The organism is Limnobacter sp. CACIAM 66H1, from assembly GCF_001601825.1.
Classification (GTDB): domain Bacteria; phylum Pseudomonadota; class Gammaproteobacteria; order Burkholderiales; family Burkholderiaceae_B; genus Limnobacter.
This window is the reverse complement of sequence record NZ_LUJK01000019.1, coordinates 1-52,086: the sequence shown is the minus strand read 5'-3', so window position 1 is coordinate 52,086 and position 52,086 is coordinate 1. Positions and strand designations below refer to the sequence as shown.

The window sequence follows — 52,086 nt, the reverse complement described above, 5'->3', positions numbered from 1 at the left end:
GATTCGACTGACCACAGCGCAGCGTAACTGGGGCTTCGGTTTGTGCTTTCTGTACCTGCGCAATATCAAAGGCTTCAGCGATATAAATCGATTCCAAATCGCGTTCAAATACTAGTGCTGTGGTCAATTCTATAAAGAAAGGTCGCTCCTGTCTGAACAAGGCCGAATTGATCATATACAAAGATCCATTCAGTTGATAGACCGGGGGTAAATCTTGGGATCTTCTCGATTGAGTTTCAAACCTGCCAAGTATCGGTTCAAGTTGTGCCTCCGCACCAAGGTGGAACATTAGTTCCTCGAGGACAGGACAGATGTCGCAATAAAAAAGTCCCATTGTGTGTCTATATCAATGGACTCAGTCCGATTATCTATAAATATCGGCTTAACATCTGCACCAAAGAAACTCAGGTGAGTCTTCAAATAATCTGGACTGCTCAAGTAAAGTGACCCATTAATTACGTAAGCCTCTGGCAAATCTTGAGAGCGAGTTTCTAGAGAAAACGCGTCGCTTAAAAACGGTATCATCTTCCCTTCTGTGGGCCGAAAACACCAATACGGATGCGACTCAGCCGCTGAAAATGATACTACTGCGCTATTTGGATACTTCGAAAATATCTTCATTGCCTTTTTGATGGTCTCTCGAGTCCGAAAAGGCGAGGTAGGTTGCAATAACAACAAACCATCAACTTTTTCTCGATTCTCTAAATACCAGTCCAATCCATGCATGCATACATCTATCGATGACGCCGTATCCGTAGCCAAGTGTGATGGACGCAGCCATGGCACACAAGCACCAGCTGTTTTAGCTACTGAAGCAATCTTTTCACAATCAGTTGAAACTAAGATATCCACTATTTCGGGAATATCCTTGGCGGTTTCTATACTCCATGTGATAAGAGGCTTTCCTCCCAGTGGAAGCAGATTCTTATTCGGTAGTCTCTTAGAACCACCGCGCGCAGGAATTAAGGCTAATATTTTCATAGTTTACTCTGCGCTTCTCTGTGCCGACTCATAATCTGCTGGACGACCCACATCAAGCCAGGGCTCATGCATTGGATAGGCTACCGTACGAAGTCCTTTTAACTGAAGTCTCTCGAATAAAGTTGGCATGTCACAATGGCAAGCATTGTCTAATGAGTCCAGGGATATTGGATCAAGAACATAAACACCCGCATTGATATGAGTACGCGAGATGGGCTTTTCTTCGAACCCTGTGATGTCAACACCTTTAGTTTGGACGACACCAAACGGGTGCTGCCACTCATGAGTTCGCACAGCCATAGTAGCTGAAGCCTGGTGCATCAAATGAAAATCTAGCAACTCGGCATAATTAAGGTCAGTCAACACATCACCGTTAGTAACGACGATTGGTTCAGTCGGCTTTTGTTCTAACAGGCTTAGCGCACCAGCGGTACCAAGAGGTGCTTGTTCTCTCAAATACTCAATTGATACGTTGAACTTCTTACCATCACCAAAGTACTCTTCAACCATATGGCCAAGGTAATGAACTGCCAAGATAAAATGATTAAAGCCGTTATGAACGGCTCTCTCAATGATATGTTCAAGCATTGGGCGGCCTGCCACGGGAAGCATAGGTTTCGGACAGTTCTCCGTATATGGACGTAAACGAGTTCCCTTGCCCCCAGCCATAATTATCATGGTGTTTGATCGGGCTTTTGGAAGACATACGTCGTCCCAAAGGTGAAGTCCTAAAACATGCCCCTCGTGATCGACAACAGGAATTTGCTGAATTTTATTTGCCTTCATCAATTGAAGGACTGTTTCTCTGTTTATCTCAGGATTGACAACAAAGGGGTTGCCATGCAACACCAAACCGATCGGGCTGTCCATGTTGAGACCACGAAGCAAACCTCTACGAATGTCTCCATCGGAAATCGTACCAGTAAGCTTTAGCTCTGAATTAACAACCAAAGCGATCTTCATCGCAGCCTGATCTAGGCATTTGATAGCATCTTTGATAGTCGCTGACTCATTTAGTAATGCCTTTTTCCAAGTCATACTAATTGAGCTCATTTCGCGTGACTCTCTCAATTTTTATCGTCATAAATTCATGTACTCGAAGTATTCTTGAAAATAGTTTTCTAGGGTTAAGCAAACATTTCATTTGGTAGAACTCTTTAGCTTATCCACGAGATGCTCCCCGGGTTTCAAGTTTCTTATTACCGTTGTGCCGGCGCCAACTAAAGCCTTGGTGCCAATGTCTAATTGTTGGATCACAGTTGAACCTGCTCCTATAAATGCGCTGTCACCCACGCAAACAGATCCGCAGATTGTAGCCCCGGGAGCTACATGCACGTGTTTACCCAAAGTGCAATCGTGATCGACGCTAGCATGAGTGTTTATCGTGCTGTTCTCACCAATTAGAGTACCTGGTTGGATAATGGCTCCTGCCATTATCTGAACTCCTCGATGAAGCATTACATCAGGAGCAACCCAAGAGGCGGGATGCACAAGTGCCGGAAAGTTGTAGCCACGGCCAGACCAAAGGTCAAAGAGCCTTTCCCTCAGATTATTTCTAGGCAGCGGCCCCACTCCTAACATCAATGAAACTTCTTCGGGCTCAAACTCGGTCAAGACATTGTCGCCACCCAGCACTTTAAGACCTTCCCAGTCAGATACCTTTTGCTCTTCCAATACTGGGTCGCAAACACCCAATACTTCGTAGTTGGCAGCGCGCGCCAACGCCAGGATTACACGAGAATGCCCTCCTGCACCAAGCAATACAAAGGGAGGAACTATTTTGGCCATCTAGATATCGGCTCACCCACACCGCAATCCTTCATCGCGGTAGCTCCGACAAGCTCCCAGAGGGAATTTGGAGGAATTCCCTGCCCGCCACTTCGCGCCGTCTTAAGATCATCACGAGAGAACAGGTGACCTGCTTTTATGGGCCGGGCCGCCACCACGGATTGTCGAGCAGCTAATCGAGTGTTCCACTCGCTTTGCTGTGGGCATTTCATTGAATCACCCATGGCTCTTTCAACATCACGAATCTGCTTGACCATATTGACTAATTCACCAGGCTCAAGAGAGGCTTTGTGATCGGGCCCCGGCATAGTACGGTCAAGAGTGAAGTGTTTTTCTATAAATGTTGCGCCTCGGGCCACAGCGGCCACTGGAACAAGAGTGCCCTCAGTATGATCTGAATAACCGACAGGTAACCCGAAAACACCCAAAGCGTCCATTGCCCGCAGGTTGCACTCAGCTATTGGCGTTGGATACTGAGAGGTGCAGTGAAGCAGAGTAACCCTACCTAGAAGCTTGGTTCTCCAAGTTGAATTACTCCAGCCTCTCCACACCTCCTGAATATTTTGTGGCTCCTCATCCGCGTTTAAAGCGTGGTTGATAATGGCGAGAGCTTCCTCAACCTCTGACAAAGTCGCCATGCCAGTAGAAACTACCAAAGGGCGACGCGTTCGAGCGAACTTCCAAAGTAATGGCCCATTAGTCAGCTCGCCAGATGGAACTTTGTAAAAAGGCATATTCAGCTTTTCTAAAAAGCTCAAGCTATCTGAATCAAAGGCCGTAGAAAGAAACTCAATTCCGCGAGAACGAGCGAGATCTGCAAGCTCCCAATGCCATTCGTGCGGGAGTTCTAACATTTGCAGCATCTCTAGTTGAGACTCTTCAGCATCAGTTGTATTCACTTGATAAGCAGCTTTGGGAGCTGCGGAGGTAGCTAACTTTTTTGCATCAAAAGTTTGAAACTTAACCGCATCTGCACCAGAGTCTGCGGCAACATTCACCAAGTCTCGAGCGAGTGCCAATTGACCATTATGATTTACGCCTGCTTCAGCGACTATATAGACTTTATTCATTGATTAATCCAATAAGAGATATCGCAGTCTAGTTTTTGGGCATTATGGGGCGGTCAACAAATCGCTTGAAGGTATTTTTCAGATCGACTGACGTAAGAGTATCGACAATCTTGCGCGACACACCTGCTTGACCGTAAGGAGATTGGCACATTGACGCCACCGCTCTGTGTTCTTTAGACAAAGCTTTCTCAATCGCCGCAACGATCTCAGAATATTCGCCCTCGCAATGAATGACAGAGGGCGCTCTTAGCCGCCCCCTCTGTCGTGCACCAATATCAACGGTGGGAACACCTATTGCGGGCGCCTCAAGTAACCCACTGGAGGAATTACCTAAAACAACATCGACATATCGCATTAAGCTTAGATACCGGCGAGAGCCAAGGGACTCAACCAACTTTACTGTATTCGAATTGTGTGCCGCAAAGTTATTTAGAGTATTTCGAATGTCACCAGCCCCCGGATCCGCATTAACACCGGTTATTATCACAGTGCCCTTTGTCGAATCAAGCGCAGCTATCAAGGCATTCATAGCAGCCACACCGCCTTTCCGATCCACAGTAACGGGGTGATAAGTGACAAGAAAGCTTGGCGACTTCAACGATACACCCAAATAATCTTCAATCTCTGATTTTGGCACTGCATCTAGCGAAAAAATATTGTCCATTGCCGGAGCACCAACATTCCATACTCGCTCGGGGGACTCTCCCATTTGCTGAATTCTTTCGGCATAAGACTCAGCAGCTGCGAAATGCCAGTGTGCCAATTTTGTTATTGAATGACGGATAGCGTCGTCAATAGCACCTTCAGTAATTTCTCCGCCATGAATATGCGCAATTGGCACGCCGCAAAGGAGAGCAGCCTGCGCTGCAGCCAGAAGTTCATAGCGATCACCCAGCAGCAGCAACACATCGGGCTTTAGTTTAACCAGAGCATCAGCAACTCCAGACAAAACTTTTGCACCCGACCTAGACACGCTCAAAGCGTCATCTAGAATAGGAGACATATCAACGTAGGCATCGACAGAAAAGCCATCTTCAAGAATTTCACTCAATGTGTCACCGTGGGCTTTTGAAAGATGTGTGCCAGATACAATAAGCTGAACGTCTACGCATATACGGGCGCTAGCCTCTTTCATGATGGGCTTTAATAAACCATACTCAGCCCGTGTGCTGGTAAAGAAAGCTACTCGCAAGCTCTTATTCTCCTGACGGCAAAACACTACTGGGCAGATTTACAACTCGATCTTCAAGCCATTTAGAGTTATCGAGTGAACCCTTCAACGCCTCTTTGTAGGGTTGCAAGCTAGACATTAAGGCCCACAACGGTCTAGTCATAACTCCTGCATCGTTAGTTGCTTTTAACAACTCATCTCTGGAGGAGCGATCTGGGCATATCACGGCATTCAGCCAGTAGTTTGATTGACAGTGCTCGGGTTCGACTACGGGTCTGAAATCACTATCTGCAAAAAATTCAATGTATCTATTAGCAAGTAGACGTTTCGACTTGAGAAAAATTGGTAATTGAGCTAACTGGGCACATCCGAGAGCAGCGTTAAGATTTGGCATACGATAGTTGTAACCAACCTCATCATGAACAAACTCGTACGGGTGTGGAAGCTTGGCAGTTGTTGTGAGGTGCTTGGCCCGCTGCCCCAATTCATCGTTGGTTAACAACATGCCACCACCACCGGTTGTGATAATTTTATTACCGTTAAGACTCAGCACTCCAATCTTGCCGAAGGTTCCAGTATGGATTCCTTTGTAATAGCTTCCCAAAGACTCGGCTGCATCTTCAATTAGAGCCAGGTTCCAGCGATTACATACACTGATTAACTGGTCTAGCTCAACAGGGTGTCCAAAAGTATGCATTGGGAGGCATGCTGAAACTCTGCGATGCTCAGATTTAGTTCTACATTCACCGTTGTCATCAAGTAATGCATGCTCTGAGAGCCAAGCCTCTAGACTTTTGGGGGAGAGCCCAAGGGTATGACGATCAACGTCGATAAATAGTGGTTCCGCATTGCAATAATTAATGGCGTTACAGGTGGCCACAAATGTCAATGCTTGAGTCACGACCAAATCACCGGCCGCGACACCTGCTAGTTTCAAGGCGACATGAATACCTGCTGTACCGTTCACCACGGCAACTGCTCGTTCGCAACCTGTAAGTTCTGCAATTTCCCGTTCAAAACGGTCAACGTAAGAACCAACGCTTGATACGAAAGTCGACTCTATAGTGTCCAAAACCATTTCACGCTCGCGCCCGAAAAATTGGGGGGCATGCAATGGGATAAACTCGTTCGTTCGATACTGCTCACGCACAAAGCGAATCAGAGAATCCATAAAATCAACTCACACGTTATAGATGTCTGACTTGTATTTTTGCAAATTCTCTGGAATAGAGAACCAATCTATCGTCGCCTGTAGACCCTGACGAATATTAAAGCTTGGCTTAAAGCCTGTCATTTCTCTGATTTTAGTGTTATCACACCATAGTCTGAATACTTCAGATTTTTCTGGGCGTATTCTTTGCTCGTCCGTGATGAACTTTACGTCGCTATCCATCAACTCTCGGATCAGTTCGAGAGTATCACCTACAGAAATTTCATAGTTGGACCCCACATTCACTGTTTCGCCAACCGCCTGATCACAACGCGCCAGTTCAATAAATCCCTTACACGTATCAAGAACGTAATTAAAGTCCCTGGTTGGAGAAACATCGCCTAACTGAATTTCCTTTTTGCCGTTCGCAATTTGAGTGATGATTGTCGGAATGACTGCTCTTGCAGACTGCCTTGGTCCATAGGTGTTAAATGGCCTTGCAATAGTGACAGGCAAATTGAAGGCATTAAAAAAGCTCATCGCCATGGCATCGGCACCAATCTTTGACGCACTGTATGGAGACTGGGGCTGTAGAGGATGTTTCTCGTCTATAGGTACATACTGAGCAGTGCCATAAACTTCGCTGGTCGAGGTGTGTATAACCCGTTGCACACCATTCTCCAGTGAGGCCTGACAAATATTCAGGGTGCCTTTAACATTTGTATCGACATAACTATCTGGCGCCACATAAGAGTATGGAATCGCGATTAAAGCTGCCAAATGAAAGACCGTATCGACATCTTTAGTAATATGTTTGCAGTAATGAGGGTCCCTTACGTCTCCATTCAACACCTCAACATCATTGAGGCATTCGATATCTTCAAGCCAACCCCAATAGTTAAAAGAGTTATATTGAGAAAGCGCCTTTACCCTGTACCCTTGCTTGACCAACGACTCAACGAGGTGAGAGCCTATAAACCCATCTGCACCAGTAACTAAAATATTCTTCATAAATTTTGACTTTGATTTAATTTGTTGCGGTTAGCTCGTTGTAAGAGAGGAGTTTGGAAACTGCGCCATCAACCATTTGTACGATGAAGTCGCATTGCCTTAGTGTGGTCAGCCGATGCGCCACCATTACGATCGTTAAATGAGGATAGGTAGAGTGGATATTATCAATCACCTTTTTTTCGGTTGCATCATCCAAGGCACTGGTAGCCTCGTCCAATACCAAAACCTCAGCGTGTCGGTATAGGGCCCTGGCGATACCAATTCTCTGGCGTTGCCCTCCAGATAGGCGCACACCGCGCTCACCCACTTCAGTTTTATAGCCACCACTCAAAGAATTAATATATCCATCAATTTCTGCTGCTTTGGCAGCTTTTCTTAACTTTGACTCATCGATTTCTGACTCGCAAACGCCCAATGCAATATTTTGTGCAATAGAGCAGTCCGCCAGAAATATTGATTGAGGAACATGTGCCACCAAAGAACTCCATCCTCGTAATTTCGATTCGGAATCCAGCCTATTCTCATCAACTAAAAAATCACCTTCAGAAGCAGGGATTAGACCCATAAGCAAATCAACTAAGGTACTTTTTCCACTACCCGTTTTCCCAACAATTCCTACAACCTGTCCCTTTTTAATGTTCAAATCAATCTGCTCAAGCGCTGGCCTGTCTGGGGTGGTTGGATAATGGTAAGTAATATTAAGTAAGGTCAGGGATTGCTTAAAGGTGACTGGACTCGGTTCGATTGAATAATCAGGCTGCCCTAGCAAATCTAAAACATCAAACAATGAGCGGCGATTTACTGTGGCCGAATTCCACCCCATATAAACTTGCTGAATTAAGGGCATTAGCTTTTGCGCGCCTAGCCCAAGGGCGCCGAGCACTGGTAGTAGCTCGTTTAGATCGCCGGCCTTAGTCGCAATCAAGGCAAACCCAGCGATGATCATTAAGCCCAACCCTTCGATAGCCAAACGAGGGCTGTTGGCCAAAAATGTGTTGCTTGCCTGCGCTTGCCTCATTGTTTCATCGACAGAAGCAAATCTGTTGATGTAAATTTGCTGAGAGGAGTCGAGGATTACGTCACGAATACCGCCGATCCCCTCTTGCATCTCCTGAATTCTTTTGTTGTTAGACTCAGCGATTTTTTCTCCATTTATCGCTATTTTTTTACGGATAGAAAGCGCCATAGCGAAATACAACAATCCAAAGGCTCCAGCACCCGTTACAGCCACGAACGGATCAACATAAACGAGCATAGCTATCATTCCAGTTGCCAAAACCACTGCAACAATCGCGTTTAACAATGGGAGCAAATAACCCTGGACCACAATCTGCGCTTTGGTCAACCCGCCCAGCACTTCACTGCTGTTTCGGCTTACGTGCCAAGAATAGGGGCGATGTAAGGTTTTTGAGAAAACCCCTACCCCAATGTCATAACCAATGCCAAAAACAACCTTATTGGTAGCCCATAGCAACACAAGACGTACGACAGTTGCTAGCCCCACAATCATGGCCAAGGCTATGCTGACTACGATTCCTAGTTGCGCCTGGCCTGAGTTGGTTAGATCCAGAAGTAATCGAATACCCTCGATTTCCAGAGCTTTCTCGGGGTTACTTAATACAGCGATGAAAGGAACGATTGCTCCTAGCGAAATCAACTCGGCACAGGCTCCGATAAGCATCAAAAACAGGAGCCCGACCAGATGCTTACGCCTTTGCGGACTTACATGCGGCCAGAGTAATTTTAAATCTTGATAAATTTTCAAAGCGAATTCAACAAAGTGTAATTGGCAGATGCGCTAAACGACTTGACTCCAGAGTCAAAATCATGCGGGATTTCTCGATGTGGGGTTACTTATCAACAATACTGCCGTGGTACCACGGCATCGCTTCAGTTACACCATCGACAATTGTACTTTGGTTCATAACCCAATAGCTTTTTCGCTTTAGAAATATCGGCCTGCGAATGCCTACTGTAACTATATAAACTTGCGCAGAATGCAATTCATTCACATCTGCCGTGTAAGTAAATGCACAGCCTTCGCCAAATCGGCGGGATCACACTCCAGAGTGTGATCTTGGCCGCAACGCAGCTCATCGATGCGGGATTGATTAATATCAAAGTCAATAACAGGTCGTTGACTGCCAAACGCTACAGCCAAGGGTAGACCGACATATTCAAACCCAACGATGGCGAGTTTCTTATCATCTAAATTCATAGTTTGCATTTAATAGTCAAGTAGAAGTCTATCGACGAGAGAATTTCAATTTCCACTGGGGCATTCCCACACCCATTATCAATTTTTTTAAGTTTCATTTCTCAGTTACTTTACTTTGGGCTCTTTAAGACTCCGAGTCTCCTGCTCAAGTTCTTCAAGCTCAGCTTTCAGCAACGAAAATTCATTTCGTTTGCGCTCTAAAAAATGTTTCGTGATTGCCAGTTTGTCCGCCACACCTTTTGGCGTGAGTAAATACACATAGGCCAACTTGTTGTCGCTTCTTAAGAAGTTGCCTACCTTGATTAACCCCCGCTCTTTTAGCGCTTTCAATTGGTAATTGATTTGCCCAAGACTTACGCCCAGTTCATCGGCCAACTCGCGTTGCGAAATTTCAGGGTTACTTTCGATTAAGCGGAGTACGCGAAAGCGTACTTCTTCACGTTGTTGTTCTAGTCGATCAGACACTGTATTTGATTAAGCTTTCTGGCACGCTACCGCCATGTTGTGCGCCGATCAACAAGCGGGTATGTGCATTTGAATGGAAAAGGGAAAGACTGTGTTCAATATTGAACATTCTGAATAATAAAGCGCACAGCGTTACGTGTCTATGACATTGCTGCACTGCACATACCAAAGAGAAGGGACAAAAGGGCATACCCCCGCATTTGCGGGGATCAGTAAATTACTGATTATTGGTTAGTTGCCACTTGCTTTCTTTCCCATGCCCAAGCGTGTTGAACAAGAGTAGAAAGATCCGCCAACATGGGCTTCCAACCCAAAGTGGCCTGCGCAGCAGATGAGTCTGCTACCAAACGCGCGGGGTCGCCCGCCCTGCGATTAGCGTATACCACTTCGATATTTTTCCCGGTTATTGCTTTTGCGGTATCAATAACCTGTTTAACAGAGAACCCCTGCCCATTCCCCAAGTTGAAGTTTTGGCTGACACCACCTTGTTGAAGGTATTGCAGTACCAACCAGTGGGCCTCGCAAAGGTCTTGCACATGAATGTAATCGCGAATGCAAGTGCCATCGGGAGTATCGTAATCAGTACCAAACACGGAAATATTTTTGCGGCGCCCAGAAGCAGCTTGTAGAACCAAAGGAATCAAATGCGTTTCTGGTTCATGGCGTTCACCCAGTTCGCCATCGGGGTCAGCCCCTGCAGCATTGAAGTAGCGCAAACACACCGACTTCATACCGTAAGCCTGATCAAAGTCGGGCAATGCCTGCTCAATTAACCACTTGCTGCGGCCATAAGGGTTAATGGGCTGCTGCGGGTGTTGTTCGTCGATCGGGGTGTACTGTGGCTCGCCAAAAGTAGCGGCTGTAGACGAAAAAATAAAATGCTTCACCTTGAACTCAGCCATAACCTGCAATAGGTTAAGGGTGTTGGCCACATTGTTTTGGTAATAGATGGCTGGTTTTAGAACCGACTCGCCCACCTGTATATACGAGGCGAAATGCATAACCGCATCAAATTAGTGCTGCTGGAATAGATCACGAAGTGCCTGGGTATTTGAAAGGCAACCCTGTACCAAAGTGCCGCTCAGCACTGCATCTGCATGGCCACTTGAAAGGTTATCGAAGGTGATTACATTACAACCTTTGTTGCCAAGCATTTTGACCATGTGCGAGCCAATGTAACCCGCACCACCACAAACCAGAATGTTCATATAAAAACTTTAGAATGAAATAACACTACTTGCCGCAGTGCAAAATAATTAAACTGATGATTGCCTATAGTGTAAACAATACACACCTATCTATTTATGAAAATTTCCATTATCACCGCTGTATACAACCGCGCCAGCACACTGAACAGCTCAATCGATTCTGTGCAAACACAGTGCTATGCCAACACGGAACATGTGTTGGTGGATGGCGCTTCAAGCGATGGGTCTGTTGAACTGATTCAGCAACGCGTGCGCGCGCACGATGTATTTGTGAGTGAGCGCGATGGTGGCATTTACGACGCGCTAAACAAGGGCTTGAAACTGGCCACTGGCGATGTAATTGGGCTGGTACATTCAGACGACTTTTTGGCCGACCCGCATGTGCTGCGCGATGTGGCACAGGCATTGAGCCAGCCCGGTGTGCACGGGGTGTATGGCGATTTACAGTATGTATCGAAAGACGACACCAACAAAGTAATTCGCCATTGGGAGTCGGGCCAATACCACCCCAGTAAACTAAAGCGCGGGTGGATGCCACCGCACCCTACCCTGTTTTTAAAGCGCGAGGTAATTGAGCAATGGGGCGGCTATGACACCAGCCTGCGCATTGCGGCCGATTACGACGCCATGCTGCGCTACCTGCACAAGGGGCAAATTCAACTGGCATATATTCCGCGTGTGTTGGTGAAAATGCGGGTGGGCGGCGAGAGCAACAAGTCGCTGAAAAAAATTATGCAGAAAAGCCGTGAAGACATGACCGCCCTGCGCAACAACGGCGTGGGCGGGTTTGGTACTTTGGTATTAAAAAACCTGAGCAAGGTGAAACAGTTTTTTTAAACTGGGCTTTCACCCCACACGCCTGTGAAAGAAAATACCCAGAACCAGCATGCGGCGGTACAGCCGCACATAGGCCACGATACTGAAAGCCAACCACACCAGTACCATGCCCAAGCTTTCAGGCCAGAACACAGCGCCCAGCATGGGCACCGCGGCGTAAATCCACATAAGAGGTGAAGTGGCAGCATTGCGCTGCCAAGCGGGCGCATATGGCAACAACTTGCGGCTAACCACACGGCGGTACACAAGGCTGTGCAGGTGGCTGGCGTCGGGTGTGCCGGGGTTGTGCCTGCGTTTGCGGGTGGTGCGGCGGTAAATGCTAAACAGCGTTTCAATCACCGGGTAACCGCACACCAACAGCATGGCCCAAGGGCTTACGTCGATAGGGTTGCGCATGGCCAGCATTACAGCCAGCATGGCCACGTAATAGCCAAGGAAGTAAGCGCCAGCATCGCCGAGGAACAAATGGCCCTTGGGGTAGTTGATGAACAAAAAACCCAAAGTTACGGATACACCCAGTAGCGCGAGTTGAATGATGACAAAGTCGTCGACACGCCAGGCAATGGTGGCCAGCGTAAGCAGCATGAGCACCACCACGCCACCGGCCAAGCCGTTAAACCCGTCCACAATGTTCACGCTGTTAGCAATACCCGCCACGGCAAAGGCGGTGAACAACAGGCCAATTGGGGCAAGTGCCAGCAACATGTCTACGCCTGGTACATTCACAAAACTAACCCAGTAGCCGGTAAGCAAGGCAGCGATTAAACCGCTGGCAATCGTGGCCAGCAGGCGGGCTTTCACGCTAACGCGCTTGGTAACATCTTCGGCCAGGCCAAAGGCGAACGCTGGCAAGGCGCCCAGCAGCAACAAACCGAGCAGGTATTGGCGCGTGCCGCCAGTGGGCAGGAAGGACCAGGCCGCGATTAGGCCCACGGCCAGCGCGATACCGCCAATGCGGGGCGTTGGAATGGTGTGAAACTTCTGAATGCCTTGGGGGGCATCGAGTGTAAGGCGGCCATGCCATTTTTTAGTTAAAACAATAAACAAGGCCACTAGAAAGCTACATAACAGCCCTACCATGGCCGAAGGCCAGTTCAAGCTTAGCGCCGCTGCTGTTTGCATGATGCTCCACACACATGAAACAGTGCTTGCGGGCGGGCAAGCACAATTTGATTGGATAAGTAAAAGCGCCCTAGAGGCGAATTGCTACAGGTAATATTTCGTAATTATTGCACCTGCTTCATGGCAGGTGTGTGACGACGCACCCTAAATGCAAGTATACGCCCACCTTTATTACACGTGTTACAGCCTTTTGGATTCAGCTAGAGGCCATTAAACGCTAACGGGCGAGTGGAAAATTGGTTGGCAGGAATTAATTGAATACCGCCACCGCATTGGCTTTCTAATAACCCTGAAACAAAAAGTCGAGGGCTGAAATGATCTTGACCTGTTCATCTACCAACGACACAACAGGTGTTTTCAGTACGCGTTTGGGTACTGCGCCCATTTTGGGCACTTCAAGCAAATACTCTTTCCCCATGATGGTGAGCACAGGGGTAAGCCTTGTGGGCAACTTGACGTTGGGGAAGTTATCCATGCTGCGCAAAGGAATAACCATGCGACTGTCCAGGCTATCGAATAAATCTGCCTGAACGTCCAATAAATACGGAGTGGTCAGCTTGTGGTTACCGGGGTTGGAGTACACATCAAAACGCGCCACTAGAAACTTCTCCATTGGTCCAATGGCAAACCCTCTTCCTCAACGATTGAGTTGTATGCAGCAATAAATTCAGAATGATCTTGCTTCCAACGGCGCTCTTGTTCTTTGCGAACCACTTCTCGAAGGTAGTTGTCGCAAACCTGAGAAATATTGATCCCCAAGGATTTGGCAGACTCCAAAACATCCGCGCTTAAGGTTAAGTTTGCCGCCCGCTTGCCCGATGTCCCGGGCCGGGAGGGAAGCTTGCGTTTGATCACGGCCATCGAAACCTCATGCGCATTATTGTATGCGTATATTTTAACCCTCATTTCCTCAAATGAAAACAAGCAGCAATAAGCTTGCGAAACTTACCGCCCCACTAGCTGAATGGCCTGTTTGGCCATGGTGGTGACCGACAGGTGCAGCAGGTTGAACACCCAGCGAATGGTGGCCACTGAGGCATCGGCCACAGTGTGAGTTGCGCGCCCCAGGTAAGCCATGATGGCGTTGAGCATGCCCGCGACCTCTTTGGCCTGTTTGTGGCCGGCTTGGGCGTAGCGGGCGAGTATTTCGGCCATTTGATCGAGCACCGTGAATGCGCCCGTGCGATATTGGGCCACACTGAGCAGGCTTTGTGCGCCCAGGCGGGCAAGCATGTCGTGAATGGCTTTGTTGATCAGTTTAAGCAAGCGCCCACTGAACATGGCACCGGGCATTTTGGCGAGTTGTTCAAACTGCCCTGCTTCTTTGTTGTTGGCGGGGTACAGCGAGTTTTCTAACTGCTGTTGTTTGCCTTGAGTAAGGCTTTGCATTTGCTTCCAGCTGGCATTGATCATGCTTCCGTAACCGTTGGCCAGCATGTGTTGCATGGGGTTGATTTTTAGCATGCCACCCTCGAGCAGGTATGTACCGTGCACATAGGGAGAATGCACAAAGGGGTAGCAAGGCACCATGGTGACAATGTCTGCTTCATTGGCCACGCGGTACACATGGGCGGCTTTCATTTTCTTACTCAGGTGCTCAGCATACGGCACCATGCCCACGCGGGGAGCGGCCACCGTATACAGGTAGGAATTCAGGCCCAATTCGGCGCAGGCCGCCGCATTGAGGTTGGCCAGCGCGCCGCCCAGGCTGTGGCCCATGCAGTGCACTGCGGTGGGTTTGAAACCCAGGTTTTGTTGCTGGATGAATTCATTGAGCTGGTGCACATAGCTTTTGAAGGTGGTGCCAAAGCCTTTGTGAATGGCGTGGCCTGTGGGACCGAGAGTGGGGATTGCGTTGATGTCGGTGCCTGCATCAGCCCAAGTGGCTGTGCCACGAGTGGCAATGATAATTTCACGGGAGCGACCACCGTTGAGCTGGGCCATGAAGCCAAAGCCGCTGGAGACGGGGGTGATGAGGCCAGAGGTGGCGGTGATAAGTTTTAGAGAATTGAGATCAATGAACGGCATCGAAATCCCCAACTGATCTTTAAGCGCAATTGAGTCCCTAGAGGTGCCAATGGCTTCACCTGTTTCTACAACTCGGGTTTTCAACAATGGCAACAGCCAAGCGGTGAGCATTCCCGCCGAGTTTCGCTTGAATACTGAGCAGGTTCAAATTAGCCGCAATGAACACGGCGACCTTGTTATTCACCCCATACCTGCCGAGCGCGGGCAGGCTTTGTTGCAGGCACTGCAAGCTTTGGGTGAAGTTGACGAGCAATTTATCGCTGTACTGGAAGCCGAGCAGGAGAACAGCCAACCCATGCAAGATCGCGAGATGCTGTGACTTACCTGCTTGACACCAACATTCTGATTTACCTGATCAAAAATCAACCACCAACCATTGCGCAGAAAGTACATTCGCTACCCACAGATGCAAAACTCGCCATGAGTTTTATTACTTGGGCAGAACAATTTATGCAATTGAAAGATGCGGGAACTCCCATAGGAGCAAATGACTTGTGGATTGCGTGCCATGCACTGGGCGAGAATGCAACGCTGGTAACCCACAACACCAAAGAATTTTTAAGAGTGAAAGGGCTGGCGGTTGAGGATTGGGTGGCTGAATAGATTTGATATAGAAGTGGACTTGGCCGCGTTGCGAGAAGACACAACGCTGGCTGAGCTTTGCCAGCAGTTTGAACTACACCCAACCAAATCATTGAGTGGAAACAGCAACTGCTGGTCAATGCGAGCGGTGCATTGGGTCACATTCCAAAGTTACGGAAGCGGTTGATCTGAAGCCAATGCAGTTGATTTTGCCAATCTCAGGCTGCAGAGCACTATTAATTTCAAAATACTTCACATAGATTAAAACTTCCGGCAGCCGCATCTTTTACAGAAAGTTTCGGCACATCTTCTAAAGGCCACTGAATTCCAATATCGGGATCATTCCAGCAAATGCTCCGCTCGTGCTCCGGATACCAGTAGTCGGTCGTCTTATATAAAAAATCGGCAAAGTCGCTTAAAACCAAAAAACCATGGGCAAACCCCTCAGGTACCCAGAGCATTCGTTTATTCTCGGCTGTCAATTCAACACCAGCCCATTTACCGAAATTCGCCGACGTTTTACGCATGTCGACAGCAACGTCAAATACTGCTCCGCTAACAACCCGCACCAACTTTCCCTGAGGGTGCTTGATTTGATAATGAAGCCCCCGAAGAACGCCTCTTTCGGAGCGACTGTGGTTATCTTGAACGAAATCAACATCAAAGCCTGTCGCGTCGATGAAATCACGTTGATTGAAGCTTTCAAAAAAGAAACCGCGTTCATCACCGAACACTTTCGGCTCCAACATCAACACTTCGGGCAAGCTGGTTTTAGAAACAAGATATGGCATAGTTCATCTTAATAAATTCAATAAATACTGGCCGTAAACGCCTTTGGCAAGTGGGAGCGCAAGTTTGTTTAAGGCTTCAGCGTCAATCCACCCTTGCTGAAAGGCAATTTCCTCAGGACAGGCGACTTGCAAACCCTGCCGCTTTTGAAGTGTCGCGATGAAGCTGGCAGCTTCAAGAAGACTATCGTGTGTCCCAGTGTCCAGCCAGGCAAACCCTCGTCCCATAATTTCAACGTCAAGTTCTCCTGATTCAAGGTATCGCTGATTGATATCCGTAATCTCCAGCTCACCACGAGCTGAGGGCTTGATTTCCGCAGCAATATCGCATACCTGCTGATCATAAAAATAAAGCCCGGTTACCGCAAAATTGCTTTTGGGTTTGGCTGGTTTTTCTTCGATACTGACCGCTCTCTTTTGTAGGTCAAACTCTACTACGCCATAACGCTGGGGATCATTTACGTGATAAGCAAATACACTTGCGCCATTGACTTTTGAGTTTGCACTGCGAAGTCGTTTAACAAGGTCGTGACCATAAAAAATGTTGTCGCCTAAAACTAGCGCACTTGGATTGTTGTCGATGAAAGATTTTCCAATAATAAAAGCCTGTGCGAGGCCATCTGGTGAGGGTTGAACCGCGTATTGGATATTCATACCCCACTGTTCCCCATCCCCCAATAATTCGGCAAACCGGGGGGTATCATGTGGAGTACTAATAACCAATACATCACGGATTCCTGCAAGCATCAGGGTGCTCAGCGGGTAATAAATCATGGGTTTGTCGTACACTGGCATCAGTTGTTTGCTGATGGCCTGAGTAATGGGATACAAGCGAGTACCCGACCCACCGGCAAGAACTAATCCTTTCCGATCAATGCTCATCACGGTTACGCCTTTCTAAATTAAGCAACTATTTTCACTACAGTTTCGAGAGTAGACGATATTTGATCCTCAACCACAACCTAATCGGCTGGTTTAATTGCACGAACCGTCACAAATTCTCTCAACCCTGCATTTCGTTTGGCACGTCGCTCTGCTATTGCAATCTTTCGCGCCAAATTGCTCGGCGTAGCGCAGCTAGATTGATCATTTAGTTCCCCCGCGATCTTATTACTTTCTTTAAAAAGGTAATCACACAATGGGCGATAAGGAAGATCTTCAAGCTCAGCAAATCCAATCTTCCTGAGCAAATCGAACAAAGATGGTCGATTGAAAAGAACCAAATGCCGGGGTGGCTCCAAGCCCCGCCACGAAGGCCCAAAACTTTCATGCCCCTGAGCATCAACATTGGGGGTTTCAATCCAAATCCAACCGTTTGGTTTTAACAAAGCATAACAATGACGCAGAGCGGCAGCCGGATCGTGCATATGTTCAATTACATGGCTCAATGTTATACCGTCAAAACTCTCAATCGCTGGATCTAACGATTCGATCGAATCTTGCCTCACATCAATTCCATGATTGCGCGCAGCCTGTGCTGCCTTTGGGTCTGGCTCAAGACCAACCACCTCCCACCCGGCCTGAGAGGCAAGCAACAAAAAGTCGCCATTACCGCAACCGACATCGAGTAATCTGTGCCCTCGTCCTCCGAACGGGATGCAACGCCGCTCAGCATCCAAAAGATTTCGAAATCCAGGTGAGAAATAAGCAAACACCACACCAAGTTTGGTCGAAGGATGCAGATTGGTTCCGAATCTTTTATTGCGATAGCCATTGGCCAGTGCTCGTTTCAAACGCCGCAAAAAGCCTAAATCTCGATAGTCATTCTGCACGGACTGGGAGTGCGTAAAATAAGTGGTGTAAGCCATTCCTATGGTGGAGACCGTTGGCCTGGGATCAAGATATGCACTGCGACAGGCCTGACATTGAAACATGTCCCACGAGCCCGGGGCGCACTTAAAAATTTTGTCAGACAAATCCTTGTGCAGCAAATGACGGCGCTCACTGGAGCAAACTGGGCAAATTTTAACCCTCTCCAAACCATCTTGAGGCCAAGTGCTAGAGCCTTGCACCGAATGCGATTCAGGGAATGTTTGCATTTTCTTAAAACCTTAATCCTTCGTGCTTGAAGTTAAATACTATTAGCATGAGACTTTCTGATAAAAGTGCGAGCAAAAGGTACAGCAAAAGCTAGCGAACTACAAATTACGGCAACCAATACCAACGCCCTGAAATAATGGCTTTCAACCCAGACAAGAGCGGCCATGAATACTATGGTACAAATCGTGACAAATATCGTCCGCATAGCATGCGCCTTTGCCACCGGGAGAACCCTCATTACCAAGCAATTAAGCGCCAAGGTGTCCATAACGACTCTAATAACCCATGCCATAGCTGCACCGACTATGCCAAAATTTTTAAGCAACAACACCAAGCCAATTGAATAGAAAACGAACTCGACCATGTGCGCCTTTGCGGTTAAGTCAGGCCTACCCGCAGCCTGCAGTATCACAGAAGCCGGCTGCGCGATGATATTCACCATCCATCCGATGGACAACCAGTAGAGGATGGGGACAGAAATTTCATGAAATTCACCGCCAAGCCAAAATTCCAAAGCCTCAGGACCAAACAATACTACGCCCGATAATAGAGGCAACATCAACCAATAAAGGACTTTACTACCTTGAACGTAAAGCGCATTAAACCGCTCCATGTTGGAAACGTATGCTGAGGATACCGCAGGAAAAATAACACCAACAATTGCCTGTGAAACCATTTGCAGGCGCACTAAGATTTCGTAGGGAGTCACGTAATACGTCACAGCCGACAAGCCAGTAATCGCACCAATGAAAAACCGATCCATGTAGGTCATCAGTGGTCCAATGATATTAGTGACTGTAATCCATCCACCAAAACTTGTAAGTGGCTTAATAAAAAGCCTTTGGGGTCGAATGAATTTTGCAAGTGAATGTTCGGCCTTACAAGCAGCGCGATAGTAAAAAATGGCGGCCACCATACGACCGAACAGCAGAATGCCAGTGGCCCATGCAACGTCCGGCGTGAGCTGCAGGGTGAGCAGTGGCCCTAGATAGGTAAAAATCCCCAATGGCATGCGAATCTTGGCGATGACTTTGAACTGTTGATGCGCTTCCAGAACACCAATAAAACCAGTGGTTAAAACCACCACGGGTATTCCAACGGCCAACAAATAAAATGCAATCCTGGCTTCATCATTGAGCGTATGATTCACATCCAACAACCTCTCGACCAGGATTGCATTGCAAGTTGCAATCAAGAACGATCCGACTAAGCTGACCGCAAATAAAACCACCAAAGCGGTCCAGATTAGCGAGCCAAGGTCGGAAATTTGGCCACTTCCAAGTCTCTCGGAGACCAGTTTTGTTAGGGCTCGGCCAAGACCAAAATCGAACAGGCTAAAATAGCCAACTCCTACCCAAATAACAGCCAACAAACCAAATCGCTCACTACCCATTCCTTCGATTAGAATCGGAATCGCGTACAACGCAACGATTAGTGGCGCAATTAGTCCAGTGAAGTTCCAGACTGCGTTTTTTGCCAATAATCGCGAGGAGGCAGGCTTATATGAGTGCCGGCTCATTCATGTACCGCGTGAAGCAGTGGGCATCCAGACGGATGTAATCTAAGGAGATTTACAGGTACAGTGCTAGTTCTCATAAATCATTTGGGCCAGGAAAATAATATTGTATGCGAAGCGGCGACTACACCTTGATTTTGGCTAGTTACTACCCGAAAAATACTGAACGCACCAAAGCCTTCTGCCAACGATTTGTCAATAGCAAGAAGATTGTTGTTTGCAACTCCCCTGATGTACGGCTCTCTGACTTTGATAATTCTTGGACAGCCCTGCACGGCTCAAACCACGCAGGCGAATTTTCAGCATGGCAAGAAGGCCTTAACTGGAGCCTAGAACATTCGCCAAAACCGAGGTACGGATACATTTTTGTCAACGATACCGTGAATTCGCACAGGAAGTTCAGTCACATTCGATTTCATTTTTTTAAAAGTTGTATCAAGCAAAATATCAAGCATGCAGTTGGTTTTACTGACAAATTACACAAAGGAGAGACTTTTTCGATTTACGGACTGTCAGGGGATCGGTGGATGAGTACGTACTGTTTTTACTTGGGCAATGAAGCCATCGAGAAGATTGATTTCACAGTTAACAGTGAGCTGGTTCACCAACAACAGGGGGAGACAGTTGATGACTCGATTTTCCCATCGTCAATGTCCAACAATTTAAAGAAGCGTCTAGAGGAATGGCTTTTCGGCGGGGGATGGTATAAAAGTAAGCAATGTGTCGAAAACTACAGCGATGTGGCGAAATTTAAAGCCCGCGCCATTGTTAATGAAAAAATGTTGTCACTACGTTTGTTAAACAAAGGAATTGAGATACACAGTGCCATGAATCAAGCACCGCGACTTTTTGTCAGGTTAGACAATTTTTTAGAAAAACTCCACACAAAGAAAAATGGCTAAAAGTCTTTTTTACATTTCCCCTAGTCTTGAAGACAAGAACTACGGCGGCTCCGTGGTGGCCAAATCAAACCTTGAGGCATTGTCTAGGGTGTTGCAAAGCTATTCGACCACAGCTTTATCTGTAAATAGAAACGCATCTTCAGACTGCGTGAAAGTGCCAACTACCCACAATAAAGTTGGTACGGCATTGGCAAACCTATGCCTACTTTGCGCGACATTAAGCCCTAAGGGGGCCTATTTTTTGATTAGCCGGATCAGAAAAGAACAGCCAGAACTAATCTGGCTCGATTCGTCTTTGTTCGGCATCCTGATCCCGCTAATAAGATTTCTAAGCCGGCGAAGCAAAATTATTTGCTATTTCCACAATATTGAGACACCAATCATAAAACATTACGCAAAGAGACAACCCTCTTACTGGATTTCATATTTGGCAACTGCAGCCAATGAATACCTCTCAATCAAAGGGTCCGATTTACTAATTGCGATACAGCAAACAGATGAAGCAATATTGAAGAGAAGAAACTCGTCCGCCTTAACCTGTTGCATCCCCGTCTCAATCAAGGACGGCTTTAGAAACATTCAAGTGCAACTAGCTCCTAGACATGTAGATATTCCTTATGCACTCTTTGTTGGATCTGACTTTCCACCAAATGTTGAAGCACTTGCATACTTGAATTTCAAAATTGCCCCTAGGCTTAACAATAAGAAAATTATTGCGATCGGCAACGGGATTGATAAGTATGCACATCAATTCAAGAATCTTGATGTTCGAGGAAGGGTGGACGATATCGCTGACTTCTACACACAAGCCCAAATCGTTGTAGCCCCGATATTTTCGGGAGGAGGGATGAAAGTAAAAATTGCTGAGGCCCTAATGTTCAACAAAATGGTGCTTGCATCAAATTTCGCAGCAGTTGGCTATGAAGATGTACCCAATAGTGTCTTAATAAGGACTGACGATGACGAGACCTTTTTAAACACCATACAGAACTGCGACTCAAACACCGATTCAAAAGCAAGAGAATACTACCTGAGGTTATTTTCACCCTATGCAATTCAGCAAAGAGTTGAACAAGCAATCAGTCGCATAGAATAAAAAAATAATTTGATTTCTTCAGAAGACCCAGTCCACCACTCCGCCTGCTGAATAACCCTCAACACACCGACATAGAGTTTCGGATGCCTCTCGAAGTTTTCCCTGATTCAAGAAACGAGACAATTCAAGAAGTTCGAGTTCAAATTCCCGTATAGGTAGATATGATTCTGTTCCCATCAGGATCCTCGAATGAACTGTTTGTTTTGGTTCATTCCCAATCAACAACTCTTCATACAACTTCTCACCTGGCCGTAGCCCTGTAATCTGAATTTCAATATCGCCCTCGGGATTGGATTCATCCTTCAAGGTGAGGCCGGATAGCTCAATCATTCGAACAGCGAGATCGTAAATTTTGATTGGCTCCCCCATATCGAGCAAAAACACATCCCCGCCCTTTGCCAAAGCGCTGGCTTGAATCACCAGCTGCGCTGCTTCGGGTATCGTCATGAAGTAACGGGTAATGTCTTGGTGAGTGAGGGTGATTGGCCCACCATCGCGAATTTGCTGGCGAAACAATGGAACAACTGAACCCGATGAGCCAAGTACGTTTCCAAAACGCACCATAGAAAAAACGGTTGTGCTTGATGTTTCAGCTAGGGCCTGTAACGACATTTCTGCAAGGCGCTTGGTGGCACCCATGACATTAGTCGGGCGAACCGCTTTGTCGGTACTAATCAACACGAAATTTTCCGTACTATGCTTCAAGGCCAGCTTGGCCATTGTGAAAGTACCGAATACGTTGTTATGAATGCCTTCACTCAAGTTGTGTTCAACCAACGGCACATGCTTATAGGCAGCGGCATGAAATATTGTGTGCGGTTTAAATTTGGCAAGAATACTGTCCATACGGACTTCATCCCGAACTGAGGCCAGAAAGGGAATTAAGACAACCTGCCCGTGATTATTCGCTACTGGCTTCTGCTCAAGTTCTTGGTGAATTTGATACAAGGCGAATTCACTTTGCTCAACGAGTAAAAGCTGCGCTGGACCTACTTTCAAAATTTGACGACACAGCTCACTGCCGATAGAGCCACCTGCGCCAGTCACCAAAACTACTTTGCCAAGAATATTTTTTGAAAGTAATTCGGGGTCAGGGCTAACCGGGTCACGCCCCAGAAGATCATCGATATCAAGTTCGCGCAGATCAGAAACACTGATTTTTCCTGCTGCTATTTCAGTAACCCGCGGCAAAGTTCGAACCGCTACTTTGCTTTTTGAAATACTGTCGAGAATTTCATTTCTACGTTTGCGACTTGCAGCATTGAATGCGAGCAACACAGTATTCACGCCTAGTGTTTCAACAAGACCCTGCAGATCTTGCGGATTAAAAATTTTCAGATCATTGATGGTTTGTTTGTGCAAAGCTTTGTTGTCGTCAATAAAGCCTACAACGCGCATTTCATGGCTGTTGGCCAAGGCACCTGCCAGTTGCCTGCCTGTGGCGCCGGCACCATAGATAAGCACACGTGGCAAATTGGCCAACTGCAATTGATTACGGTACAAGCCACCCAACCAAAACCGGGCAAACAGGCGAGTAAGGCCCACAAACACCATAAGCAATATTGGCTGAATAATACCCACTGTACGCGGCACACCCGATACACCCATGGCAGTGAAAATAGCCGCATAAATAACGCCATAAACCGCAATCACTTTGGAGACAGTAAATATGGCAGACAAACCTGAATACCTGAATATTGCCCGATAGAAACCATTGACGATGAACAGTGGAATCGCGATTAGAAGGCTCATCCCCACAGCTGCCATTGGATTCCAGCCAAAATCAGGATTGGTCAATGAGATCCAGTAATCAAGACGCAAATAATAGGCAAGCCAAACCGTGAGAACACAGAGGCTTGCATCCACTGCCAACACGATTAGTCGCTTGGCGACGCGGGGCAAATTAAGAACAGGACTGGCGAATTTTGAAAGAAACATGTTGAACGTGTGCCTTAGTGCGAAACACCGTCGCGTTTAATCACTTTCAGGAATGTAAGCCAAAGTATTTGAATGTCGAACAACAAACTTTGCTTTTGCAAGTATTCATAATCCAACTGTACTTTGCGGGGAATAGGTATGTCGTCACGACCATTCACTTGAGCCCAACCCGTCAAACCAGGAAGAATATGGTGTACACCTTTTTCTGTGCGCAATTCAATTAAGTCGTGCTGATTAAACAACGCTGGGCGCGGGCCCACGAAACTCATATCACCTTTTAAAATGCTCCACAATTGCGGTAATTCATCCAGACTGGTTCTACGAATAAAAGAGCCAATGGGCGTTAGATGCGAATGAGGATCACTGAGCAGATGTGTCGCAACTGCTGGCGTACCCACGCGCATGCTGCGAAACTTCGGCATTTTAAAAATTTGGTTGTGAATGCCAACTCGATCACTCCAGTACAAAACCGGACCTTTGGAAGTTACGCGTACCGCAAATGCAACAACAAGAATTGGCAAAGCGAGAATTGCCAACACAACAACACCCAATAACAAGTCGAACAAACGTTTCATCATCGTAGTTTCAATTGGCCTTGCTGCATGTACCATTCAGCCGTTTCTTTCATGCCTATCTGCAGGCTGTACGGTGGCTCCCAATCCAAATCTTCATGCAGCGCCTGAGGGCTCACCGTAAGGTTACCCAATAGGCGCTGGGCAGCTGCACGCTTACCCAGCAAAGCGGCCAGGGACTCAATTAGCCAAGGCGAGATATTAATAAGGTTGGCTTTTCGCCCCAAGGCCATTGCCATTTCTCGAACTAGCTGTGGAGTAGAAACATCTGAATTGTCAGAAACCAAATAGGTTTTTCCAACCGCGTTCGAATGATTCAGGCAGATAGCAATAGCATCGGCCAAATTACCCACATACACCAAGCTGCGTTGGTTGTTCACGGCTCCAAATGGCAATGGTATTCCCCGAGCCACAACGCCAAGCAGTTTCAGGAAGTTGGCCCCTACACCGGGGCCATACACCAATGGTGGACGCAGTATAACCACCTCCAAACCACTTTGACGGCTCAGTTCGAGTAACTGTTGCTCGGCCTCAAACTTTGAGATTCCATAGGGGTCAATCGGGTTCGGTATGGCGTTGGCCGTGAAATCGCCCGCTTCGCCATTCACTTTAATAGAGCTAATGAATACCAATCGCCTAACACCACATTGGACCGCGTGCCTGGCAAGTTGCAAAGTGCCGAGCGTGTTGGCCTGCCTGAATTCGAACAAAGGGTCGGCGGCCTGGTCGTTCATCACATGCACGCGGGCAGCAAGATGAACCACTGCCTTACAACCCTGCAATGCTTCATTCCAATCTGTATTTGGACCCAATGGTGCAACCTGAAATGTATTGGGCTGGCTGGAAGGCGCCCTGGTGGTTTTAACAACCACCGCCCCAAGGTTTTCCAACAGTTGGCATACCCGCTGGCCTACAAAGCCAGTAGCGCCGGTTACCAGGATACGCTGACCATTCACTTGGACCACACAGTGCGATTGATGTAGTCGGTGTAACTAAGCACTACTCGCAGTACCTGGCGGGCCACATGGGGGTTCTCGTAGTCTTTTACCACGGGAGCCACACTCGGTTGCACAGCTTTCTGTTCAATCACAACTCGAACAGCATCCAGTACACGGGCTTTTTTCAGCCCTGACATGATGAGAATGCCTTCGTCCATACCCTCGGGCCGCTCATGTGCATTGCGAATGGTAATAGCCTTCAATCCAAGCAATGAGGTTTCTTCAGTGATAGTGCCGCTGTCAGAAATCACGCAGGAGGCGGCCATTTGCAAGCGAATATAATCGGTGAACCCAAATGGCTTCAGGAACTGAATCAGCGGATTCATGCTGCTTAAGTCAAGTTCTGCCAAGCGTTTTTGAGTGCGCGGGTGGGTGGAAACGATTACGGGGTACTTGTATTGCTCAGCCATGGCATTCAAGGTTTCAAGCAAATCAGCCACATTCTCTGGGCTGTCTACGTTTTCTTCGCGGTGTGCGCTCACGATGAAAAACTTTCCCTCTTCCAGCTTCATGGTTTGAAGCACTTTGCTTTGCTGAATTTTGGGCATGTAATAATTCAGCACTTCACGCATGTGCGAGCCGGTTTTGATGATTGTTTCAGGGCGAATACCTTCAGCGATCAAATAACGACGGGCGTGCTCGGTTAATACCATATTGATGTCGCTGAGGTGGTCCAGCACTTTGCGGTTCAATTCTTCGGGTACACGCTGATCAAAACAACGATTGCCCGCCTCCATGTGAAACACGGGCACCTTGCGGCGTTTGGCAGAAATTACAGCCAAACACGAGTTGGTATCGCCGTACAGCATCAGCGCATCGGGCTTGATCTGTTCAAGAACTGCATCCGATTTTTCAATTATGCGAGCAATCGTTTGTGCTGCATTTTCGCCCACAGCTTCAAGAAAAAAATCAGGTTTTCGAATACCCAGATCATCAAAAAAAACCTGATTCAATTCATAGTCGTAGTTTTGGCCAGTGTGCACGAGGGTGTGTTCTGTGTGCGTGTCCAGCTCCGCAATTACGCGGCTCATCTTGATGAGTTCAGGCCGGGTACCAACTAGGGTCATGACCTTAAGCATTCAAAAACTCCTGCACATAGTCGAGCTTTTTGAGTACATCCATTACGCCCTGCAAATCCAGGCGATGTGTGTTGTGAGACGTGTAGTCATCGAATTCGGAAATACGCTGTTCGCCTTCTACAAAATACTTTTTGTAGTTCAGGTCGCGATTATCTGCTGGGATGCGGAAATATCTGCCCATGTCTTCAGCTTTGGCCATTTCTTCGCGCGACACCAAGGACTCATAAAGTTTTTCACCATGCCGGGTACCGATGACTTTAACCGGGTTGTTTTTGTTCAGAAGTTCTTTCAATGCTTGGGCAAGATCCGCCACAGTAGAGGCTGGTGCTTTTTGAATAAAAATATCGCCTTGCTGACCATGTTCAAACGCATGCAAAACCAGATCAACCGACTCTTCAAGTGACATCAAAAAACGGGTCATGCTGGGGTCGGTAACCGTGATTTCCTGACCATCCAGCAACTGCTGGATGAACAAGGGAATGACTGAGCCGCGACTGGCCATGACGTTGCCATATCGGGTGGCACACACCACAGTACCTCCCTCGGGGATGGTGCGGGACTTCGCAACCATGAGCTTTTCCGCCATTGCCTTTGAAATTCCCATGGCGTTGATGGGATACACCGCTTTGTCGGTACTTAAAACCACCACGCGACTAACACCCTTGGCAATGGCCGCGTTCAGCATGTTCTCGGTCCCCAACACGTTGGTGCGCACGGCCTCCATAGGGTAAAACTCGCAGGAAGGCACCTGCTTCAAGGCGGCAGCATGGAACACGTAATCAACGCCAGTCATGGCTTGCGCAAGACTGTCATAATCGCGAACATCACCGATGTAGAACTTGACCTTGTCGCAGCCCAAGGCAATGCGCATGTCTTCCTGCTTTTTTTCATCACGACTGAAGATGCGGATTTCTTTCACTTCAGTTTCGATAAAACGCTTCAGCACGGTGTGGCCAAACGACCCTGTACCACCGGTGATCATGAGTACTTTTCCGTCGAACATGGGGACTCGTCAGTATTTATTGAATTCGGGATTGGCGCATTTTGTGAATCAAATCAGGCCATTTAGGGGCAGTATACCCGCTTGCCTGCTGGAAGCGCGCAGCGCAAAGTGATCGATCGATGACCAAGCCGCTGTCGGGATTGATTGTGGTTTGTACGCCATACTCTTTGGCCACCAGTTGCAGCAGGCTCAGCTTGGAAATGGGTTCAGCGGCCACATGATACAGACCATGCAACTGAGGCTTTGACAGAACATATTCAATGATGATTCTGGCCAGTTCGCAAGTGGGTACACCGGAGAATATTGCTTTGGAAAAACCTTTCACGCTGCCTTGCTGCGCCAGAAACCACTCAAGCAGAGCGAAGCTGGTGCCCAACTCATGCCCAATAATGGAGGTTCGCAGGGTAATTGCGCTTGGGCTGTCAGTAAGCTCGCCGATGTACTTTGACCGACCATACAGATCCTCGGCATCAGAAGGATCACTTTCAAGGTAATTGCCCTTCTTGCCATTGAACACGCAATCGGTACTGATATGTACCAGGCGGGCACCACCCAAGCTACACAGGCGCAATAGACGATGCGGTAGCATGGCATTAATTGGCAAAACGCTTAGCGGGTCGTTGGCTTGCTCAAGTTGCTTGATCAGCCCCACGCAGTTGATGACCACATCGGGCTTAACCTTTGCAAAAGTGTTCACCAACGTGTCCTGATCCAGGACATCCACCCCGGTGAGAATGCCCGCCGAGGGCAAGGCAGCAAGCTTTGGGTGACAGCTAAGGCTGCGTTGACTGCCCCACACCTGAAATTGTTTGCTTTCACACAGCGCTTTGAACACTGCACTACCCAACATGCCTGTAATACCCAACACCAGAATTTTCATTTTTTACCCTTTCCCATGGCACTGAGCGTTTCAGCCAAGTGACGGGCTTGGCTTTCAGTTTCAAAATACTCAAGGAAATACAACTTCCCCTGGCGGCCCAATGTATCGCGTTCGTCACTCGGCATCTGCTTAATCTTCAAAATATTTGCTGCCAACGCCGCACTGTCTCCGGCGGGCGACGCTAGACCAGCTTTGGCCTCAAGCACGACCTGTGCACCCTCGCCATTCAAACTGGCCAATACTGGTTTCCCCGCAGCCAAATAAGCCTGAACTTTACTAGGGATCGTTAGTTCAAAAATAGGATCATCCTCTAAGGAGACGAGTAACGCACCCGCCCTATTGAAAATGGAAGGCATGGTTTGCATTGGAAACCGGCCAGGTAACTCAAGGTTGTCAAGGCCCCGTTCCCGTTTTTGTTGGGCGAGCCATTCGCTTTTACTGCCGCTTCCAACAAGTACGATTGAAATATCAGGGTGATCTTTCAACAATTCAGCTGCATCGATAACACAATCCAGTGCTTGAACCTGCCCAAGGTTTCCGGCAAAAACTACGCAGAATCTGTTTTCCAGGGTGGCTAGCAATGCCGCAGGCCCATCAACAAGCGCTTCTGTGCTCTGTTCTGGAAAAGAGTTGGGTTGATAACGAATCTTGCTAAGGTTTGCATATTTATTCAATGGTGCAATAAATGCCTTGGACTGGGCCAGCAGCAGGTCGCAACCCTTGTAAATCCAGTAAACCATATAACCTACGGCGGTCAGTGCTTTCTTATTGCGTACGAAACCTGTGGCCTGCAAACTTTCCGGCCATAAGTCTTGAACCCACAAAGCCAGTGGCGCACGTTTAATCCACTTCAATAGAATTGCTGGAATAGTTTGCGTGATGGGTGAAGGTGCGTACACCAATATTGCATCGAACTTCAAACCGCGCAAAGCCCAAGGCAAACAGAACATGCCCGCAAAAACAAATACCAGGTAGTTCAAGATAAGATTTTTGGCACCACCATGTTTACGCGGCCATGTGGGAACTCGTACTATGAGCGTTTGTTCGCCAAACAGTTCTCGCTGAACCCCATTGGCCCTGTAGCCTGGGAAAATATTACCGTCGGGATAATTGGGTTTACCTGTAGCAACCACTACTTGATGGCCCTGTTTAACCAAGGCCTTGACCACTTCGTTGATCATGAAACTTTCAGGCCAAAAATACTGGGTGACTATCAGTATTCTCATTGCTTGTCCTGCTGCAAGACGTGGGCCAGAAATGCCTTGGCATCAACAGTTTCCGTTTTGGGCAAATGTATATTGAGATGACGCAAAACAGCCCGGGCAATCGAAGTAGGAGAATTTGGATCAAAAGTTTGAGCAGGCTCGATTACGTCACGAACATAGTCCAGTTCTGGTGCAAGAACCGGCATACCCAACTTGCTGGCCTCAAGCAATGGAAGGCCAAATGATTCCAGCTTTGAGGGGAAGATCAAGGCGTTTGAAGCGCGGTATAGATTGTGAACATCGCCATGCTTTAAAGTACCAAAGTTGGTAATTTGCAAGCCATGTGCAGTTTTTTTCTGCTCAATTAACTGGGCAACATTCGCGGCAGTTTGCCCGCTTACGGTAAGCGCAAGGGTTGGCTTTATACCCTGCTCAGCCAACAACACCCACGCTTCCAGAAGTGCTGCATGGTTTTTGTGTGGCTCGGCCGAAGACACGTATACGAAATCAAATTCTTTGTTTTGAAAACTCTCGGCAGTGATTATGCTTGGCTCATCATTAGCCGCAAGAAAAGGTAAAACCGTTGCTTTAAAACCGAGGCTAGACTGTAGTTCACGCTGCATAGTTACCGATTGAACAATGATTTGATAGTTCGACCGCATACGGGTGCAGAACCACCAACGCTCCAACCATAAACGCAACTTGGTACCTAGTGCGAATCGGGAAAAATCGTGGGTGCCAAACATGTACCGGTTTTGAAGAAAAACAGTCACCTTGGCGCGTGATTTAAACAAAGGGGGCAAATTACCAAAGCACAGCACAATATCATCGGCTTTCGCGTTCTTTGCCAGAAAAATTTCAGCGCAAAGTCGATCAAACAGTGTTGGCTTGATCGAATGAGTTGCAGGATTAAAAACTGCATCACTTTTATTCATGCGTTCGTCCAACACGCAACAAGCAGTTTTATCCACTTGCCCCAGAAGAGCGCTCAGCAAGGTTCGGCCGCCCCCTTGATGCACATTGGGTGCATGAATAAACAAGGTCATTTTGCACTACCCAGATACGCTGAATATAAAATCAAAAAACCCACACTTTCAGCAAAATCAAAGTGGAATGAGTTCAGCATGTTTCCAACCAGATAGAACATCATCAAGGGTAGAACGTAAGTACTCGACCACGTATTTTGACTACTTCGATAAACCGCAACACCGAAGAACCAAATATACAAAACAAGCGCCAGCAAACCACCCTGCAACACCAACATTAGAAACTGGTTGTGAGGGTTGTAAAAAGGCGGCCAACCTGCCGCCGAGGTAAATGGTTGAACAGCAGCCTGAATTCCACCCAACCCGTAACCGAATAGAGGAGCGTTGATGAAAGCAGACCAACTGGCGGTCAAGTACATAACGCGTTCTCCAATACTGGTTTCCTGCTGAGGTTTATCCTGAAGCACTTGTTGAACTTCCAACCAAGTGGTGGAAAAACGGTCGTGTACATTGTCGACTAAAAAATACGCTGAAACCAATAAAGCGACAAACGCAACACCAGCAATTACGAAACCTTTCAACCCAAGTTTTTGATAACCAAAATACAAAGGGACGACCATGAAAACGAGCCAGCCTGTACGCCCATCGATCATGCCAAACAAATTAACCAGCGCGAGTAAGGTTAGCAAAGCGAAGATCAATTTGGAAAGCAGTTTTTCCGAGCGAAAGATAGACAAGATCCACAGATAAATTGCGACAACCAAAAAGAAGTTATGTGTGATGTGCGATTTGAATACGGTTGGATTACTTGGAATGGCATACATGTCGGTTGCCTTGGCGCCGAAATACGACGGATCAACCCCGAACCAAACAGCGTACGACAAAGCCAGTACTACCCCCATTCCAGCCAAGAATCCTTTACCAACCAGATGCCTGTTTTCTGGATTGATCAGGATACTGGCTAGAAACGGAATTAGAGACAGTCGCCCATACTTGCTAATGAACTCTGAATAGTTGGATTCATCATTGCCAGGATGAAAAAACGTGAGTGCCAAATACCCGAGAAGCAGCCAAAGGGGAACTAACTCTACTCGAGTGAACAAACGACCAATAGTTTGACGACATTCAGAATTAATTAACGAAAATAGAATTGCAATAGCCAACAGCAAATTCACCGGCGCCGGCTTAATCGGCAAAAAAAACGCCACCCCTGCCAGAAACCAGGCTGGGTTGATTCGCTGAAACCAATTCAAGCAATTACCCCTGAAGATAGGAAGAATTGCTCGATTTTACAGCTTGGCCAGCCAAAAAAACTGCAAGTACTCCACTCGGCGACTTTCATCACTCAAGGTATCGAACCCAAACTTGACCCCGCCATGTTTGAAGTACGCCGCAAAATCGAATGCCTCGAAGTGCGTTTCATAGCCCACAGTGATACCTTCGAGCCAAGGGAAAGGTTGCTGCCAGCCCGCGCTCAGGCGGGGTAAAACCAAGCCGTTGATGTGTTTGACATCAAAACCGAGTTGGTGAACATGTGCTGCGCCTGTGGAGTAAAGCCCACCGACGTGGGTTTTGACAGGCAAGCTGAAGGTGTAGTTTTCTCGACTATTGCGCCCCTGAATGGCTGAGTTGTAGTTGAGGAAACCATCAGAATCGAACTGATTGACATTGCTGTTGATGGTTTGGACAGTGGTGGGGGTACTGTCAATTTCATTGCTATTAAACAGGTTCTGAACGTTGGCAAACATCAGAATATTGGGCCTGGCCTGCCATTGCACAGCCAGGTCCAGGGCGTAACCCAGGCCACTTGGGCTAGGACCAGCAGGAAACTGAAAATCGGCTTCCGTGTCGCGCTCTACGGTATTGACATTGATGTCGTAGCTGCCATCTGCGCGAGCCGCAGCGAAGCCTTTGGCCTGAATTTCACGGTACCGGTCGATGTTGTAAACCCGAAATGCAGGTGATATTTCAACACTCGGCAACTTCAGGGTTTTGGCGAAACTTAAACCAGTGTGTTCAATTCCATAACCATCGAAATCAACCGCGTAAGCGCGATTGGTGTTGGGTGGTACGCGTGCATTAATGTCGGCGTAAAGCTGACCGGTTTCTCGGCCTGCATTGATAAAAATTTCCTGCCGCTTGTAGGCTTGCAAGGTAAACCCATTTCGACTGGCTTGCAGATATGCAGCATTCTCGGCCAGGCCAAATACCTGGCTGTGCCTCGGGCTGTACCCGGTGAATTGATCGTCGAACTGATCAATTGATGTTGCGTTGTTGGCCTGATAGGTTTGACCACTGAATTCGAGCAGGTACTGCCCGGAATCGCTGGCGCTTGCCGTATCTGAAATAAAAAAGGCCGCCGCCACAGCGGCGGCCTTGAGACTGAAATTAGAATTGTTCAAACGTACCATCCACGTAATTGACCCGGGCATCGGCCACATTGTAGCGTGCCGCCAGTCGACCATCTCGCAACACATCCACGGTTTGCGCAGAGTCAGGATTGAAAGGCCCAACTGTAACCATGCTGGTGGGTGAGCTGATGGTAATGGATTCCACACCCTGTTCATTTCTCGATGCGTTCAGGATTACGGTGGTGCCGTTTTGCTGATAAGTGAATGCCAGTGACCCAGTGTCAACCCCATCCATGGTGTCGTTCAACACCGCGTTGTTCACCTGAAGCTCTACGACCAGCTCCGGGCGATTGGGCAAGCTGAGTGTACCGTCGAACAGAACTGAGGCGGTAGCGGGCATTGTTTCAGTGGCTGGGGTGCCACTGAGGGTTACTGCACCTTCAAACAAGGTATTTGTAGCACTACCCTCTTTCAAATCAACCGCACCCGTGAATTCGATAACCCCTGCATCACTGTCAGCAGAGAAGCTGCCGCGCAAGGCACCCAATTGAGTCTCAATTCGCCCCTGTGCTTCGATTGAACCGGTTGACTCCTGGGTCTCGGGATCCTCAGTGCCACTTACATTGAAGCTGCTCAAAGCAGTGGTAATCGTTTGATCACCAGAAGTGGTAGTGAATGAGCCGCTGCCGACCAAGGTCACACTGTTTTCATCAGGGAACGTGGCGGTAAAGTCGATATCCACGTTTGTCGTGTCAGCAAGTTCAACCGCAGTCGGGTTTGCTGAATCACTAAAATCGAATTCAATGGGCGGAGCCACCATTCCGCTAAATGAACCGGTCATGCTGGTTGTGACACCCATGCTGTCAAAGGTCTTGTTGCCACTGGCGGTAGCCACATTGGCACCCGCAACACCGCCGATCACGCGACTGTTTCCTTCAAGGCTCAGGCAACGGTCAAATGAATTGTCCTGATTGAAATCTATGTCACAAAAACGAGAGTCGCTTTCCACATTGAAGGTGTTTACCTGACCGGAAATTGGTGTCATCAATACGTAGTTTCGCAACTCAAGGAAACCGTTCCCCTGAGGGCGACTTGCGCCGTCGCCAAATACGGTACAACCCACAAATCTGGCATTGTTTGCGCCCGAGGAATTTGCAAACACCACACCCGTGACTGGTTGATCAGGCTCGCGTGTAACAGAAGACAGAACCAGACAAGCGGCAGAGCCGGCAGAAAAGAAAACTGGACGGGAGGATTGCGGATCCTGAGCTGCAAAGAACTGGTGAGTCGCCCAAAGCTCGATCCCCAAAGCCGTAGCCTCGGTGATATCAAACGGGCCAGGTTCAAGACCGGTCGCCTGGCTGGTCAAGCTGTCGGCGAAGTCTGCAAGCTGTGTTTCCAGCGGACCGTTCAGTTCATCGTTATCCAGTGCGGCTGCATTGGACCGAAGGTTGTTGAACAGGGTTTTGACCGCCGCCACGTCAGTTTCATTGAAACCTTGTTCAGGTGTTGCAACCTCGGTAGTTTGAGGTTCATTCGGGTTCATTTCCGCCATGCGAATTTCGTCAGTGGCAGGGTCGGTTGCGGGGTCCACTGAAGCGCCAGTCTGATTGATTGACAGGTTGCTTGAGACGGCACTAATAGCCGCGGTAAAACCTTGAATTTGTGAGCCATCAATAGAAACTGTGGCCTGGTTATTGGCAATGCTCGAGCCGGCATAGGCCATGGCCAGACTGTTGGCTGCACAAATTTGTTTGGCTGCGGGGGTAGTACCTTCTGGGCAATCTGCATCAGCGATTCCTTGGCTGAGTTGCGCCAAAGCAGCCAGCAAGATGGCCTGTTTTTTTGCTTCTGGACTTGCATCAGAACTGGCAGGATCGCGAGGGTTGACGGGCTGGGTTGCCACGGGGTTGAAACCCAAGGTGGTTGTGATTGCGACTTGGGCTTGTTGAACAAGCAAAGGGGTTGCGTTGCCACTGCCCCGGGAACGCTCCACTAGCTCGGCAACAATCGTGGTAAATGGTGTGGCGTTGATGCTGACCGGTTGCCCTGCGTTGATGTTGCCTACTGACTTGATCAACGCGCCGGACAATCCAGTTGCTGGATCTGAACTACCAGTGGCTTCGTTCAGAATGGTGGTCATGCCGTCAGCCGAGATTTCAACAAATAACGGACCTGCATAACTTGCATTGCTCAAGGTGGCGGTGTAGCTTCCATTTGCGCTGGTGCGAATTGGACTTGAAGTGGTACTCAGGGGGTTGCCAGCACCATCAAACAAGGTGACGATGCCGTTTTGAATAATGCCCTTGGCCGCGGCACCACTGACTGTTCCACCGCCACCACCAGAAGAGGCGCCACTGTCGCCACCACCACCACCACCGCAGGATGCCAAGCCAATGCAGACGGAAACCGCAATAGCAAGTTTTGTTAGTTTGTTGAATTGACTCATCTCTCGACCTTTTAATTATTTGTTTAACAAAATAATAATTACGTGGCCAATATTGAATGCGAGCGTCAATTCACACAATCGTCATTTTTGCAGTAAGGGATGTCTCTACGCGTTTTGGAGGATACTCAAATGCGGGGGTCAAACCCACCCCCACCGTTGCCAGTGCATTTTCAAAAATGCATAAGTCACCGGCGCGGTAATCAGCCCCGGCAAGCCAAAAGCCACTTCACCGAGAATGATGGCAATCAGCATTTCAGGCACGCTGGCGCGCACATTGCGGCCAATGATGTAGCCGTTCACAAAATACTCAAGCTTGTGAATGATGAACAAATACATGACCGAGCCCAAAGCCACAAAAACGCCGTAGCGAATGGTAAGGACCAGAATAAGGGTGTTGGCCATGATGTTGCCGGCCGCAGGAATAAGGCTGGCCACGGCGGTGAACATGAGCAACAGCTCACGGAAAGGAAGCACCACATCAAACGCGGGCAAAATGCCGTAAATAAACACGGCCGTGCAGAAAGTGTTCCAGATGCTGACATACACCTGTGCGCCCATCAGCAGCGTGAAGCAGCGTACGTAACGCTCAAGGGTTTCAAGCCAGGCATCAGCCAAAGGCTTGGAGGGCCCACCCGCCGCTGGTGAGGGCACCATGAGCGCCGCGGAGACACCGAGAATAAGGGCAAACACAAATTGCAGGAAAATGAAGAAACTGGCGCCGCCGAAGCTGCGGATGTAGCCCACGAAGTCGCTGTCGTCTTTGCTGATCATGCGAAACAATTCGCTGGGTTTGCCCGGTATGTGTTCCTTAATGGCCTGCGGCAGGCTGGCGGTGACCGAATTCAGATTGCGCAGCGCCTCCTCAACCAACTGGGGGCCTTGCTGGGTCATCGTGGCCAGCACAAAGCGAACGCCGCTGTTTAAACCAATGCCCAGCAATACGATGGCTGCTGCCACCACTGCGGTGGTTAAAAAGGTGGGCAACCAGCCAAACAGGACTCGCATGAAGCGGCCCTTGAATTTGTTGATGTGTGGCTGCAACAGGCGCACAAAGCCACGGCGGGTAAAGCGGGTAAGGGCAAAAATGGCGAGACCCGCGATGAGCCCAACCCCGATTTTGAGGCTCAACATGCTGACCCAAATGGCCAAAATGCCAACTACGGACGCATATTCCCAACGAAGGGTGGTGTGTTCTTGATGCTGCGGTACTGGGCTGGGCATTTGGATTCTTGGCTGATTGTTGGTTGGGGTATGACCAAGTGAATCCCGATTCTATCCCAACTTTTTCAGGCAACCCCAGCCCTTTGCCGCCAAAGCCCCAATAGCATCAACATCGCCAACAAGCCGGGCAGCCCCAATGCTCCGCCGCCGCCACCCCCACCCGAGCTTGCGGCCACCGGTGTAGTGGTCGACGAGGGGGTGGAAGTGCCTGACCCGCCAGTGCTGGTGCCGCTGCCCCCGGTGCTGCTGGGGGTAAAGGTGCGTTCGTTCACTGCGGTGTTGGCCAAACGAACCACGCTGGTATTGCTGCGATTGGTGCTGGTGTCGGTGACTGTGAGCGCGAATTCAGCAATGTTGCCGGCCATGCCCGACTGCACCTGCAAGGCGCTGGTGCTGGTGCCAGCCAAAACCACCGGGTTGCCAAACACCTGTTGCCAACTGAAGGTGAGGTTGGCATTGCCACCAGCGCTGTTGGTAGACAAAGCCGCATCCAGCACAAACGGGCCATTGCTGGCCACCGCAGCCGATTGCTGGACATTGGCCACCGGCAAGGGGTTGCTCAATGCCCGGGCAGCCTGAACCGCACCGAGCACATTGAGCAAACCCGCCCCACAACTTGTGGGCGTGCAGTCCAAACGCCCAAACAAACCCGTTGAATTACTGGCGTTGGCCGGATAAGGCCGGGCGCTATTGCGCAACAAGGTGTCAATTTGACTGGGGGTAAGGCTGGGGCGCACCGCCTTGAGCAGTGAAATGGCACCCGCCACCATGGGCGCGGAAAAACTGGTGCCTGCGAACAAAAATGCCGTGCTGCCATTGGCGCTGGGCGTAGAACCACCGGTGTTGCTGGCGCCGACGTACAAGCCGTTTGAGTTGCCCGGTGCATGCAGGGTGAGGAAGTTGCTGCTACCACCTTTGGCAGAGTAGTTTGCCAGCTGACCATCTTGCTCGGCTGCCCCGGCAGCAATGGTGCCCGCGCAGTTGGCCGGGTATTGCACGGCCCCGCCGGAATTGTTGCCTGCGGATACCACCACAGACACATTGCGCGCCCTTGCATCGGCAATGGCCAGCGCCACCATGTCGTTTGCAGCGCAACCACCGCCAAACAGAGGTGTGTCAGTGGCGAAACTGAGGTTGATTACATTGGCTGGGTTGGGGTTCACGCCAATGGTGGGGTCCACACGCCCCGAGCCAGTGGCCCAGTAAAATGCATCCACAATATCGGAACTGGTGGCAATGCCGCACCGCCCAGAAACACGCACCGGCAGTACCTTGGCATTCCAGTCCATACCGGCGAGAAATTGCCCGTTGTTGGACTGCGCAGCCGCAACAGAGGCCACGGTGGTGCCATGCCACGAGCTGGTGGTTGAACCATCTGGGCAGTTAAAGCCTGAGGGTGGCGCATCACCGGGATCGGAAGGGTCGGGGTCGCGGCCATTGCCGTCATTCGAACCCGAGTCAAATACAGTGCCGTTTTCCCGAGTGCCGGTGGGTGGGGTCACGTTGCTGACAAAGTCGTAGCCGGGTAACAAGCGCCCCTTCAATTCGGGGTTGTCAAACAAAACACCCGAATCGAGCACGGCAATCACCACATTGCTGCTGCCGCGGGTTTGCTCCCATACATCCTGCATGCGCAGGGAGGCATACGCGCCGGTGTGCATGTAACTGGCTTGGTTGACCGAGTAAGCGCCGTCGTTAGGCGAAGGCACTGCCGTGCGTTGCAATTGAATGTCGGGGCTGGCAAAGCGCACACCTGGCAAGGCTTGAAGCGCCGCACGAATGGCTTGGGGTGTTTGCAAACTGCCCAGCACAGGCAGGCTTTGCATTTCAACCAGATAACTGTCGGGCTGCAACAGCGGACGAACCAGCTTGACCGGAACACCCAGGGTGTTTTGCAAAGTTTGCAACATGCCAGCGGGAGCGGTGCCTTGGGTTTGATTGCCCATATTGACTACCCAGCGCATTGGCGTGGGCGTGGCTGTGGTGGTGGCTGGGGTTGTTACCGGGTTCGCATGCACATTCGCCAATTGCACCAAACCCACCATGCACATCAGCGATGTGGAAACCTTCACATACAACTTCACATCTGTCCCCTGGTTTTTGATAGCCTGCTCAACTATCTGTTCTTACCCTTGAAGCTTCAGAACGGATTCACCCCACAGTGCGTGCACACTGCGGGGTGATTGGGTACTACTTCGTAACTACTGCCTGTTGATTGACCGCTTACTGACCGATCAAGCCCCCATCAATACGTGTCAGCACAATGGTGGCCGAACGTGGGCGGATGGTACCTGATGGCGTTACTCCAGCCGCAGGGTTACCGAAACCACCACCAGCCAGCGGATAAGGCCAGGAGCTGGTTGGATTGGCGAGATCGCTGGTTTCTTCGCCGGGGTGCTGAATGTTGATGAACAGCGCTTTGCCGTCGCCGCTTTCAGTCAAACCTGTGATTTCACAGTCTTTTGGACCCACCACCAGACGGCGCAGTGTACCCACAGCACCCACTTTCGTGCGTACTACACCGGCACCGCCTGCCGTATTGTCCACGTCCACTTCTGCACCGTCGCCCACTTCACCGGGCACGGCAGCCACTAACATACAGTTGGTGGTGTCTGTGAAGGCGCCGTCGTCGGTCTGGATGTACAACACACCTGTTTTTTCAGAGAACCACAGACCATCAGGGCTGGACAGTACGTTTTCTGTGGTCAAACCAGAGAGGTTTACGTTCGGATTGTCGATGTCATCGTCTTCCGCGCCGAACAGGTAGATATCCCATTCGAAGCTGGTGGCTGCAGGGTCACTACCGTCTTCTCTCCAGCGAATGACGTGGCCGTTGACGTTGCCCTGAGAACCCGCATCACCAACACCATCGCCATCGGTGTCATTGTCGAAATACACACGTGGGTTGGCTGGATCGGCTACACGGCGGCTGGTGTTGTTGGTCAATGTCATGTACACCTCGCCGTTGCGCGGGTTCACGCCACCCCACTCTGGGCGATCCATTGGCGTACCGCCTGCAATGTCAGCCAGCAAACGTGTATTCCAGAACTGTTCGTTGGAATCAGTCACGGTGTAGGTAATCGGAGCTGTGCTCAAAGAGCCTGAACCACGCACGGCAGTGATTGTTGTGCCATTGGCCACAGTGGTCAGGTCAATCCACTCACCGGTGAAGTCCGCATCAAACTTCGCAACATACAACTTACCGAAGTCGAGGTATTTGTCGCCAGCTTGCAGGCCACCCATCATGTCGGCGGGGTCCCAGTTGGCAGTCGATACAAACTTGTAAATGTATTCGTAGCGAGAATCGCAGCCCATGTAGAACACCACTGGCTTGCCGGCCTCAACGGGGCCTACCCATGCACCCTCGTGTGCGAAGCGGCCCATGGCGGTGCGCTTCTTGGGAATGCTGTTTGGGCGGAACGGGTCAATTTCAACGTTCCAGCCATACGTATTTGCGGCATTGCGATAGTCGTCAGCCGCAGTTGCACCGACGATTCCTACGTTCCAGCGGCTGAATGGCTCGCCCACCTGACCCACTTCGCTGGCAGTGTTCCAGCCTTCACGACCATTACCCACAGTGGCACGCACGCCATAACGGCGCATTGAAGCCTGTTCGTTGGATGTGCGGGTTCCAGGGTTGCTGTTGCCAAAATAGCCTGCCCAGTTTTCTTCACAGGCCAGGTAAGTGCCCCACGGTGTGTAACCGCTTGCACAGTTGTTGATGGTACCGCGAGTGCGTGTGCCATTTGGCGAGTACTTGGTGACCATGAATGGATTGCCGCGCAGCGGTCCGCTGATTTCCATGTCGGTCAATGTGTGAATGCGGCGGTTGAACAGGCTGTTCTGAACCACGCTGTACTGGCCATTGCTGCCACGGCGTACTTCCACTACCGACACACCGTGAATATACATTTCTTTCAATGCTTCGTTGGCATCGCGAACACCCGCGACGCTCGTGGGGCCGTTCACGTGCAGGAACAAAGGCGTAATGGCTTCATGATTGACCACCAAAAGACCACGGTCGCTGGCTTCTGGATCCCATGCGTTGTTTGAGCCAATGCCGAAGAAGTACATGCCGTCATGGTGATCACCGGAACGGAACTGGAATTCCGAAGGGTTGTTGGCTGCGTCTGAACCGTCGTTCATGTAATCGGCTACGCCCGCGGCAATAGGATCACCCAACTTGTACAGAACCTGGTATTGGTAACCTTCAGCAACGATCACCGAGTCAGCAGTGCTCAAGGATGTTGAACTAAAACCCACCGCGTTGAGTTGGGTGCTGCGGGGCGCACCAGCCACCGCGCCATCACCACCGCCACAACCTGCCAGGCCAAGAAAGCCCAAAGCAGCGACACCCACGGAACCTTTCAAAATGGTTCGACGTGAAGGGTTTTCCAAGTGCTGGTTAATGATTTGCTGGAATGTAGGGCTGGAAAGGATTTCCATTTCTTTTTTGGTTAGTGATGACATCTCGACCTCCGTTTAAGACCCCCGGATTGTCTGGCCGCTGTGTTACATGGATGTGAGTGTTTCTTTAAAGAAATATGTCAGCCTGAACAGGCGCTGAACAAAGCTGGATGCGGGTTTCCGCACAGCGATGTAAAGTGTCTTGTTCAGCAGGACACTTCATGGCACACTTAAACGCCAAGCGATTGATTCCATTGGAGGTAGTGGGTAAATGCCGAATCAAGTCAATGAAGTTCCCAGGCGTAAACAAACCTTGGACAAAGAAAGCAGTTTCAGGCAAAAAATTTGGAAGTTGTGGTTGGTTTTTTTTGCAGCTGGCTTAGCAACATTGTTTACCACCAGCCTGACCCACGCAGGCGATGCCGAAGACCAACAGCAAACCAGGGCAGTGATTGAAGCCCAACTCGAAGCCTTCAAGCAAGGCGATGGCCCAAAAGCCTTTTCCTACGCAACCCCCAATATTCAAACCATGTTTGGCGATGCCGACACCTTTATGCAAATGGTGCGTGACGGCTATGACGTGGTATACCGCCCCGCCTCGGTCCGCTTTGTGAAATTTGAGACCGATGGAATGAATGCACTACACGCGGTGCAGATGGTTGACCGCCAAAAAACGCTTTGGAACGTATACTACGTATTACAGAAGCGCCCGGACGGCAGCTGGAGAATTTCCAGCTGTGAGACCGAGAAAGCGGAAACCGACCTGATTTGACATGACTACTGAAGCAGCAACACCCACTTGTAACATTGCCTTGACCGACGCAGCGCAGGAGAGAATTCTGGACCTGCGCGACAACATGCACAAACCGGCCATGATCCGCCTGTATGTGCAGGGTGGTGGCTGTTCAGGTTTTGAATACAAAATCGACCTCGCCAAAGAAACGGACGAGGACGACATTTTGGTGCAAATCAACCCCTACATTCACATTTATGTAGACCCCGTTAGCGCACCCTACCTGGAAGGCACCACCATCGACTATGAAGCCCACACCCTGGCTTCGCGTTTTGTATTCAACAATCCGCAGGCAAAGAGCACCTGCGGCTGTGGGTCGAGCTTTTCGGTGGAATAAGCGACAATTTGTTTCTGGTTGTATACAAAATTCTATTTTTGTATAGAATGAGAAACACTATGCCAGCCAAATTCAATTTACAAACTGCCACACCGCGAGATCAATTGCTTGCTTTGGGCAAACAATTGAAGCAATACCGCAAGGCCAACAAATTAAGTGCCGAGGCGGTGGCCACTGCCGCGGGTCTTTCACGAACTACTCTGCACCGGATTGAACTGGGGGAGCCCTCTGTAGCCGCGGGCGCCTATTGGGCTGCTGTGGCCGCACTGGGCTTAAGGTGCGGAATTGTGAGTGCTTGCGATGATAGAACTGCACCGATTCCTGAAGTGATCGCTTTGGGCAACTACCCTCAATTGAAATCGCTTGCCTGGCATGTGCAGGGGGCTGAATCGATTACTCCCCGGCAAGCCTGGGATATTTATGTGCGCAACTGGCGGCATATTGATGAAACGAAAATAACTGCGGATGAACAACAGTTGATCGAGCGACTGCGGACGAAGTTTGAACCTGGTTCGAAGGACGGTGCCTGAATGTTTAAACGCATACACCACCAGGCAATTGAACAGGTACTTCGCTTGATGAATGCCGACTTGCTGAAAGCACACCAGTGCTACTTTGGCGGAGGTACGGCAATTGCGCTGCGACATGGGGAATACAGGGAGTCAGTGGACATCGATTTGATGGTGTCTGACCTTGCCAGCTACAGGGCCTTGCGTACATTGGTGCGGGAATCTGGAAACGTGCTGGGGCTTTTCAATGAAAACACCACTTTGATTTCGCAACTTCGAGAAGTGCGTGCAGACCAATACGGCATTCGCACTGCAATTGGACTGGGCCAACACAACATCAAATTTGAAATTGTGCTGGAAGGCTGGATAGAGTTTGAGATGCCCAAACCTACTGATGTAGTGTGCGGGGTTGCCACGCTGAGTGTTGTTGACTTGCTTGCAAGCAAATTGCTCGCGAATTCCGACAGCTGGGCGGATGAAGGTGTGTTCAATCGCGACTTGATTGACTTGGCGATGATGAGGCCAGGTTTTGACGTGTTTGCAAAAGCGCTTGCCAAAGCTGAAATGGCTTACGGCCAGAGTATTCAGCAAGACCTTGATAAAGCAATTGGTAAATTATTGGACAAACCAGACTGGCTGGAAAAGTGCATGCGTGCCATGGGTAAAACCTTGTGCATCAATGCGTGCGGTGGGCTGGCTTAATTTGTCGGCATATTCGTAAACCGTGCTGCGGCCGGTGGGGTCGGTAATACGTTCAAGCTGGCCCAGTGGGCCGTAGCTGTATTCGGTGCTTAAGCCCTCGTGGTTGGTGGCGCGGGTGCATCGACCCAGTAAGTCGTAGGCGTAATAGGCACTGCGCCCCAGCGGGTTGCTTATGCTTGCCAGCCGCCCCCAGGCGTCGAATTGGTAAGTGTTGCTTTGCCCCAGTGCATTGGTTTGCGCTTGCAGCTGGCCTTGCGCGTTGTACAACATGCGCGTGCTTTGGCCCAAGGGGTTTGTTACTTCAAACAACAAACCCAGGTGGTTGTAGCGGTAACGTGTGGTGGCACCTGTGGCATCGGTGTGGCTGGCCAGCAAGCCTTCAAGTGTGTAAGTGTTGCTGCGCACATGGCCTGCAGCATCGATGTGCTTTAACACCTGCCCCTGTGCGTTGACTTCAAACCTGTGCAGCTGCCCAAGCTTGTTGGTGTACGCCACCAAATGGCCTTGGCTGTTGTACTGAAACTGCTCTCGGTGGCCCAGGGCATCCACGCGCTCCAACACCTGCCCACTGCTGTTGTAGCGTGTACAAGTAACGCCGCCTTCAGGGCCCTTTTCAAGCACGGGCAAGCCTTGGGCATTGAATTGGTATTCGGTGCGGGCACCGCGGCTATCCATGGCAACGTTGGTGGTCGTGCCGTGAATACCCCATTCAAACCGGTAGTGGTAGGTGGGTTGACCGCCCACGGGGTCGCCCCACTGGCGAACACAGCGGGAGTGTTCGCCCGCCTGCTCCCATTCAAAGTAAATGTTGTAACCGCTTTTTAGCGTGCGCTGAACCAGCACATTGCGTGCGTTGTAAACGTACTGTTCTTCAAAGCCTGCAGCATCGGTTAAGGGGTGCGCCCAACCGGCCCCAAGCCCTGCATTGAATCCTTGTTCTGCAAGGCTGCTGCGGTAAGTGCGTTGCCAGTTCAGGCCCACCAGGCCGGGCATTGAGCAATCGAGCAATTGCAGCAGTTCTTCACCGTTGATCATGCTGATGGGTTCACCGGCTGTTTTGGTCTCGGCCACTTTGGGTGTGTTTGCACCTTGTGTATTGCTCGCTGCCGGCTTGCCGGGCTCAGCAGGCCTTCCCGCAGCGGTGGTGGTGTTGCTGTTTTTTGAAGATCGGTTGCCAGAGGGCGCACTATCGGATGCACGCAGTTTGGAGGCCTGTGCCTTTTCCAGCGCTTTGGCGTAATTGGCCAGGTGTCGAATTGCAGCCTGGGTAAATGGGCCCACTTTGCTGGCTCCGTTTGCAACCCTGGCACCCACTCGCGCTGCGCCCACTGCAAGGCTGCCTCCAAAAGTGGCCAGGGCCAGCAAAACTTCAATGCCAATGGCCACCACCACCGTGGCTGCATTGCGCAAGCGCCGAAGGTGGGGTACGCTTTCGGAATAGCCGTCCAGAAATTCGAACAGGCCTGTGCGCAACAGGCGATCGGAGCCAATGAGGTTGAACAGCCGCATACCCTCTTTCACGGTGGCGATCATTTCTTGCGCAGTGTTGTAGGCAGCCATGCCTGCACCCACGAGCATTTGCTGAATTTGCGCAAAGTTTGAATTGATCAGGGTTTCCAGCCCGTTGCAGGTGGCTTTTACCGCATTCACAGTGAACTCAACACTGATCTTGATCAGGCTCCACAAACCTTCAATGAAACCCATGGCGGCGGCACCAGCGCCTTGCCCCAAGGCTTTGCCCTCTTCCCACAGTTCGTGAATGCGGTGTTTCACCTTGAACTCGAGGTTTTGTGCGTCGTGTTCGCGCCAACGGGCCAGCAAAATACTGGCCATTTCAACCAGTGCTTTTCCGCGTTCGTGTTCAGTGCTGCCCACAGGGTGAGCCAACAGTTTGGCCTCACTGGCCCAGTAAATGCTGTTGGGGTTGAGCAGGTCTTTTTGCGGGTTGACTGTCAGCGGTATTTTCACCACCAGCAAATCGCCAGTGAATGCGGCCGTTCGCTGCCTTTCGCTGCGGCCCACGAAAAAACCATCGGCATACATGTCGCCCTGCACCAGGCCAAAGTGGGTGAGCACTTTGCAATCGACGGTATCGCCGGTTCGCGTGCGCGGAATCCCATGTAGCATCAGTTCATCGAGTTCGGTGTCGTTGATCGACTCTCGGTGCAGCGCCAACCAGGGTGAGAGTTCGGTGCGTTTGTCGAAAAACGCCCAATAGTTGCCGCGAAAACGCAGCCCCAAACCAGGCTTTACCGATTGACCAAAAACGGGAAGTTGAACGAAATCCATGAAAGCGGTGCTGGCGAATAACCGTGCGAAGTTACTTGCCAGCCTGGATTTCGGCGAATTGAATCAGTTTGGGTGATATTTACCGGGTGACAGGGTGAGCACCCGGCGCTGGATTGGAACGTTGTTAAACGATTTTTGCGTTTCTAAAAAGCTGGTCAACTGTGAGACGAGCCAGGCTGCTTTCATCGCGAGGGTCGGTGGATGAATACATGCTGACTTGCAATGCATCAAGCACAGCGAACAGGCGGTTCACGCTGATCGACCCCGGGTTCTTCTCCAAAGAAGACACCGTACGCTGATCAATACCAAGCCTCTCGCCCAATTGTTTTTGGGTGAGGCCCAATTCCCGTCGGCGCGTGCGAATCAGCACGGTGACATCACTCAGATTTACTTTTTTCAGTGCCATAGTGTTTTGAATCTACTTGGTAATTACAACTTGATGACTGCCATTTTTTCCTGTGTCATGTCGTGCATGGTGTGGCCAATGCCACCAACCCCGTACCCCGACTGCCGACGACCGGCAAATGGCATCCAATCAACACGAAATGCAGTGTGGTCATTGACCATGACCGCGGTGGCATCAATTTCCCGCACACAACGCAGTGCCACTTTTAACTTTTGGGTAAACACCGCAGCCTGAAATGCGACAGGCAAGCTATTGGCCTGCGCAATCGCATCGGTGAGCGATTCCGTGCCATAAACACACACCACGGGACCAAAAACTTCCTGGGTACTGACCTTGGAATCGCGGGGCGGGTTCAACAACACAGTGGGTGCATAAGTTGTGTCACCCAACCTTTGGGCACCACACAACACCTGTGCTCCACCTGCTACGGCCTCATTCACCCAGTGCTCAACGCGCTTGACTTCATTCGGGTTGACGAGTGGACCGCATTCCGTATCGGGCAATATGGCGTTGCCCACTTTCAGCGTGGAAGCCTTGTCAGCAATGGCTTGCGCCAAGGCGGTGGCCATGTCTTCGGGCACGTAAACCCGTTGTACGCTGACACAAACCTGCCCGGAATGATAAAAACCACCCTTGACCAAAGCAGGGATCATGGCCTCAAGGTCGGCACAGTCGTCCACGATAACCGGAGCCACACCGCCATGCTCAAGCGCACAGCGCGTACCCGGCGCCAATTTGCTTTTTAGCCGCCAACCGACTGCACCCGAACCAATAAAACTGAAAAATGCCACTCGGGAATCAGTCACCATTTGCTCGGCCACGTCGCTTTTGCAAGGCGCAAAGCGGCACCATTCTTCGGGCAAGCCCGCCTCGTACAGCATGTTCACAAAGGCCTGGCAACTCAGGGGGGTGGCACTGGCCGGCTTTACCAACACCGGGCAGCCCGTGGCAATGGCGGGGCCCACCTGGTGAACAATCAAGTTCAAGGGGTGATTGAACGCAGACACGGCAACCACCGGGCCAATGGGCTCGCGGGTGGTAAATGCCATGCGGCCTGAACCTGCTGCGGTCAGGTCCATGGGAATTTCCGTGCCGGTGAGGTGGCCCAATTCTTTGATGCACAGTTCAACCCCGTCGATTGCGCGAGTTACCTCAACCTTGGCATCCATCAAGGGCTTGCCGCCCTCGTTGGCAATTTGAAAGGCGAGTTCATCAAACCGGCCTTGCATCAGCTGTGCCGTTTTTTTGAGAATGGCGATTCGCTGGTGCATGGGCAGCCAGTTGGCGCGGGTTTTGTGCAATTGGCTGGCGGTGTTCAACCAAAGATCGATGGTGGGCCAATCGACCAGCTTCACTTCACCAATCGGCTTTAGATCAAAGGGGTTGACTACTTCCAAAACCGCGTTGTTCATGGAGGTACTCATATCAAACACACCTTTGCGGCCAATTCGTCAATCAGCACACGTTTGTTTTCAGAATAATCCACGGGCACGTCTACGATGTGCACGCCCCCGGCTTTGAACGCCTGGTCAAAGGTGGGCACCAGTGCAGCGGCACTTCCCACCCGGTGGCCCGTTGCACCATAGGCCTCGGCGTACTTCACAAAGTCGGGGTTGCCAAACTCAAGCCCCCAATCAGCAAAGCCCGCGTGCTCTTGTTTCCAGCGGATCATGCCGTACGAACTGTCGTTCAAAATGGTAACGACCAGGTTGAGCTTCAGGCGCACCGCAGTTTCAATTTCCTGCGAGTTCATCATGAAGCCGCCGTCACCACAAATGGCCATTACCCGGCGGTCGGGGTACAACATGGCGGCCATCATGGCCGAGGGCAAACCGGCTCCCATGGTGGCCAGCGCATTGTCCAGCAACACGGTGTTGGGTTCATAAGCCTTGTAATTGCGGGCGTACCACAATTTGTAAATGCCGTTGTCCAGCGCAATGATGTCTTTGGCACCCATGGCACGGCGGGTTTCAGCCACCAAGCGCTGGGGAATGATGGGGAAGCGGTCGTCGTCTGCACCTTCTTTAATGTGCAATTCAATTTCTTCGCGAATACGCTTGAAGTAGGCAAGGTCGCACACCACTTTGCCACCAATTTTTTGGGTCAGCTTTTGCACGGAGCGGGCCACATCCCCCACCACCTCGCATTGCGGAAAGTACACCTGGTCTACTTTGGCGGAACGGTAATTCACGTGAATGACTTTCTTTCCACCATGGGCCATGAAAAACGGCGGCTTTTCAACCACATCGTGGCCCACATTGACAATGAGGTCGGCACGTTCAATAGCGCAGTGCAAATAATCGCCATCTGACAATGCCGCAGTGCCCAGAAAATGGGGAGAGCCCTCATCCACCACCCCCTTGCCCATTTGTGTGCTGAAAAACGGAATGCCGGTGGTTTCAATGAATTCTTGCAAAGCCAGCCTGGCTTGTTTGCGGTTAGCACCTGCGCCCAGCAACACCAGCGGCATGCGGGCAGAGCGGATCATGGACACCGCTTCGTTGAGCACCACGTCGTCGGCCACGGCATAGTGGCGCTCACTGCGGGGAATGATGGGCGCAGTGGTTTGTTCAGCGGCAATGTCCTCAGGCAGCTCAAGCAATACCGCACCGGGGCGCTCTTCTTCAGCAATTCGAAAGGCCTCACGTACCAAAGCGGGAATGTTGTTGCCGTGGACGATTTGCTTGCTCATTTTGCAGATGGGCGCAAACAGATTGACCACATCGATGATTTGAAATTGGCCTTGCTTGGACTTCTTGATGGGCTTTTGCCCTGTGATCATGATGAGTGGAAATGCACCCAGGTGTGCATAGGCGGCGGGTGTGGTGAAGTTGGTGGCCCCAGGGCCCAAGGTGGCCATGCACACGCCGGCACGGCCAGTGAGTCGACCATAGGTGGCGGCCATAAAGCCTGCCCCTTGTTCGTGGCGGGTCAACACCAGTTTGATGCTGCTGTTGCGCAAGCTTTCGACCATGTCCAGGTTTTCTTCGCCGGGCACAGCGAATATGTGCTTTACGCCTTCTGCTTCCAGGGCCTGAACAAACAGATCAGATGCTTTGGTGCCTTGGGTCGACATGGTCGCTCTCCTTTTTGGGGGAACGACCAGTGTCTGCCTGTTAGATTTCAATATCAATAACTTTATCCATTCTGGGTAGTAGAGCCGATGTTTTACTTAAGTAGGATTTTATGTTCTACTAAAATTACACTTTCATTTCGGGAACTAGCATGCGCCAAACTTTACGAAAGGCAGGTGGATCGTTGGTGATGACGATTCCAAAATCGTTTGTTGCCCAAAACGGGCTCTCTGAAGGATCGCAAGTGGAACTGATATTGAGCGGAAAAAAGATGATGGTGGAAGCAATGCCCAAGCCAAAGTACAAGTTGAACGAATTGCTTGCAGAAATGCCACAAGAATTTCCATTGGTCGAGCAGTGGGACGAATTGCAAGAAACTGGTTTGGAAAAGAACTGATGCCCTACGTTCCTCACCGCGGCGATATTGTTCACCTTCAATTCGACCCCGCCAGTGGACAAGAAATGAAAGGACCACACTTTGGTTTGGTAGTCAGTAGCAAACCATTCAATCAACGCGGATTGGCGATGATTTGCCCCATATCCCAAGGGGCCGCGGCCGCAGCACGATCATTCGGTACCGTGGTTACATTGATGGGGTGCGGCAGCGACACGCAGGGTGCAGTGCACTGCCACCAGCTGAAATCACTCGATTGGCGAGCCCGCAAAGCTGCAACAAAAGAAAGCGTGCCGCAACATGTTTTAAACGATGTGATGGCACGGCTCGAGGCCATTCTTTTCGAATAGCCACGCCGGTTTGTAAAGCTTTTATGCGGCTTTGATCGCCATCAAACCGGTGCTGATGTGGTCTGTCACCTTCGGCTTCACCGTTTTGCCATTGCTGGCCGTCAGCACATATTCTGCCGGGTTGAAACGTGCAATTCGCATGCGATATTCAGCGTTCAAACCAGGGTACAAAGTGTTGTTGCGGCCATTGGGGCTGAGGTACCAGCTTGCGCAACCGCTTTTCCACACCGTGTGTTCGCTGCGGAAATCCATGGTATTTACAAACTTCTGTTCCACCTCGGGCTTCACAGAAATGGCTTTCAGCTTGCGCTTTTGGCGCAACTTGATGGCCTGAATCACATAGCCAATTTGCGCTTCCGCATAGGCAATCACAGAGGTGTGGCCAGGGCCAGTAAACGGACCCACGAGGAAGTACAGGTTGGGGAAACCAGCAGTTGAAATGCCTTGATAAGCTTCGGAACCATCTTTCCACTTCTCATTCAGACTGGCGCCACCGATACCCTTGGCATCAATCGGTGAACCCGTGTGGCGCACTTCATAGCCAGTGGCGTAAATGATCACGTCGAGTTCGTGTTCGACACCGTCGGCGGTGCGAATGCCTTTTTCAGTGATGCATTCAATGGCATTTGTTTCCAAATGCACATGCTCTTTTTGCATGGTGGGGTACCAGTCGGAACTGACCAACACACGCTTGCAACCGAACTTGAAGGTGGGCGTCAGCTTCTTGCGCAGTTCAGGGTCTTTCACCTTGCGGGCCAGGTAGCTACTGGCCATTTTCTCGGGCTGGGCCTTGAACATGTCGTACTTCAAAATCAAAAACGGTGCTGTCAATTCATTGAACCAATACACGCCCAGGCGGTTCATTTTCATGTTCAGCGGGGTTTTGCGGTTCAGTGCTTTTTCAGCTTCTTCGATGTTGCGGTCTGGGCGCGGCATAATCCAGTTGGCCGTGCGCTGAAACACCACCAGGTTTTTGACCTTGTCGGCAATGGCGGGGCCAACCTGCACGGCCGTGGCGCCAGTGCCAATCAGGCCAACACGTTTGCCTTCCAGTTCAACGGAATGGTCCCAAGCGGCGGTGTGTACCGTTTTGCCTTTGAACTTTTCGGCACCCTTGAATTCTGCAACCTTGGGTGCGCTGAACGGGCCCACTGCCGTTACCACATTGCGGGCCTGAATGGTTTTGCCATCGGCTGTGGTGATATTCCACAAACCAGCTTGCTCATCGAATACTGAACCAGTGATGCTGGTGTTGAATTGAATGTAAGGGTACACACCATACTTGGTGGCGCAGTGGCGCAGGTACTTGTAAATTTCGCCCTGCTTGGCGTAGCTGTTGCTCCACTCGGCCCAAGGTTCGAAGGAATAGCTGTACAGGCTGCTTTTAACATCGCAACCACAACCGGGGTAGGTGTTATCACGCCAGGTGCCGCCCACATCGTGGCCTTTGTCGAAAATCTTGAAATTGGTTTCACCTGCCTTGAGCAATTGAATACCCATGCCCAGGCCTGATACGCCCGCGCCGACGATTGCAACTTCAAGAATGTTTTGTGCTTCTTTTTTTGAGCTGGCCATGTGGTGTGTCTCGTGTTGTGTTGGTTTTCGATGAGATGCAGTGTAGAGGTTTGGGTGCAACAGGCGTGAGTGTGAAAAGTGACGACTTTGGAGTCAATTTGGGCCACAAACTCACCCCACTGATGCACAATCAATACTCGAAGTAACTTTGCAGCAGGTGATGTATGGAATGGTTTCAAGCACTGACAACCTTGGCCCTGGGTGGTTTGTTCGGCGGTATTCTGGCCTTCTCGGCCTTGTTTGCACCGCTGGTGTTCACCAAATTGCCAATGGAACAAGCGGGGCCATTCATTCGCGCTGTGTTTCCCTGGTACTACCTGTATGTGATCGTGTTCGGCTTTCTCAGTGCCATTTTTGCAGGGCTTTCCGGTAGCGGCTTTTGGGTGTTGCTTCCATCGGCTTTGGTCGGTTTGGCCAGCGTGTACACACGGCAAATTCTGATGCCTCAAATCAATGAACTTCGCGACCGGGAACTAGCTGGGGACACAGCAGCCGGTGCAGAATTCAATCGCAAACACCGGCTTAGCGTGATCATCAACAGCGTGCAACTGCTGGTAGCGGGAGCAACCCTGGTGTACTGGGCATGGAACTGAAA

At 50.0% G+C, this 52,086-nt stretch carries 49 protein-coding genes and 1 pseudogene; 12 read left to right on the top strand and 38 right to left on the bottom strand.

Annotation, left to right across the window (positions count from 1 at the left end):
* Positions 1-288: 288 nt before the first annotated feature.
* The 11 genes and pseudogenes from A0129_RS07550 to galE all read right to left on the bottom strand — a co-directional run bounded on the left by A0129_RS07550 (position 289) and on the right by galE (position 11,062).
* Positions 289-981 (bottom strand): NTP transferase domain-containing protein, encoded by a 693-nt coding sequence (locus A0129_RS07550; RefSeq protein WP_291713839.1) that lies wholly within the window; start codon positions 979-981, stop codon positions 289-291.
* Between the two features lie 3 nt (positions 982-984).
* Positions 985-2,019: a nucleotidyltransferase family protein gene (locus A0129_RS07545; RefSeq protein WP_291713837.1), complete on the bottom strand. Its 1,035-nt coding sequence runs from the start codon at positions 2,017-2,019 to the stop codon at positions 985-987.
* A 102-nt stretch (positions 2,020-2,121) separates the two neighbouring features.
* Positions 2,122-2,769, bottom strand: coding sequence for an acetyltransferase (locus tag A0129_RS07540; protein WP_291713836.1), 648 nt, complete (start codon positions 2,767-2,769; stop codon positions 2,122-2,124).
* Entirely contained in the window at positions 2,757-3,839 is a 1,083-nt protein-coding gene (neuB, locus tag A0129_RS07535; protein ID WP_291713834.1) for an N-acetylneuraminate synthase, read from the bottom strand. Before neuB ends, A0129_RS07540 begins: the two co-directional genes overlap by 13 nt.
* Before the next feature lie 28 nt (positions 3,840-3,867).
* A complete protein-coding gene (gene neuC, locus A0129_RS07530; RefSeq protein ID WP_291713832.1) occupies positions 3,868-5,031 on the bottom strand; it encodes a UDP-N-acetylglucosamine 2-epimerase in 1,164 nt (387 codons plus the stop codon).
* Between the two features lie 4 nt (positions 5,032-5,035).
* Entirely contained in the window at positions 5,036-6,181 is a 1,146-nt protein-coding gene (locus tag A0129_RS07525) for a LegC family aminotransferase (protein ID WP_291713831.1), read from the bottom strand.
* 9 nt (positions 6,182-6,190) lie between these two features.
* The gene (locus A0129_RS07520) at positions 6,191-7,171 is read right to left on the bottom strand and encodes an NAD-dependent 4,6-dehydratase LegB (protein WP_291713828.1); all 981 of its coding nucleotides are present in this window, start codon (positions 7,169-7,171) and stop codon (positions 6,191-6,193) included.
* Between the two features lie 16 nt (positions 7,172-7,187).
* Positions 7,188-8,936, bottom strand: a complete 1,749-nt coding sequence (locus tag A0129_RS07515; RefSeq protein WP_291713826.1) for an ABC transporter ATP-binding protein — start codon at positions 8,934-8,936, stop codon at positions 7,188-7,190.
* 243 nt (positions 8,937-9,179) lie between these two features.
* Entirely contained in the window at positions 9,180-9,398 is a 219-nt protein-coding gene (locus tag A0129_RS07510; protein WP_291713824.1) for a hypothetical protein, read from the bottom strand.
* Between the two features lie 96 nt (positions 9,399-9,494).
* On the bottom strand, positions 9,495-9,854 hold the full coding sequence (locus A0129_RS07505; RefSeq protein ID WP_291713822.1) for a MarR family EPS-associated transcriptional regulator: 360 nt from the start codon (positions 9,852-9,854) through the stop codon (positions 9,495-9,497).
* Positions 9,855-10,078: 224 nt separating this feature from the next.
* A pseudogene (gene galE / locus A0129_RS07500) lies at positions 10,079-11,062 on the bottom strand (UDP-glucose 4-epimerase GalE).
* 96 nt (positions 11,063-11,158) lie between these two features.
* Between galE and A0129_RS07495 the strand changes: the two are divergent.
* On the top strand, positions 11,159-11,899 hold the full coding sequence (locus A0129_RS07495; protein WP_291713820.1) for a glycosyltransferase family 2 protein: 741 nt from the start codon (positions 11,159-11,161) through the stop codon (positions 11,897-11,899).
* A 9-nt stretch (positions 11,900-11,908) separates the two neighbouring features.
* Here A0129_RS07495 and A0129_RS07490 read toward each other — a convergent pair whose 3' ends face one another.
* The 4 genes from A0129_RS07490 to A0129_RS07475 form a co-directional block, all read right to left on the bottom strand.
* Positions 11,909-13,021, bottom strand: a complete 1,113-nt coding sequence (locus A0129_RS07490) for a glycosyltransferase (protein ID WP_291713818.1) — start codon at positions 13,019-13,021, stop codon at positions 11,909-11,911.
* Between the two features lie 280 nt (positions 13,022-13,301).
* Positions 13,302-13,634: a CcdB family protein gene (locus tag A0129_RS07485; RefSeq protein ID WP_291713816.1), complete on the bottom strand. Its 333-nt coding sequence runs from the start codon at positions 13,632-13,634 to the stop codon at positions 13,302-13,304.
* Positions 13,619-13,876 (bottom strand): type II toxin-antitoxin system CcdA family antitoxin, encoded by a 258-nt coding sequence (locus A0129_RS07480; protein ID WP_291713814.1) that lies wholly within the window; start codon positions 13,874-13,876, stop codon positions 13,619-13,621. Before A0129_RS07480 ends, A0129_RS07485 begins: the two co-directional genes overlap by 16 nt.
* 90 nt (positions 13,877-13,966) lie before the next feature.
* Positions 13,967-15,049 carry a lipase gene (locus A0129_RS07475; protein ID WP_291713812.1) on the bottom strand — a complete coding sequence of 361 codons (1,083 nt, stop codon included), beginning with the start codon at positions 15,047-15,049 and terminating at the stop codon, positions 13,967-13,969.
* A gap of 49 nt (positions 15,050-15,098) precedes the next feature.
* On the opposite strand from A0129_RS07475, the gene A0129_RS07470 reads away from it, so the two are divergent.
* Entirely contained in the window at positions 15,099-15,368 is a 270-nt protein-coding gene (locus A0129_RS07470) for an AbrB/MazE/SpoVT family DNA-binding domain-containing protein (protein WP_291713811.1), read from the top strand.
* Between the two features lie 101 nt (positions 15,369-15,469).
* Positions 15,470-15,652: a hypothetical protein gene (locus A0129_RS07465; RefSeq protein ID WP_291713810.1), complete on the top strand. Its 183-nt coding sequence runs from the start codon at positions 15,470-15,472 to the stop codon at positions 15,650-15,652.
* Positions 15,653-15,873: 221 nt separating this feature from the next.
* Here A0129_RS07465 and rfbC read toward each other — a convergent pair whose 3' ends face one another.
* From rfbC to A0129_RS07445, 4 genes are all read right to left on the bottom strand, one after another.
* Positions 15,874-16,422 (bottom strand): dTDP-4-dehydrorhamnose 3,5-epimerase, encoded by a 549-nt coding sequence (gene rfbC / locus A0129_RS07460; RefSeq protein ID WP_291713808.1) that lies wholly within the window; start codon positions 16,420-16,422, stop codon positions 15,874-15,876.
* 3 nt (positions 16,423-16,425) lie between these two features.
* Positions 16,426-17,295 carry a glucose-1-phosphate thymidylyltransferase RfbA gene (gene rfbA, locus A0129_RS07455; protein ID WP_291713845.1) on the bottom strand — a complete coding sequence of 290 codons (870 nt, stop codon included), beginning with the start codon at positions 17,293-17,295 and terminating at the stop codon, positions 16,426-16,428.
* A gap of 86 nt (positions 17,296-17,381) precedes the next feature.
* Positions 17,382-18,227: a class I SAM-dependent methyltransferase gene (locus A0129_RS07450; protein WP_291713806.1), complete on the bottom strand. Its 846-nt coding sequence runs from the start codon at positions 18,225-18,227 to the stop codon at positions 17,382-17,384.
* A gap of 263 nt (positions 18,228-18,490) precedes the next feature.
* Positions 18,491-19,939, bottom strand: a complete 1,449-nt coding sequence (locus tag A0129_RS07445; RefSeq protein ID WP_291713804.1) for a flippase — start codon at positions 19,937-19,939, stop codon at positions 18,491-18,493.
* Positions 19,940-20,085: 146 nt separating this feature from the next.
* Here A0129_RS07445 and A0129_RS07440 point away from each other — a divergent pair, with 146 nt between their 5' ends.
* Together A0129_RS07440 and A0129_RS07435 are read left to right on the top strand one after the other, a co-directional pair.
* A complete protein-coding gene (locus A0129_RS07440; protein WP_291713803.1) occupies positions 20,086-20,877 on the top strand; it encodes a hypothetical protein in 792 nt (263 codons plus the stop codon).
* Complete coding sequence (locus A0129_RS07435) at positions 20,870-21,973, top strand: glycosyltransferase family 4 protein (protein WP_291713801.1); 1,104 nt, start codon at positions 20,870-20,872, stop codon at positions 21,971-21,973. Before A0129_RS07440 ends, A0129_RS07435 begins: the two co-directional genes overlap by 8 nt.
* Positions 21,974-21,991: 18 nt before the next feature.
* Here the strand turns inward: A0129_RS07435 and A0129_RS07430 are convergent, their stop codons facing one another.
* From A0129_RS07430 to A0129_RS07365, 14 genes are all read right to left on the bottom strand, one after another.
* Positions 21,992-23,725 carry a nucleoside-diphosphate sugar epimerase/dehydratase gene (locus tag A0129_RS07430; protein ID WP_291713843.1) on the bottom strand — a complete coding sequence of 578 codons (1,734 nt, stop codon included), beginning with the start codon at positions 23,723-23,725 and terminating at the stop codon, positions 21,992-21,994.
* A gap of 200 nt (positions 23,726-23,925) precedes the next feature.
* Positions 23,926-24,486: a sugar transferase gene (locus A0129_RS07425; protein WP_291713841.1), complete on the bottom strand. Its 561-nt coding sequence runs from the start codon at positions 24,484-24,486 to the stop codon at positions 23,926-23,928.
* Positions 24,486-25,439 carry an SDR family oxidoreductase gene (locus A0129_RS07420; protein WP_291713798.1) on the bottom strand — a complete coding sequence of 318 codons (954 nt, stop codon included), beginning with the start codon at positions 25,437-25,439 and terminating at the stop codon, positions 24,486-24,488. Before A0129_RS07420 ends, A0129_RS07425 begins: the two co-directional genes overlap by 1 nt.
* The gene (wecB, locus tag A0129_RS07415; protein ID WP_291713796.1) at positions 25,436-26,560 is read right to left on the bottom strand and encodes a non-hydrolyzing UDP-N-acetylglucosamine 2-epimerase; all 1,125 of its coding nucleotides are present in this window, start codon (positions 26,558-26,560) and stop codon (positions 25,436-25,438) included. Before wecB ends, A0129_RS07420 begins: the two co-directional genes overlap by 4 nt.
* Positions 26,553-27,563 carry a polysaccharide biosynthesis protein gene (locus A0129_RS07410; RefSeq protein WP_291713794.1) on the bottom strand — a complete coding sequence of 337 codons (1,011 nt, stop codon included), beginning with the start codon at positions 27,561-27,563 and terminating at the stop codon, positions 26,553-26,555. The genes wecB and A0129_RS07410 overlap by 8 nt, the downstream gene beginning before the upstream one ends.
* A gap of 16 nt (positions 27,564-27,579) precedes the next feature.
* Complete coding sequence (locus A0129_RS07405) at positions 27,580-28,443, bottom strand: SDR family oxidoreductase (protein ID WP_291713792.1); 864 nt, start codon at positions 28,441-28,443, stop codon at positions 27,580-27,582.
* The gene (locus A0129_RS07400) at positions 28,440-29,624 is read right to left on the bottom strand and encodes a glycosyltransferase family 4 protein (protein ID WP_291713790.1); all 1,185 of its coding nucleotides are present in this window, start codon (positions 29,622-29,624) and stop codon (positions 28,440-28,442) included. Before A0129_RS07400 ends, A0129_RS07405 begins: the two co-directional genes overlap by 4 nt.
* Positions 29,625-29,665: 41 nt before the next feature.
* A complete protein-coding gene (locus tag A0129_RS07395) occupies positions 29,666-30,694 on the bottom strand; it encodes a glycosyltransferase (protein WP_291713788.1) in 1,029 nt (342 codons plus the stop codon).
* Positions 30,691-31,887 (bottom strand): O-antigen ligase, encoded by a 1,197-nt coding sequence (locus A0129_RS07390; RefSeq protein ID WP_291713786.1) that lies wholly within the window; start codon positions 31,885-31,887, stop codon positions 30,691-30,693. Before A0129_RS07390 ends, A0129_RS07395 begins: the two co-directional genes overlap by 4 nt.
* A 36-nt stretch (positions 31,888-31,923) precedes the next feature.
* Positions 31,924-33,036: a hypothetical protein gene (locus A0129_RS07385; RefSeq protein ID WP_291713784.1), complete on the bottom strand. Its 1,113-nt coding sequence runs from the start codon at positions 33,034-33,036 to the stop codon at positions 31,924-31,926.
* On the bottom strand, positions 33,023-35,434 hold the full coding sequence (locus tag A0129_RS07380; RefSeq protein ID WP_291713782.1) for a hypothetical protein: 2,412 nt from the start codon (positions 35,432-35,434) through the stop codon (positions 33,023-33,025). The genes A0129_RS07385 and A0129_RS07380 overlap by 14 nt, the downstream gene beginning before the upstream one ends.
* A gap of 138 nt (positions 35,435-35,572) precedes the next feature.
* Positions 35,573-36,655, bottom strand: a complete 1,083-nt coding sequence (locus tag A0129_RS07375) for an AI-2E family transporter (RefSeq protein ID WP_291713781.1) — start codon at positions 36,653-36,655, stop codon at positions 35,573-35,575.
* Between the two features lie 65 nt (positions 36,656-36,720).
* Entirely contained in the window at positions 36,721-38,739 is a 2,019-nt protein-coding gene (locus A0129_RS07370) for a S8 family serine peptidase (RefSeq protein ID WP_291713779.1), read from the bottom strand.
* 139 nt (positions 38,740-38,878) lie between these two features.
* Positions 38,879-41,125, bottom strand: coding sequence for a PhoX family phosphatase (locus tag A0129_RS07365; RefSeq protein WP_291713777.1), 2,247 nt, complete (start codon positions 41,123-41,125; stop codon positions 38,879-38,881).
* A 208-nt stretch (positions 41,126-41,333) separates the two neighbouring features.
* On the opposite strand from A0129_RS07365, the gene A0129_RS07360 reads away from it, so the two are divergent.
* The 4 genes from A0129_RS07360 to A0129_RS07345 are packed head-to-tail and all read left to right on the top strand — an operon-like array spanning position 41,334 to position 43,403.
* Positions 41,334-41,834, top strand: coding sequence for a DUF4864 domain-containing protein (locus A0129_RS07360; protein WP_291713775.1), 501 nt, complete (start codon positions 41,334-41,336; stop codon positions 41,832-41,834).
* A gap of 1 nt (position 41,835) precedes the next feature.
* Positions 41,836-42,192 carry an iron-sulfur cluster assembly accessory protein gene (locus A0129_RS07355; protein WP_105027492.1) on the top strand — a complete coding sequence of 119 codons (357 nt, stop codon included), beginning with the start codon at positions 41,836-41,838 and terminating at the stop codon, positions 42,190-42,192.
* 59 nt (positions 42,193-42,251) lie between these two features.
* The gene (locus A0129_RS07350; RefSeq protein WP_291713773.1) at positions 42,252-42,722 is read left to right on the top strand and encodes a helix-turn-helix transcriptional regulator; all 471 of its coding nucleotides are present in this window, start codon (positions 42,252-42,254) and stop codon (positions 42,720-42,722) included.
* Positions 42,723-43,403, top strand: coding sequence for a nucleotidyl transferase AbiEii/AbiGii toxin family protein (locus tag A0129_RS07345; RefSeq protein ID WP_291713771.1), 681 nt, complete (start codon positions 42,723-42,725; stop codon positions 43,401-43,403).
* Here the strand turns inward: A0129_RS07345 and A0129_RS07340 are convergent.
* The 4 genes from A0129_RS07340 to A0129_RS07325 all read right to left on the bottom strand — a co-directional run bounded on the left by A0129_RS07340 (position 43,317) and on the right by A0129_RS07325 (position 49,174).
* Positions 43,317-45,692, bottom strand: coding sequence for a DUF6531 domain-containing protein (locus A0129_RS07340; protein ID WP_291713769.1), 2,376 nt, complete (start codon positions 45,690-45,692; stop codon positions 43,317-43,319). The two genes, A0129_RS07345 and A0129_RS07340, sit on opposite strands and share 87 nt — an antisense overlap.
* A 124-nt stretch (positions 45,693-45,816) precedes the next feature.
* The gene (locus A0129_RS07335; protein WP_105027501.1) at positions 45,817-46,098 is read right to left on the bottom strand and encodes a helix-turn-helix transcriptional regulator; all 282 of its coding nucleotides are present in this window, start codon (positions 46,096-46,098) and stop codon (positions 45,817-45,819) included.
* 23 nt (positions 46,099-46,121) lie between these two features.
* Complete coding sequence (locus tag A0129_RS07330; protein ID WP_291713767.1) at positions 46,122-47,522, bottom strand: aldehyde dehydrogenase family protein; 1,401 nt, start codon at positions 47,520-47,522, stop codon at positions 46,122-46,124.
* Positions 47,519-49,174, bottom strand: a complete 1,656-nt coding sequence (locus A0129_RS07325) for an acetolactate synthase large subunit (protein WP_291713765.1) — start codon at positions 49,172-49,174, stop codon at positions 47,519-47,521. Before A0129_RS07325 ends, A0129_RS07330 begins: the two co-directional genes overlap by 4 nt.
* 149 nt (positions 49,175-49,323) lie before the next feature.
* Here A0129_RS07325 and A0129_RS07320 point away from each other — a divergent pair, with 149 nt between their 5' ends.
* Together A0129_RS07320 and A0129_RS07315 are read left to right on the top strand one after the other, a co-directional pair.
* Positions 49,324-49,569 (top strand): AbrB/MazE/SpoVT family DNA-binding domain-containing protein, encoded by a 246-nt coding sequence (locus tag A0129_RS07320; protein ID WP_291713763.1) that lies wholly within the window; start codon positions 49,324-49,326, stop codon positions 49,567-49,569.
* Complete coding sequence (locus A0129_RS07315; protein ID WP_291713761.1) at positions 49,569-49,916, top strand: type II toxin-antitoxin system PemK/MazF family toxin; 348 nt, start codon at positions 49,569-49,571, stop codon at positions 49,914-49,916. Before A0129_RS07320 ends, A0129_RS07315 begins: the two co-directional genes overlap by 1 nt.
* Positions 49,917-49,937: 21 nt before the next feature.
* Here A0129_RS07315 and A0129_RS07310 read toward each other — a convergent pair whose 3' ends face one another.
* Entirely contained in the window at positions 49,938-51,491 is a 1,554-nt protein-coding gene (locus tag A0129_RS07310; RefSeq protein WP_291713759.1) for an NAD(P)/FAD-dependent oxidoreductase, read from the bottom strand.
* A gap of 164 nt (positions 51,492-51,655) precedes the next feature.
* Between A0129_RS07310 and A0129_RS07305 the strand changes: the two genes are divergently transcribed.
* Positions 51,656-52,084: a DUF4149 domain-containing protein gene (locus tag A0129_RS07305; RefSeq protein WP_291713757.1), complete on the top strand. Its 429-nt coding sequence runs from the start codon at positions 51,656-51,658 to the stop codon at positions 52,082-52,084.
* Positions 52,085-52,086: the final 2 nt, after the last annotated feature.

What these genes read in the sequence shown, in the direction of transcription:
- A0129_RS07400 (WP_291713790.1), bottom strand. Translation starts at nt 29,624, where the DNA reads ATGATCAACGAAGTGGTCAAGGCCTTGGTTAAACAGGGCCATCAAGTA.
- A0129_RS07465 (WP_291713810.1), top strand. Translation starts at nt 15,470, where the DNA reads ATGAGTTTTATTACTTGGGCAGAACAATTTATGCAATTGAAAGATGCG.
- A0129_RS07335 (WP_105027501.1), bottom strand. Translation starts at nt 46,098, where the DNA reads ATGGCACTGAAAAAAGTAAATCTGAGTGATGTCACCGTGCTGATTCGC.
- A0129_RS07305 (WP_291713757.1), top strand. Translation starts at nt 51,656, where the DNA reads ATGGAATGGTTTCAAGCACTGACAACCTTGGCCCTGGGTGGTTTGTTC.
- A0129_RS07405 (WP_291713792.1), bottom strand. Translation starts at nt 28,443, where the DNA reads ATGAAAATTCTGGTGTTGGGTATTACAGGCATGTTGGGTAGTGCAGTG.
- A0129_RS07510 (WP_291713824.1), bottom strand. Translation starts at nt 9,398, where the DNA reads ATGCAAACTATGAATTTAGATGATAAGAAACTCGCCATCGTTGGGTTT.
- A0129_RS07365 (WP_291713777.1), bottom strand. Translation starts at nt 41,125, where the DNA reads ATGTCATCACTAACCAAAAAAGAAATGGAAATCCTTTCCAGCCCTACA.
- A0129_RS07430 (WP_291713843.1), bottom strand. Translation starts at nt 23,725, where the DNA reads ATGAGCCTTCTAATCGCGATTCCACTGTTCATCGTCAATGGTTTCTAT.
- A0129_RS07340 (WP_291713769.1), bottom strand. Translation starts at nt 45,692, where the DNA reads ATGGATTTCGTTCAACTTCCCGTTTTTGGTCAATCGGTAAAGCCTGGT.
- A0129_RS07350 (WP_291713773.1), top strand. Translation starts at nt 42,252, where the DNA reads ATGCCAGCCAAATTCAATTTACAAACTGCCACACCGCGAGATCAATTG.
- A0129_RS07490 (WP_291713818.1), bottom strand. Translation starts at nt 13,021, where the DNA reads ATGCAAACAGCAGCGGCGCTAAGCTTGAACTGGCCTTCGGCCATGGTA.
- A0129_RS07360 (WP_291713775.1), top strand. Translation starts at nt 41,334, where the DNA reads ATGCCGAATCAAGTCAATGAAGTTCCCAGGCGTAAACAAACCTTGGAC.
- A0129_RS07475 (WP_291713812.1), bottom strand. Translation starts at nt 15,049, where the DNA reads ATGCCGTTCATTGATCTCAATTCTCTAAAACTTATCACCGCCACCTCT.
- A0129_RS07435 (WP_291713801.1), top strand. Translation starts at nt 20,870, where the DNA reads ATGGCTAAAAGTCTTTTTTACATTTCCCCTAGTCTTGAAGACAAGAAC.
- A0129_RS07310 (WP_291713759.1), bottom strand. Translation starts at nt 51,491, where the DNA reads ATGGCCAGCTCAAAAAAAGAAGCACAAAACATTCTTGAAGTTGCAATC.
- A0129_RS07440 (WP_291713803.1), top strand. Translation starts at nt 20,086, where the DNA reads ATGCGAAGCGGCGACTACACCTTGATTTTGGCTAGTTACTACCCGAAA.
- A0129_RS07345 (WP_291713771.1), top strand. Translation starts at nt 42,723, where the DNA reads ATGTTTAAACGCATACACCACCAGGCAATTGAACAGGTACTTCGCTTG.
- A0129_RS07380 (WP_291713782.1), bottom strand. Translation starts at nt 35,434, where the DNA reads ATGAGTCAATTCAACAAACTAACAAAACTTGCTATTGCGGTTTCCGTC.
- A0129_RS07375 (WP_291713781.1), bottom strand. Translation starts at nt 36,655, where the DNA reads ATGCCCAGCCCAGTACCGCAGCATCAAGAACACACCACCCTTCGTTGG.
- A0129_RS07540 (WP_291713836.1), bottom strand. Translation starts at nt 2,769, where the DNA reads ATGGCCAAAATAGTTCCTCCCTTTGTATTGCTTGGTGCAGGAGGGCAT.
- A0129_RS07485 (WP_291713816.1), bottom strand. Translation starts at nt 13,634, where the DNA reads ATGGAGAAGTTTCTAGTGGCGCGTTTTGATGTGTACTCCAACCCCGGT.
- A0129_RS07550 (WP_291713839.1), bottom strand. Translation starts at nt 981, where the DNA reads ATGAAAATATTAGCCTTAATTCCTGCGCGCGGTGGTTCTAAGAGACTA.
- A0129_RS07330 (WP_291713767.1), bottom strand. Translation starts at nt 47,522, where the DNA reads ATGAGTACCTCCATGAACAACGCGGTTTTGGAAGTAGTCAACCCCTTT.
- A0129_RS07525 (WP_291713831.1), bottom strand. Translation starts at nt 6,181, where the DNA reads ATGGATTCTCTGATTCGCTTTGTGCGTGAGCAGTATCGAACGAACGAG.
- A0129_RS07410 (WP_291713794.1), bottom strand. Translation starts at nt 27,563, where the DNA reads ATGTTCGACGGAAAAGTACTCATGATCACCGGTGGTACAGGGTCGTTT.
- neuB (WP_291713834.1), bottom strand. Translation starts at nt 3,839, where the DNA reads ATGAATAAAGTCTATATAGTCGCTGAAGCAGGCGTAAATCATAATGGT.
- rfbC (WP_291713808.1), bottom strand. Translation starts at nt 16,422, where the DNA reads ATGCCATATCTTGTTTCTAAAACCAGCTTGCCCGAAGTGTTGATGTTG.
- A0129_RS07395 (WP_291713788.1), bottom strand. Translation starts at nt 30,694, where the DNA reads ATGACCTTGTTTATTCATGCACCCAATGTGCATCAAGGGGGCGGCCGA.
- A0129_RS07315 (WP_291713761.1), top strand. Translation starts at nt 49,569, where the DNA reads ATGCCCTACGTTCCTCACCGCGGCGATATTGTTCACCTTCAATTCGAC.
- A0129_RS07425 (WP_291713841.1), bottom strand. Translation starts at nt 24,486, where the DNA reads ATGAAACGTTTGTTCGACTTGTTATTGGGTGTTGTTGTGTTGGCAATT.
- A0129_RS07495 (WP_291713820.1), top strand. Translation starts at nt 11,159, where the DNA reads ATGAAAATTTCCATTATCACCGCTGTATACAACCGCGCCAGCACACTG.
- A0129_RS07545 (WP_291713837.1), bottom strand. Translation starts at nt 2,019, where the DNA reads ATGACTTGGAAAAAGGCATTACTAAATGAGTCAGCGACTATCAAAGAT.
- A0129_RS07325 (WP_291713765.1), bottom strand. Translation starts at nt 49,174, where the DNA reads ATGTCGACCCAAGGCACCAAAGCATCTGATCTGTTTGTTCAGGCCCTG.
- A0129_RS07320 (WP_291713763.1), top strand. Translation starts at nt 49,324, where the DNA reads ATGCGCCAAACTTTACGAAAGGCAGGTGGATCGTTGGTGATGACGATT.
- A0129_RS07520 (WP_291713828.1), bottom strand. Translation starts at nt 7,171, where the DNA reads ATGAAGAATATTTTAGTTACTGGTGCAGATGGGTTTATAGGCTCTCAC.
- A0129_RS07355 (WP_105027492.1), top strand. Translation starts at nt 41,836, where the DNA reads ATGACTACTGAAGCAGCAACACCCACTTGTAACATTGCCTTGACCGAC.
- A0129_RS07470 (WP_291713811.1), top strand. Translation starts at nt 15,099, where the DNA reads ATGGCTTCACCTGTTTCTACAACTCGGGTTTTCAACAATGGCAACAGC.
- A0129_RS07450 (WP_291713806.1), bottom strand. Translation starts at nt 18,227, where the DNA reads ATGGCTTACACCACTTATTTTACGCACTCCCAGTCCGTGCAGAATGAC.
- wecB (WP_291713796.1), bottom strand. Translation starts at nt 26,560, where the DNA reads ATGCTTAAGGTCATGACCCTAGTTGGTACCCGGCCTGAACTCATCAAG.